General features: G+C 33.9%; 100 protein-coding genes and 1 tRNA gene (2 of these 101 only partly in view). 42 read left to right on the top strand and 59 right to left on the bottom strand.

Going from position 1 to position 46,929, the window contains the following annotated elements; genetic code table 11:
- From PMN2A_RS05475 to PMN2A_RS11020, 7 genes are all read left to right on the top strand, one after another.
- Positions 1-128, top strand: the 3' portion of a protein-coding gene (locus PMN2A_RS05475) for a phytoene desaturase family protein (RefSeq protein WP_011294587.1). The gene continues 1,402 nt to the left of window position 1, outside the view; the window shows 128 of its 1,530 coding nt (coding positions 1,403-1,530); its start codon lies off the left edge, out of view; its stop codon occupies positions 126-128.
- A gap of 42 nt (positions 129-170) precedes the next feature.
- A complete protein-coding gene (locus tag PMN2A_RS05480) occupies positions 171-434 on the top strand; it encodes a hypothetical protein (protein ID WP_011294588.1) in 264 nt (87 codons plus the stop codon).
- Between the two features lie 48 nt (positions 435-482).
- A complete protein-coding gene (locus tag PMN2A_RS10610; protein ID WP_011295130.1) occupies positions 483-656 on the top strand; it encodes a hypothetical protein in 174 nt (57 codons plus the stop codon).
- A gap of 214 nt (positions 657-870) precedes the next feature.
- Entirely contained in the window at positions 871-1,431 is a 561-nt protein-coding gene (locus PMN2A_RS05485) for a CIA30 family protein (RefSeq protein WP_011294589.1), read from the top strand.
- A gap of 205 nt (positions 1,432-1,636) precedes the next feature.
- A complete protein-coding gene (locus tag PMN2A_RS05490) occupies positions 1,637-3,106 on the top strand; it encodes a hypothetical protein (RefSeq protein WP_011294590.1) in 1,470 nt (489 codons plus the stop codon).
- A gap of 96 nt (positions 3,107-3,202) precedes the next feature.
- Positions 3,203-3,394 (top strand): hypothetical protein, encoded by a 192-nt coding sequence (locus PMN2A_RS05495; RefSeq protein ID WP_011294591.1) that lies wholly within the window; start codon positions 3,203-3,205, stop codon positions 3,392-3,394.
- 62 nt (positions 3,395-3,456) lie between these two features.
- Positions 3,457-3,591, top strand: a complete 135-nt coding sequence (locus PMN2A_RS11020) for a hypothetical protein (RefSeq protein ID WP_011295216.1) — start codon at positions 3,457-3,459, stop codon at positions 3,589-3,591.
- A gap of 45 nt (positions 3,592-3,636) precedes the next feature.
- On the opposite strand, the gene PMN2A_RS10615 is transcribed toward PMN2A_RS11020, so the two are convergent.
- From PMN2A_RS10615 to PMN2A_RS05510, 4 genes are all read right to left on the bottom strand, one after another.
- Positions 3,637-3,810 carry a hypothetical protein gene (locus tag PMN2A_RS10615; protein ID WP_187146434.1) on the bottom strand — a complete coding sequence of 58 codons (174 nt, stop codon included), beginning with the start codon at positions 3,808-3,810 and terminating at the stop codon, positions 3,637-3,639.
- Between the two features lie 379 nt (positions 3,811-4,189).
- Positions 4,190-4,324, bottom strand: coding sequence for a hypothetical protein (locus PMN2A_RS11025; protein WP_258365392.1), 135 nt, complete (start codon positions 4,322-4,324; stop codon positions 4,190-4,192).
- Between the two features lie 327 nt (positions 4,325-4,651).
- Complete coding sequence (locus tag PMN2A_RS05505) at positions 4,652-4,915, bottom strand: hypothetical protein (protein ID WP_011294593.1); 264 nt, start codon at positions 4,913-4,915, stop codon at positions 4,652-4,654.
- Positions 4,916-4,920: 5 nt separating this feature from the next.
- Positions 4,921-5,124, bottom strand: a complete 204-nt coding sequence (locus PMN2A_RS05510) for a hypothetical protein (RefSeq protein ID WP_225866286.1) — start codon at positions 5,122-5,124, stop codon at positions 4,921-4,923.
- Between the two features lie 529 nt (positions 5,125-5,653).
- Between PMN2A_RS05510 and PMN2A_RS10620 the strand changes: the two genes are divergently transcribed.
- Together PMN2A_RS10620 and PMN2A_RS05515 are read left to right on the top strand one after the other, a co-directional pair.
- Positions 5,654-5,815, top strand: a complete 162-nt coding sequence (locus tag PMN2A_RS10620) for a hypothetical protein (protein WP_011295041.1) — start codon at positions 5,654-5,656, stop codon at positions 5,813-5,815.
- A 96-nt stretch (positions 5,816-5,911) separates the two neighbouring features.
- Positions 5,912-6,208 carry a DUF3764 family protein gene (locus tag PMN2A_RS05515; RefSeq protein WP_011294594.1) on the top strand — a complete coding sequence of 99 codons (297 nt, stop codon included), beginning with the start codon at positions 5,912-5,914 and terminating at the stop codon, positions 6,206-6,208.
- A 20-nt stretch (positions 6,209-6,228) separates the two neighbouring features.
- Here PMN2A_RS05515 and PMN2A_RS10625 read toward each other — a convergent pair whose 3' ends face one another.
- From PMN2A_RS10625 to PMN2A_RS05545, 10 genes are all read right to left on the bottom strand, one after another.
- The gene (locus PMN2A_RS10625; protein WP_011295068.1) at positions 6,229-6,378 is read right to left on the bottom strand and encodes a hypothetical protein; all 150 of its coding nucleotides are present in this window, start codon (positions 6,376-6,378) and stop codon (positions 6,229-6,231) included.
- A gap of 80 nt (positions 6,379-6,458) precedes the next feature.
- Positions 6,459-6,791 (bottom strand): DUF1499 domain-containing protein, encoded by a 333-nt coding sequence (locus PMN2A_RS05520; protein ID WP_011294595.1) that lies wholly within the window; start codon positions 6,789-6,791, stop codon positions 6,459-6,461.
- Between the two features lie 261 nt (positions 6,792-7,052).
- Positions 7,053-7,604 carry a nitroreductase family protein gene (locus tag PMN2A_RS05525; RefSeq protein WP_011294596.1) on the bottom strand — a complete coding sequence of 184 codons (552 nt, stop codon included), beginning with the start codon at positions 7,602-7,604 and terminating at the stop codon, positions 7,053-7,055.
- Positions 7,605-7,752: 148 nt separating this feature from the next.
- Positions 7,753-8,022, bottom strand: coding sequence for a hypothetical protein (locus tag PMN2A_RS05530; RefSeq protein WP_011294597.1), 270 nt, complete (start codon positions 8,020-8,022; stop codon positions 7,753-7,755).
- A 162-nt stretch (positions 8,023-8,184) separates the two neighbouring features.
- Complete coding sequence (locus PMN2A_RS10630; RefSeq protein ID WP_181414044.1) at positions 8,185-8,361, bottom strand: hypothetical protein; 177 nt, start codon at positions 8,359-8,361, stop codon at positions 8,185-8,187.
- A 78-nt stretch (positions 8,362-8,439) separates the two neighbouring features.
- Positions 8,440-8,694 (bottom strand): hypothetical protein, encoded by a 255-nt coding sequence (locus tag PMN2A_RS10100; RefSeq protein WP_225866287.1) that lies wholly within the window; start codon positions 8,692-8,694, stop codon positions 8,440-8,442.
- A gap of 48 nt (positions 8,695-8,742) precedes the next feature.
- On the bottom strand, positions 8,743-8,913 hold the full coding sequence (locus PMN2A_RS10105) for a DUF4278 domain-containing protein (RefSeq protein WP_011294599.1): 171 nt from the start codon (positions 8,911-8,913) through the stop codon (positions 8,743-8,745).
- Positions 8,914-9,562: 649 nt separating this feature from the next.
- Positions 9,563-9,754 carry a hypothetical protein gene (locus PMN2A_RS05535; protein WP_225866288.1) on the bottom strand — a complete coding sequence of 64 codons (192 nt, stop codon included), beginning with the start codon at positions 9,752-9,754 and terminating at the stop codon, positions 9,563-9,565.
- Positions 9,755-9,812: 58 nt separating this feature from the next.
- Entirely contained in the window at positions 9,813-10,976 is a 1,164-nt protein-coding gene (gene purT, locus PMN2A_RS05540; protein ID WP_011294601.1) for a formate-dependent phosphoribosylglycinamide formyltransferase, read from the bottom strand.
- Positions 10,977-11,343: 367 nt separating this feature from the next.
- On the bottom strand, positions 11,344-11,598 hold the full coding sequence (locus tag PMN2A_RS05545; RefSeq protein ID WP_011294602.1) for a hypothetical protein: 255 nt from the start codon (positions 11,596-11,598) through the stop codon (positions 11,344-11,346).
- A 121-nt stretch (positions 11,599-11,719) separates the two neighbouring features.
- Between PMN2A_RS05545 and PMN2A_RS05550 the strand changes: the two genes are divergently transcribed.
- The 3 genes from PMN2A_RS05550 to PMN2A_RS10635 all read left to right on the top strand — a co-directional run bounded on the left by PMN2A_RS05550 (position 11,720) and on the right by PMN2A_RS10635 (position 12,762).
- Positions 11,720-11,935 (top strand): hypothetical protein, encoded by a 216-nt coding sequence (locus tag PMN2A_RS05550; protein WP_011295153.1) that lies wholly within the window; start codon positions 11,720-11,722, stop codon positions 11,933-11,935.
- A gap of 143 nt (positions 11,936-12,078) precedes the next feature.
- Positions 12,079-12,471 carry a DUF3804 family protein gene (locus PMN2A_RS05555; protein ID WP_011294603.1) on the top strand — a complete coding sequence of 131 codons (393 nt, stop codon included), beginning with the start codon at positions 12,079-12,081 and terminating at the stop codon, positions 12,469-12,471.
- A 114-nt stretch (positions 12,472-12,585) separates the two neighbouring features.
- Positions 12,586-12,762 carry a hypothetical protein gene (locus tag PMN2A_RS10635; protein WP_011294604.1) on the top strand — a complete coding sequence of 59 codons (177 nt, stop codon included), beginning with the start codon at positions 12,586-12,588 and terminating at the stop codon, positions 12,760-12,762.
- A gap of 149 nt (positions 12,763-12,911) precedes the next feature.
- Here the strand turns inward: PMN2A_RS10635 and PMN2A_RS05560 are convergent, their stop codons facing one another.
- The 9 genes from PMN2A_RS05560 to PMN2A_RS05600 form a co-directional block, all read right to left on the bottom strand.
- On the bottom strand, positions 12,912-13,037 hold the full coding sequence (locus PMN2A_RS05560) for a chlorophyll a/b-binding protein (protein ID WP_011294605.1): 126 nt from the start codon (positions 13,035-13,037) through the stop codon (positions 12,912-12,914).
- On the bottom strand, positions 13,037-13,183 hold the full coding sequence (locus tag PMN2A_RS05565) for a high light inducible protein (RefSeq protein WP_011294606.1): 147 nt from the start codon (positions 13,181-13,183) through the stop codon (positions 13,037-13,039). Before PMN2A_RS05565 ends, PMN2A_RS05560 begins: the two co-directional genes overlap by 1 nt.
- Positions 13,183-13,302, bottom strand: coding sequence for a high light inducible protein (locus PMN2A_RS05570; RefSeq protein WP_011294968.1), 120 nt, complete (start codon positions 13,300-13,302; stop codon positions 13,183-13,185). The genes PMN2A_RS05565 and PMN2A_RS05570 overlap by 1 nt, the downstream gene beginning before the upstream one ends.
- Positions 13,303-13,336: 34 nt before the next feature.
- Positions 13,337-13,552: a high light inducible protein gene (locus tag PMN2A_RS05575; protein ID WP_011294349.1), complete on the bottom strand. Its 216-nt coding sequence runs from the start codon at positions 13,550-13,552 to the stop codon at positions 13,337-13,339.
- Between the two features lie 131 nt (positions 13,553-13,683).
- Positions 13,684-13,884, bottom strand: coding sequence for a hypothetical protein (locus PMN2A_RS05580; protein WP_011294607.1), 201 nt, complete (start codon positions 13,882-13,884; stop codon positions 13,684-13,686).
- Positions 13,885-13,917: 33 nt separating this feature from the next.
- Positions 13,918-14,649 (bottom strand): type 1 glutamine amidotransferase, encoded by a 732-nt coding sequence (locus PMN2A_RS05585; RefSeq protein ID WP_011294608.1) that lies wholly within the window; start codon positions 14,647-14,649, stop codon positions 13,918-13,920.
- A gap of 7 nt (positions 14,650-14,656) precedes the next feature.
- A complete protein-coding gene (locus PMN2A_RS05590) occupies positions 14,657-14,896 on the bottom strand; it encodes a hypothetical protein (RefSeq protein WP_011294609.1) in 240 nt (79 codons plus the stop codon).
- A 167-nt stretch (positions 14,897-15,063) separates the two neighbouring features.
- On the bottom strand, positions 15,064-15,309 hold the full coding sequence (locus PMN2A_RS05595; protein WP_011294610.1) for a hypothetical protein: 246 nt from the start codon (positions 15,307-15,309) through the stop codon (positions 15,064-15,066).
- Positions 15,310-15,501: 192 nt separating this feature from the next.
- Positions 15,502-15,906, bottom strand: a complete 405-nt coding sequence (locus PMN2A_RS05600) for a hypothetical protein (protein WP_011294611.1) — start codon at positions 15,904-15,906, stop codon at positions 15,502-15,504.
- Between the two features lie 154 nt (positions 15,907-16,060).
- Here PMN2A_RS05600 and PMN2A_RS05605 point away from each other — a divergent pair, with 154 nt between their 5' ends.
- Positions 16,061-16,345: a hypothetical protein gene (locus PMN2A_RS05605; RefSeq protein WP_011294612.1), complete on the top strand. Its 285-nt coding sequence runs from the start codon at positions 16,061-16,063 to the stop codon at positions 16,343-16,345.
- A gap of 58 nt (positions 16,346-16,403) precedes the next feature.
- Here the strand turns inward: PMN2A_RS05605 and PMN2A_RS05610 are convergent, their stop codons facing one another.
- The 4 genes from PMN2A_RS05610 to PMN2A_RS05625 form a co-directional block, all read right to left on the bottom strand.
- Positions 16,404-16,880, bottom strand: coding sequence for a hypothetical protein (locus PMN2A_RS05610; protein ID WP_011294613.1), 477 nt, complete (start codon positions 16,878-16,880; stop codon positions 16,404-16,406).
- Positions 16,881-16,922: 42 nt separating this feature from the next.
- A complete protein-coding gene (locus PMN2A_RS05615) occupies positions 16,923-17,141 on the bottom strand; it encodes a hypothetical protein (protein ID WP_011295078.1) in 219 nt (72 codons plus the stop codon).
- Positions 17,142-17,235: 94 nt separating this feature from the next.
- Entirely contained in the window at positions 17,236-17,442 is a 207-nt protein-coding gene (locus PMN2A_RS05620) for a hypothetical protein (RefSeq protein WP_011295176.1), read from the bottom strand.
- A 7-nt stretch (positions 17,443-17,449) separates the two neighbouring features.
- Positions 17,450-17,653: a hypothetical protein gene (locus PMN2A_RS05625; RefSeq protein WP_011295015.1), complete on the bottom strand. Its 204-nt coding sequence runs from the start codon at positions 17,651-17,653 to the stop codon at positions 17,450-17,452.
- Between the two features lie 290 nt (positions 17,654-17,943).
- Here PMN2A_RS05625 and PMN2A_RS10640 point away from each other — a divergent pair, with 290 nt between their 5' ends.
- The 6 genes from PMN2A_RS10640 to PMN2A_RS10645 all read left to right on the top strand — a co-directional run bounded on the left by PMN2A_RS10640 (position 17,944) and on the right by PMN2A_RS10645 (position 20,548).
- Positions 17,944-18,114: a hypothetical protein gene (locus PMN2A_RS10640; RefSeq protein ID WP_011295099.1), complete on the top strand. Its 171-nt coding sequence runs from the start codon at positions 17,944-17,946 to the stop codon at positions 18,112-18,114.
- A gap of 176 nt (positions 18,115-18,290) precedes the next feature.
- Complete coding sequence (locus PMN2A_RS05630) at positions 18,291-18,704, top strand: DUF1499 domain-containing protein (RefSeq protein WP_011294614.1); 414 nt, start codon at positions 18,291-18,293, stop codon at positions 18,702-18,704.
- 141 nt (positions 18,705-18,845) lie between these two features.
- Entirely contained in the window at positions 18,846-19,226 is a 381-nt protein-coding gene (locus PMN2A_RS05635) for a hypothetical protein (protein WP_011294615.1), read from the top strand.
- Between the two features lie 581 nt (positions 19,227-19,807).
- Positions 19,808-20,137 (top strand): hypothetical protein, encoded by a 330-nt coding sequence (locus tag PMN2A_RS05640; protein WP_011294616.1) that lies wholly within the window; start codon positions 19,808-19,810, stop codon positions 20,135-20,137.
- A 22-nt stretch (positions 20,138-20,159) separates the two neighbouring features.
- The gene (locus tag PMN2A_RS05645; RefSeq protein ID WP_011294617.1) at positions 20,160-20,408 is read left to right on the top strand and encodes a hypothetical protein; all 249 of its coding nucleotides are present in this window, start codon (positions 20,160-20,162) and stop codon (positions 20,406-20,408) included.
- Complete coding sequence (locus PMN2A_RS10645; protein ID WP_011295145.1) at positions 20,408-20,548, top strand: hypothetical protein; 141 nt, start codon at positions 20,408-20,410, stop codon at positions 20,546-20,548. The genes PMN2A_RS05645 and PMN2A_RS10645 overlap by 1 nt, the downstream gene beginning before the upstream one ends.
- A gap of 200 nt (positions 20,549-20,748) precedes the next feature.
- Here PMN2A_RS10645 and PMN2A_RS05655 read toward each other — a convergent pair whose 3' ends face one another.
- From PMN2A_RS05655 to pip, 4 genes are all read right to left on the bottom strand, one after another.
- The gene (locus tag PMN2A_RS05655) at positions 20,749-21,033 is read right to left on the bottom strand and encodes a hypothetical protein (protein WP_011294618.1); all 285 of its coding nucleotides are present in this window, start codon (positions 21,031-21,033) and stop codon (positions 20,749-20,751) included.
- 183 nt (positions 21,034-21,216) lie between these two features.
- Entirely contained in the window at positions 21,217-21,450 is a 234-nt protein-coding gene (locus PMN2A_RS05660; RefSeq protein ID WP_041710987.1) for a DUF1651 domain-containing protein, read from the bottom strand.
- Positions 21,451-21,906: 456 nt separating this feature from the next.
- Positions 21,907-22,083, bottom strand: coding sequence for a hypothetical protein (locus PMN2A_RS10650; protein WP_011295204.1), 177 nt, complete (start codon positions 22,081-22,083; stop codon positions 21,907-21,909).
- Positions 22,084-22,218: 135 nt separating this feature from the next.
- Complete coding sequence (gene pip / locus PMN2A_RS05665) at positions 22,219-23,169, bottom strand: prolyl aminopeptidase (RefSeq protein ID WP_011294620.1); 951 nt, start codon at positions 23,167-23,169, stop codon at positions 22,219-22,221.
- Positions 23,170-23,269: 100 nt separating this feature from the next.
- On the opposite strand from pip, the gene PMN2A_RS05670 reads away from it, so the two are divergent.
- Both PMN2A_RS05670 and PMN2A_RS10655 read left to right on the top strand, forming a co-directional pair.
- Entirely contained in the window at positions 23,270-23,491 is a 222-nt protein-coding gene (locus tag PMN2A_RS05670; RefSeq protein WP_011294621.1) for a hypothetical protein, read from the top strand.
- A 942-nt stretch (positions 23,492-24,433) separates the two neighbouring features.
- A complete protein-coding gene (locus PMN2A_RS10655; protein WP_011294622.1) occupies positions 24,434-24,598 on the top strand; it encodes a hypothetical protein in 165 nt (54 codons plus the stop codon).
- 105 nt (positions 24,599-24,703) lie between these two features.
- Here PMN2A_RS10655 and PMN2A_RS10115 read toward each other — a convergent pair whose 3' ends face one another.
- The 3 genes from PMN2A_RS10115 to PMN2A_RS05680 all read right to left on the bottom strand — a co-directional run bounded on the left by PMN2A_RS10115 (position 24,704) and on the right by PMN2A_RS05680 (position 25,605).
- On the bottom strand, positions 24,704-24,880 hold the full coding sequence (locus PMN2A_RS10115) for a DUF4278 domain-containing protein (protein ID WP_343222718.1): 177 nt from the start codon (positions 24,878-24,880) through the stop codon (positions 24,704-24,706).
- Between the two features lie 243 nt (positions 24,881-25,123).
- Entirely contained in the window at positions 25,124-25,387 is a 264-nt protein-coding gene (locus PMN2A_RS05675) for a DUF1651 domain-containing protein (RefSeq protein WP_011294623.1), read from the bottom strand.
- 2 nt (positions 25,388-25,389) lie between these two features.
- On the bottom strand, positions 25,390-25,605 hold the full coding sequence (locus PMN2A_RS05680; protein ID WP_011294624.1) for a hypothetical protein: 216 nt from the start codon (positions 25,603-25,605) through the stop codon (positions 25,390-25,392).
- 309 nt (positions 25,606-25,914) lie between these two features.
- Here PMN2A_RS05680 and PMN2A_RS05685 point away from each other — a divergent pair, with 309 nt between their 5' ends.
- On the top strand, positions 25,915-26,121 hold the full coding sequence (locus tag PMN2A_RS05685) for a hypothetical protein (protein ID WP_011294625.1): 207 nt from the start codon (positions 25,915-25,917) through the stop codon (positions 26,119-26,121).
- Between the two features lie 84 nt (positions 26,122-26,205).
- Here the strand turns inward: PMN2A_RS05685 and PMN2A_RS05690 are convergent, their stop codons facing one another.
- Positions 26,206-26,418: a hypothetical protein gene (locus PMN2A_RS05690; protein WP_011294626.1), complete on the bottom strand. Its 213-nt coding sequence runs from the start codon at positions 26,416-26,418 to the stop codon at positions 26,206-26,208.
- An 857-nt stretch (positions 26,419-27,275) separates the two neighbouring features.
- On the opposite strand from PMN2A_RS05690, the gene PMN2A_RS05700 reads away from it, so the two are divergent.
- Positions 27,276-28,073, top strand: a complete 798-nt coding sequence (locus PMN2A_RS05700; RefSeq protein WP_036906404.1) for a TIGR01548 family HAD-type hydrolase — start codon at positions 27,276-27,278, stop codon at positions 28,071-28,073.
- Between the two features lie 159 nt (positions 28,074-28,232).
- Here PMN2A_RS05700 and PMN2A_RS05705 read toward each other — a convergent pair whose 3' ends face one another.
- The 4 genes from PMN2A_RS05705 to PMN2A_RS10660 are packed head-to-tail and all read right to left on the bottom strand — an operon-like array spanning position 28,233 to position 29,121.
- Positions 28,233-28,517 carry a hypothetical protein gene (locus PMN2A_RS05705; protein WP_011294629.1) on the bottom strand — a complete coding sequence of 95 codons (285 nt, stop codon included), beginning with the start codon at positions 28,515-28,517 and terminating at the stop codon, positions 28,233-28,235.
- Between the two features lie 55 nt (positions 28,518-28,572).
- Entirely contained in the window at positions 28,573-28,755 is a 183-nt protein-coding gene (locus PMN2A_RS05710) for a hypothetical protein (RefSeq protein WP_011294630.1), read from the bottom strand.
- Complete coding sequence (locus PMN2A_RS05715; protein WP_011295095.1) at positions 28,748-28,954, bottom strand: hypothetical protein; 207 nt, start codon at positions 28,952-28,954, stop codon at positions 28,748-28,750. Before PMN2A_RS05715 ends, PMN2A_RS05710 begins: the two co-directional genes overlap by 8 nt.
- Entirely contained in the window at positions 28,954-29,121 is a 168-nt protein-coding gene (locus PMN2A_RS10660) for a hypothetical protein (protein ID WP_187146435.1), read from the bottom strand. Before PMN2A_RS10660 ends, PMN2A_RS05715 begins: the two co-directional genes overlap by 1 nt.
- Positions 29,122-29,409: 288 nt before the next feature.
- Between PMN2A_RS10660 and PMN2A_RS05725 the strand changes: the two genes are divergently transcribed.
- From PMN2A_RS05725 to PMN2A_RS10675, 10 genes are all read left to right on the top strand, one after another.
- Positions 29,410-30,006: a hypothetical protein gene (locus PMN2A_RS05725; RefSeq protein ID WP_041710989.1), complete on the top strand. Its 597-nt coding sequence runs from the start codon at positions 29,410-29,412 to the stop codon at positions 30,004-30,006.
- A 110-nt stretch (positions 30,007-30,116) separates the two neighbouring features.
- Positions 30,117-30,281, top strand: coding sequence for a hypothetical protein (locus tag PMN2A_RS10665; protein ID WP_011294632.1), 165 nt, complete (start codon positions 30,117-30,119; stop codon positions 30,279-30,281).
- Positions 30,282-30,346: 65 nt separating this feature from the next.
- Positions 30,347-30,418, top strand: a tRNA-Gly gene (locus PMN2A_RS05730).
- Positions 30,419-30,522: 104 nt separating this feature from the next.
- Positions 30,523-30,867: a hypothetical protein gene (locus PMN2A_RS05735; RefSeq protein WP_011294633.1), complete on the top strand. Its 345-nt coding sequence runs from the start codon at positions 30,523-30,525 to the stop codon at positions 30,865-30,867.
- A gap of 102 nt (positions 30,868-30,969) precedes the next feature.
- The gene (locus PMN2A_RS10670) at positions 30,970-31,191 is read left to right on the top strand and encodes a hypothetical protein (protein WP_041710991.1); all 222 of its coding nucleotides are present in this window, start codon (positions 30,970-30,972) and stop codon (positions 31,189-31,191) included.
- Positions 31,192-31,297: 106 nt separating this feature from the next.
- Positions 31,298-31,549: a hypothetical protein gene (locus PMN2A_RS05745; protein ID WP_011294634.1), complete on the top strand. Its 252-nt coding sequence runs from the start codon at positions 31,298-31,300 to the stop codon at positions 31,547-31,549.
- A gap of 212 nt (positions 31,550-31,761) precedes the next feature.
- Positions 31,762-33,456, top strand: coding sequence for a protein adenylyltransferase SelO family protein (locus tag PMN2A_RS05750; RefSeq protein WP_011294635.1), 1,695 nt, complete (start codon positions 31,762-31,764; stop codon positions 33,454-33,456).
- 185 nt (positions 33,457-33,641) lie between these two features.
- Positions 33,642-33,770, top strand: coding sequence for a hypothetical protein (locus tag PMN2A_RS11030; RefSeq protein WP_263892371.1), 129 nt, complete (start codon positions 33,642-33,644; stop codon positions 33,768-33,770).
- Between the two features lie 4 nt (positions 33,771-33,774).
- Positions 33,775-33,909: a hypothetical protein gene (locus PMN2A_RS11035; protein ID WP_011295009.1), complete on the top strand. Its 135-nt coding sequence runs from the start codon at positions 33,775-33,777 to the stop codon at positions 33,907-33,909.
- Positions 33,906-34,076, top strand: a complete 171-nt coding sequence (locus PMN2A_RS10675) for a hypothetical protein (protein WP_011295067.1) — start codon at positions 33,906-33,908, stop codon at positions 34,074-34,076. The genes PMN2A_RS11035 and PMN2A_RS10675 overlap by 4 nt, the downstream gene beginning before the upstream one ends.
- 108 nt (positions 34,077-34,184) lie before the next feature.
- On the opposite strand, the gene PMN2A_RS05755 is transcribed toward PMN2A_RS10675, so the two are convergent.
- Both PMN2A_RS05755 and PMN2A_RS05760 read right to left on the bottom strand, forming a co-directional pair.
- Positions 34,185-34,430 (bottom strand): hypothetical protein, encoded by a 246-nt coding sequence (locus PMN2A_RS05755; protein ID WP_011294636.1) that lies wholly within the window; start codon positions 34,428-34,430, stop codon positions 34,185-34,187.
- Positions 34,431-34,500: 70 nt separating this feature from the next.
- Positions 34,501-34,710, bottom strand: coding sequence for a hypothetical protein (locus PMN2A_RS05760; protein ID WP_011295120.1), 210 nt, complete (start codon positions 34,708-34,710; stop codon positions 34,501-34,503).
- Positions 34,711-34,851: 141 nt separating this feature from the next.
- On the opposite strand from PMN2A_RS05760, the gene PMN2A_RS05765 reads away from it, so the two are divergent.
- A complete protein-coding gene (locus PMN2A_RS05765) occupies positions 34,852-35,064 on the top strand; it encodes a hypothetical protein (protein WP_011295118.1) in 213 nt (70 codons plus the stop codon).
- Between the two features lie 51 nt (positions 35,065-35,115).
- Here the strand turns inward: PMN2A_RS05765 and PMN2A_RS05770 are convergent, their stop codons facing one another.
- The 4 genes from PMN2A_RS05770 to PMN2A_RS05785 all read right to left on the bottom strand — a co-directional run bounded on the left by PMN2A_RS05770 (position 35,116) and on the right by PMN2A_RS05785 (position 36,450).
- Entirely contained in the window at positions 35,116-35,298 is a 183-nt protein-coding gene (locus PMN2A_RS05770) for a hypothetical protein (RefSeq protein ID WP_011295001.1), read from the bottom strand.
- A 216-nt stretch (positions 35,299-35,514) separates the two neighbouring features.
- Positions 35,515-35,766, bottom strand: a complete 252-nt coding sequence (locus PMN2A_RS05775) for a hypothetical protein (RefSeq protein ID WP_225866289.1) — start codon at positions 35,764-35,766, stop codon at positions 35,515-35,517.
- Positions 35,767-35,776: 10 nt separating this feature from the next.
- Positions 35,777-35,932 carry a hypothetical protein gene (locus PMN2A_RS05780; protein WP_225866290.1) on the bottom strand — a complete coding sequence of 52 codons (156 nt, stop codon included), beginning with the start codon at positions 35,930-35,932 and terminating at the stop codon, positions 35,777-35,779.
- Between the two features lie 59 nt (positions 35,933-35,991).
- Positions 35,992-36,450: a hypothetical protein gene (locus tag PMN2A_RS05785; RefSeq protein ID WP_011294638.1), complete on the bottom strand. Its 459-nt coding sequence runs from the start codon at positions 36,448-36,450 to the stop codon at positions 35,992-35,994.
- 158 nt (positions 36,451-36,608) lie between these two features.
- Between PMN2A_RS05785 and PMN2A_RS10680 the strand changes: the two genes are divergently transcribed.
- Positions 36,609-36,776 (top strand): hypothetical protein, encoded by a 168-nt coding sequence (locus PMN2A_RS10680; RefSeq protein ID WP_011295171.1) that lies wholly within the window; start codon positions 36,609-36,611, stop codon positions 36,774-36,776.
- Between the two features lie 14 nt (positions 36,777-36,790).
- On the opposite strand, the gene PMN2A_RS10685 is transcribed toward PMN2A_RS10680, so the two are convergent.
- A complete protein-coding gene (locus PMN2A_RS10685) occupies positions 36,791-36,931 on the bottom strand; it encodes a hypothetical protein (protein WP_181414053.1) in 141 nt (46 codons plus the stop codon).
- Between the two features lie 165 nt (positions 36,932-37,096).
- On the opposite strand from PMN2A_RS10685, the gene PMN2A_RS05790 reads away from it, so the two are divergent.
- Positions 37,097-37,375: a hypothetical protein gene (locus PMN2A_RS05790; protein WP_011294639.1), complete on the top strand. Its 279-nt coding sequence runs from the start codon at positions 37,097-37,099 to the stop codon at positions 37,373-37,375.
- 148 nt (positions 37,376-37,523) lie between these two features.
- On the opposite strand, the gene PMN2A_RS05795 is transcribed toward PMN2A_RS05790, so the two are convergent.
- On the bottom strand, positions 37,524-37,856 hold the full coding sequence (locus tag PMN2A_RS05795; RefSeq protein ID WP_011294640.1) for a hypothetical protein: 333 nt from the start codon (positions 37,854-37,856) through the stop codon (positions 37,524-37,526).
- Positions 37,857-38,348: 492 nt separating this feature from the next.
- Between PMN2A_RS05795 and PMN2A_RS05800 the strand changes: the two genes are divergently transcribed.
- Positions 38,349-38,678: a DUF3303 domain-containing protein gene (locus PMN2A_RS05800; RefSeq protein ID WP_011294641.1), complete on the top strand. Its 330-nt coding sequence runs from the start codon at positions 38,349-38,351 to the stop codon at positions 38,676-38,678.
- Positions 38,679-38,790: 112 nt separating this feature from the next.
- Here PMN2A_RS05800 and PMN2A_RS10690 read toward each other — a convergent pair whose 3' ends face one another.
- Positions 38,791-38,961 carry a hypothetical protein gene (locus tag PMN2A_RS10690; RefSeq protein ID WP_011295011.1) on the bottom strand — a complete coding sequence of 57 codons (171 nt, stop codon included), beginning with the start codon at positions 38,959-38,961 and terminating at the stop codon, positions 38,791-38,793.
- Between the two features lie 121 nt (positions 38,962-39,082).
- Positions 39,083-39,637 carry a hypothetical protein gene (locus PMN2A_RS05805; RefSeq protein ID WP_011294642.1) on the bottom strand — a complete coding sequence of 185 codons (555 nt, stop codon included), beginning with the start codon at positions 39,635-39,637 and terminating at the stop codon, positions 39,083-39,085.
- Between the two features lie 257 nt (positions 39,638-39,894).
- On the opposite strand from PMN2A_RS05805, the gene PMN2A_RS10120 reads away from it, so the two are divergent.
- The 3 genes from PMN2A_RS10120 (at position 39,895) to PMN2A_RS10695 (ending at position 41,675) form a co-directional block, all read left to right on the top strand.
- Positions 39,895-40,029, top strand: coding sequence for a photosystem I reaction centre subunit IX PsaJ (locus PMN2A_RS10120; protein ID WP_011294643.1), 135 nt, complete (start codon positions 39,895-39,897; stop codon positions 40,027-40,029).
- Positions 40,030-40,272: 243 nt separating this feature from the next.
- On the top strand, positions 40,273-40,467 hold the full coding sequence (locus PMN2A_RS05810; RefSeq protein ID WP_011295131.1) for a hypothetical protein: 195 nt from the start codon (positions 40,273-40,275) through the stop codon (positions 40,465-40,467).
- Between the two features lie 1,043 nt (positions 40,468-41,510).
- Positions 41,511-41,675, top strand: a complete 165-nt coding sequence (locus PMN2A_RS10695) for a hypothetical protein (RefSeq protein ID WP_155105423.1) — start codon at positions 41,511-41,513, stop codon at positions 41,673-41,675.
- A 22-nt stretch (positions 41,676-41,697) separates the two neighbouring features.
- Here PMN2A_RS10695 and PMN2A_RS05815 read toward each other — a convergent pair whose 3' ends face one another.
- The 4 genes from PMN2A_RS05815 to PMN2A_RS05825 form a co-directional block, all read right to left on the bottom strand.
- On the bottom strand, positions 41,698-42,003 hold the full coding sequence (locus tag PMN2A_RS05815) for a hypothetical protein (protein ID WP_011294644.1): 306 nt from the start codon (positions 42,001-42,003) through the stop codon (positions 41,698-41,700).
- A 311-nt stretch (positions 42,004-42,314) separates the two neighbouring features.
- The gene (locus PMN2A_RS05820) at positions 42,315-42,512 is read right to left on the bottom strand and encodes a hypothetical protein (protein WP_011295109.1); all 198 of its coding nucleotides are present in this window, start codon (positions 42,510-42,512) and stop codon (positions 42,315-42,317) included.
- Between the two features lie 111 nt (positions 42,513-42,623).
- On the bottom strand, positions 42,624-42,770 hold the full coding sequence (locus tag PMN2A_RS10700; protein WP_011294645.1) for a hypothetical protein: 147 nt from the start codon (positions 42,768-42,770) through the stop codon (positions 42,624-42,626).
- A 500-nt stretch (positions 42,771-43,270) separates the two neighbouring features.
- Positions 43,271-43,561 (bottom strand): hypothetical protein, encoded by a 291-nt coding sequence (locus PMN2A_RS05825; RefSeq protein ID WP_011294646.1) that lies wholly within the window; start codon positions 43,559-43,561, stop codon positions 43,271-43,273.
- A 663-nt stretch (positions 43,562-44,224) separates the two neighbouring features.
- On the opposite strand from PMN2A_RS05825, the gene PMN2A_RS05830 reads away from it, so the two are divergent.
- Complete coding sequence (locus PMN2A_RS05830) at positions 44,225-44,431, top strand: hypothetical protein (RefSeq protein ID WP_225866291.1); 207 nt, start codon at positions 44,225-44,227, stop codon at positions 44,429-44,431.
- Positions 44,432-44,516: 85 nt separating this feature from the next.
- Complete coding sequence (locus tag PMN2A_RS05835; protein ID WP_011294647.1) at positions 44,517-44,798, top strand: hypothetical protein; 282 nt, start codon at positions 44,517-44,519, stop codon at positions 44,796-44,798.
- An 84-nt stretch (positions 44,799-44,882) separates the two neighbouring features.
- Here the strand turns inward: PMN2A_RS05835 and PMN2A_RS05840 are convergent, their stop codons facing one another.
- The 6 genes from PMN2A_RS05840 to PMN2A_RS05865 form a co-directional block, all read right to left on the bottom strand.
- On the bottom strand, positions 44,883-45,008 hold the full coding sequence (locus PMN2A_RS05840) for a chlorophyll a/b-binding protein (RefSeq protein WP_011294605.1): 126 nt from the start codon (positions 45,006-45,008) through the stop codon (positions 44,883-44,885).
- Entirely contained in the window at positions 45,008-45,154 is a 147-nt protein-coding gene (locus tag PMN2A_RS05845; RefSeq protein ID WP_011294648.1) for a high light inducible protein, read from the bottom strand. The genes PMN2A_RS05840 and PMN2A_RS05845 overlap by 1 nt, the downstream gene beginning before the upstream one ends.
- A complete protein-coding gene (locus tag PMN2A_RS05850) occupies positions 45,154-45,273 on the bottom strand; it encodes a high light inducible protein (RefSeq protein WP_011294968.1) in 120 nt (39 codons plus the stop codon). The genes PMN2A_RS05845 and PMN2A_RS05850 overlap by 1 nt, the downstream gene beginning before the upstream one ends.
- Before the next feature lie 34 nt (positions 45,274-45,307).
- Positions 45,308-45,523: a high light inducible protein gene (locus tag PMN2A_RS05855; RefSeq protein ID WP_011294349.1), complete on the bottom strand. Its 216-nt coding sequence runs from the start codon at positions 45,521-45,523 to the stop codon at positions 45,308-45,310.
- 655 nt (positions 45,524-46,178) lie between these two features.
- A complete protein-coding gene (locus PMN2A_RS11075; RefSeq protein ID WP_011294649.1) occupies positions 46,179-46,544 on the bottom strand; it encodes a hypothetical protein in 366 nt (121 codons plus the stop codon).
- 247 nt (positions 46,545-46,791) lie between these two features.
- On the bottom strand, positions 46,792-46,929 hold the 3' portion of the coding sequence (locus PMN2A_RS05865; RefSeq protein ID WP_041711201.1) for a hypothetical protein. It continues 45 nt past the right edge of the window; only the last 138 of its 183 coding nucleotides appear in the window; its start codon lies beyond the right edge, outside the window; its stop codon occupies positions 46,792-46,794.

Genomic DNA, 46,929 nt, shown 5'->3' on the forward strand with positions numbered 1-46,929 from the left:
TGTTGTGTGGCTCAAGTACATTCCCAGGAATCGGGATACCACCTGTAGCAGCCAGTGGTGCCATGGCCGCCAATACAATTCTTGGATCCAAATTTCAAAGAGATCTAATTGAAGAACTAGGCTTATAAAAAATGCCTATGGTTGCTAGATAACGTGAAAATACAAATCAAATGGCCAACTCACTCAATAAAGCTTTTACAGGAGTAATTGCTCTTGCTCTGATTGTGATAGCTGTTGGTCGTATCCCCTTTTCCAGAGAGAAAGAGCTTTCAAATTTATGCAGGGAATACTACACAATGTACCTTAATCAGAATGACTATTCATTAAAGGAAAAGAACGAGAAGATCAAAATGATTGCAAATAAAACAGGTCTTAAAGCTGAGACAAACAATGTTGGTAATTTTTGTAATTCGTTCTATTTCAACCAAAGATAGATTTAGGATCAATTTAGTATTTAAATAATATTAGTAGCGAGGAAAATCATGAAGAAAGAAACTTCATCAAATGTCCTTGAAAAAATTGATATCGCTAGAGAAAGAATCAAGGAATTAGAAACAATGATTAATCTTTGGGAAGGCGGCAAAGTAGCCAGCTTTTGGGATACTGAATGCTCCACAAATCGATCCTCTCCGAGTTACCTTCTCTTTAATGATTGACCTTCACTGGATAAATCTCTAAGCCAACACAAGCGAATAATTAAATATCAGAAACCCCTCAATTAGCCTTAGTAGGTCAGTAAAAAGACATCCAAGAGCCTTAAAGATCTTTTAATGCACTTCAGAGATAAATTTCTTTATCTGGTGAAATCTACATTTTCGAACTCATGATTCATAAAAAAATTTTATAGAGTTAAAAAAATCGTTGATAAAAATGCCTGAGCTAGAAAAAGTCGTTTCATCCAGTGACTTTGATGATTGGTTTTCATTGAACGACACTATTATGGGTGGCTCAAGCAAGGCAGTTTGTAGAGCCTCCTCAAAAGGCCTCTCCTTAGAAGGGGTTGTAGTTGAGGAAAAAGGGGGTTTTGTTAGTTGCAAATCTCCAATATTTACACCACTTCTAAATTTATCGAGTTATCAAGGTTTTGAATTAAAAATTGAAGGTAAAGGTCGAACTTTAAAATTTGGAGTTTCCTGTAAGTACGGAATTTTAGGCTTAAAAGAATTTTTCTTAAATAAGTCACCTGGTGGGCTCAGATGGGTAGCAGAAATAGATACAAAAAGATTTGGGACAACCATAATCAAAGTTCCTTTTGAAAGTCTTGAACCAACTGTTCTTGCAAAAAAAATCTCTTTACCAATTAAATTCAAATCAGACTCTATAAGCCAATTTCAATTACTACATTCCAAATTCGGCAGACCAGGAGAACTTAACCCTGGCTTTAAGCCTGGAAAGATAAATTTTCTATTGCAATCAATTAGTGTTTATTAGCATTATCAGGAAAGCATACAAACGTAGATATTTCTTATTTCTAAAGTAATACTGGGCAACTGACGTAATAAAAATATTTCTCAAGAAAACGAACAGTAAAAAAAAATTAAAGCCATGAAAAAATATTTTTACTGTTTATAATTTGATTAATTACATAAATGCCCTTTGAGGTGGGTGGATAACTTAAGTATATAACCACAACAATATGAAGAACAAAGACTTTCCATCGATATGTGGATTTGAATTTGCAATTAACGAATTAGTAAATAAGGAGAGGAATAGTAGACAATTCAAGGAAAATTTAAATTTTGAGAATGTTAATTCAGGATTTGCATGTGCCCTCCATATGCATCAACCCACAATTCCAGCAGGTAAGAATGGAGAGCTCATTTCACATTTGCAATATATGTTTGAGCACACCTCAGAAGGAGATAATCACAATGCCGAACCATTTGCTCAATGCTATAAACGTCTAGCTGAAATCATTCCAAGCCTGATAAAAGATGGATATGATCCGAAAATAATGCTTGATTATTCTGGAAATCTTCTATGGGGGATTGAACAGATGGGTCGCGAGGATATTCTTTCCTCGTTAAAACTACTGACCTGTGATGAGACAGTTCATCCACATGTTGAATGGCTAGGAACCTTTTGGAGTCATGCTGTAGCTTCTTCAACACCACCCTCTGACTTTAAATTACAGATAACAGCTTGGCAACATCACTTTTCAGCATTGTTCGGAGAAGATGCATTACTTCGAGTAAATGGATTTTCTCTTCCTGAGATGCATCTTCCAAACCATCCTGATGTTCTTTTTCAATTAATAAAAGCTCTTAAAGAATGTGGGTATCGATGGGTAATGGTTCAAGAACACAGTGTTCAGAATATAGATGGCTCAAGTCTCAGAGACGATCAAAAATATATTCCCAACATGCTCAAAGCTCAAGCAAGTAATGGAGATACGATCTCTATACTTTCACTAATAAAAACTCAAGGGTCAGATACAAAGCTTGTTGGTCAAATGCAACCTTATTACGAGGCACTAGGACTATGTAAACAACATTTAGGTCAACATATTATTCCGAAGCTGGTTTCCCAAATTGCTGATGGAGAAAATGGCGGAGTAATGATGAACGAATTTCCTCAAGCTTTTATTCAGGCGTATAAAAGAATTGGCCCAAAAACAAATATAAGTCCCACAATTGCTATGAACGGATCTGAATACCTCAACTTCCTAGAGACTTCAAATGTAGATGAAGATACCTATCCAGTGATACAAGCAATCGATCAACACAAAATATGGGGGAAAATATCCGGACCAATAACACCAACAAAATTTAAAAAAGCAATTGAAGTATTAAAAGAGGAAGATCAATCTTTTTCTTTGAGTGGAGCTAGCTGGACTAACGACTTAAGTTGGGAAGATGGATACAATAACGTTTTAGAACCAATTTCAAAACTTAGTTCATATTTTCACGAAACATTTGACCATTTAGTAGCTCAAAATCCATCGCTAACAAAAACGCATAGTTATCAAAAAGCACTCCTTTACCTTTTGCTATTAGAAACTAGCTGCTTCCGTTACTGGGGACAGGGGAAATGGACTGATTACGCTAAAACGATCTTCGAAAAAGGCGAAGAGGTACTTAGAAACATAGAAATTTCATCTAACTAAAGTTGACTTATTTTGTAAAGGCATCAATCAAAAAAAAGAAATAACTAGCATAAAATAAATTTTTGCGTTAAGGTCACCGACCAAAGCTTTAATGAAATGACTAGTACAAGTTTTGATAAAAATGGACTTGATAAAGCAGGTATTCATTGGATGCAATATCTTTCAATGACATCAATGTCATTGCTTATATTTCTTATCGCCTTAGACAAAGCTGTTCCAAGTTTTCACCAATTTGTCTTACTTTCAATGGCCAAAGCAGGAATTATTTGCAATGGGATGGCTGGATAAAGCAGTTTGACACATCTACTAATCTTGCTAAAGCATATATAACAAGAAAGCATTTTTAAATAATGAAAGATAAATTCAATCCAGATAACGATGGTTTTGATCCATCAGAGGAATACTTCAAAAAGAAAGGTGATAAATATGAAAATGAAACTGAAGAATATTTCCCTCAAGAGACTTCTAAGCCCCCCCATTATTAGATCAATAAAGGAAGGACTGAACTTAATTTAAAATTAACTAATTATTTATTGCCTATATGGAATGAACGTACCTTCTGGATAAAGTCTTGAGATTGCATTGAAACGCTTTGAGATATGACGTTCTTTATCAATGTTGACTTTACGATTAAGTACTAAAACGTTATGAACCATCCATAGAAAAAAGCCAACAAGCCAATACCAAGATATGGGATGAGCCAAAATTTTTAAATATGATCTAATTTAGGATGGCAATTTTGACAATTTTTTTCATAAGTATTTAAACCTTTTGTCACTACCACAACATAAAATTAAATTTTCATAAAAGATTATTCAAGACTTTTACTCTTTTCACTTCATAAATAACATTGTTGGATTAGCTAGAGGTATTAAACCCATTTATTAAACATGGAAATATTTAGAGCAAATGAAGCGACACTCATAGCTAGTGAACTTATCCCAACTAGATTATTCACAGACTTTTCTACCATAATTATTCACAGGATAAATCTGTGTATTTAGGCCTCGTATTGAGAATCTAAAAACTGATTGAACCATTGCAATAGCTGTAAGATTCTCTAGTGTTGTTTTTTGAAAAAGTCTAAAAATATGAGCTTTTCAAATGCCTTTCCATGCATATTGTTTGGCAGTCGTTCTCTTCTGCACTGCTAGATATAGAGCAGTATGTAACACACTCAAGATAATCTTCAATTGGATCAACTTGTGCTTGGGACATTTTTTTAGCATCAATCGTATTCATAAATGTCTCCTACAATTAGGGGTAATCTATCCTTTCTTTTTATTTTTTTCTATCGGTATTACTTACTAACTTATAAGCATAAGAAATACTGATGCATGAATCAAAATTCAAATAACTTTATTGCTACTTTCTCAACTTTATTCTTATTCCTATTCTATCTCTAATAGATTTTATCGGAATCATATCTTTCATTTGATCATCAATTTGCTTTCTAACTAAATTTCTAAATAACTGGGAAAGCAAAACCAGAGTCAAAAGTGATAAGACAAGGGTCAGTAAAGCGATTAATGAATAAGAATCCATTTAAAATTCTCTATATATTGCCCATTCATCACCAAAAGAACTGACCTCAGAAAGCAAAGCAACAGCTATGTCGGAGTTATCAGAGCGTTTAACAATTATCTCTTTACCACCCATATATGGATCATTGAACTCAGATTTTGAACGGCTAGCCTCTAACTGTTCAGAGGGTGTCAAAACTTCAAGGATTTTAATCCATATCTCATCATCTGAAGCGAAAGGAGGAACAGCAAATTTACTAGGGCCATTTCCTTTGTTTTTATCCATATTATTTAATTCTCAGAATTAATCTCTTTGACTTCATTAATTAATCGCTCTTTTCGTTCAAGCGTAATAAATCCAAGAGATTCACACTCATTAATGTCTTGAATTGGATCAGATAGTCCATCGTGTTTCTCTAGCCATCCCTCAGTGCATCCTTTACACGCTAATTCATTTAATTCACTAGCCAATGACCTTGCTTTCAAGTTATCCATCAATAAAATTTAAATACTTCTTTCTCTCTACTTTACAGTCATTCAATAACTCAAGGAAAAATCAATTCGCTTTATTCAACAAAATTGCAAAGTTAAAAATTTTAACCTGTTAATAGATAAGTGGCATCAAAGAAAATAAGAAGCAAAAAGTCAAGAAAGGAGCTTATGCAGCTTCCTTTTTGAATTCCCTATAAATAGAAATATCTATAGGTCTATTCACATCGGATTGAAAATCAACAATGTCTTGATAAATCTCATTAGGTAAAGGATCCATTTCGCATCTTGAATAACATTTGTTGTTGTCAATCTTTTTCAGTGAAAACCTGTTGCTTAGGCGCTTAAAGATAAACAATGTCACAATGCAACTTTATTTAGTTATATCGTTAGAAGCTGCTAATGCAATACGCAAAAGTACTAGCCTTCTCGATTAATCGAGTGAGTAGTTATTACTATTATTTTTTTTTGTAGTAATTGCCACTTCAGACCATTTTGTAAAAAGAGCAATATTGAAATAGAAGATTAAACAAAAATGACTTTATCTCCAAATGAGATGACTCCATACATAAGAAAAATTCAACAAAAGTTTGATGAAGCTCAAACCTTTTTAGAGAAAAATGGTTTTCACCAAGCTACAAAAGGTCTTTTACAAGATATCCAAGATGCTAACGGCATAGATAAAAAAACAAGATAATATACTCCCCATACGATGTGATAGAAGACAACAAAGCTTTAGAAAGTTAAGTAAAATGGTAGACATATATATCCTCTACTATTCACTTACTGATCCATGGCAACAGAAATAACTGTTTTAGACTTCAAGCTTAGCAATACTTTTTCAGAGTATTGCACTCATATGAATGCCCCAAAGCAGCAGGCGATGTTTAAAGAGATGGGTGTCAAAACTTTTTATATCGGTGAATCTATGGGAGACTCTAAAAGAGCAACTGTTATGTTTGAAGGACCAGAGAATGTTTTATATAATATTTTCACCAGTCCTGAAACAAAGCCTATTGTTGAAGCCTCTGGTCATATCTATGAAGGAACAAAAATTACAAGATGGATAAACAATTGTCCAAACTGCTAATTTTCCCATGTTGAAGGTTCTTATAAAATCGTATCTGGAATCATAGGTATTGAATGTTTTTTGCCGTCTGGGCTTACATAGATATTCTCTTTTCCATATTCTGTATCAACGATTTTTTCAAAATGAGTCCCCTCAGGAAGATGTAAAAAATATTTTTGTGCTCTGTTCATTTTATTAATACGGCTATTTAAAAATAACTAGGATATTTACCAACGACAACAAATTGACTGTTTTATGAAAGTTTTGGTAGCTAACTATTTAATTTTTCTAAAGCAGTTAATAATTTTCCCACTCTAGTTCCATTAACTCCAAGATCTCCACCACCATATCTTGATGCCGATTTAATTTGAATCTTCTTACCGATTTTTAAAATCTCCAAGTCATCTGGAAATCTGAAAATCAAACTACGACAAACGGCTTTCCAATAATTTTCATTACTCTCTAAAACATTGGTTCTAGGAATATTCTGAGCAATCGTGACAAGTTGATCAAATGTCTTTTCAACATCCTCAAATTCTTTCTGAAAAAAAACGCAATTCAGAGGGTTAAGACAGGGACTAAGACCTGATTTAGAGTCTGTCATATTTTCTATGAGTTCACATATTGATCATCACAAAAAGTTTATCGTCCTTGTGGTCTTTTTTTAATAAATTTATTACTCAGTGATGTCTAGTTCTCTCTACCTAAAATACCCACGCAAAAAAGAATCTTCGATTAAGTTGACATCTATCGATCTTTAAAAATGAAACGTTTAGATAAAGCAGGAATGATGCTTATTGTATACAGTGTGGCATCGACACTTCCTTATCAGTTTCATTATCTTTCTTCTATGAGTTAAATCAAGTTAATCCCTCTCTCTATAAATAGTACTAATTAAAGGCCTTTTGATTAAAGGCGGCTTAGTTCCATATCCAATCCATATAAAACCAACAATTTCCTCTTCACTTGGATTTATCTCTGCGATTTGATAGGTATTAGGATCAGTAGTAATCTTTCCTGTTGACCACTTGCAACCAACATCATCAGCTACTAGTGAAAGCGACAAGTTTTGAATAGCGCAGGCACAAGCAGCATAATCTTCGAGTTTTTGAACTTGATTATCCGTACATACTTGAGTAGCAATAAGCAAATGGGAAGGGTTTAAAAATTTGTCTCTTATCTTTTTTAAATTAGAATCATCTATTGGCTTTTCACCAAACTTTAGAGTCAGCTGTAGTTGATATAAAAGTTCCCGTTTTTTCATCCCAATGTTGGTAAAGCGCCATGGGAAAGTCCTTCTATGACAAGGCGCTTGATTAGCTGCAACTATCGACTTTTCAATTACTTCTCTTGGCACACTTTTGTTTGAAAAGATATGAATTGTCCTTCGTTTTTTAATTGCTTGAGCTATTTCCATGATTTTTTCTAGAAGATATTAACTAAGGTGTACGCCATAACGAGATTTCCGTGGCAATCTGACTAGAGAAATGAAAAAATAAAAAAGTTTAAGTAACCCTACTTGAATCTTAGCTCAAAAAAACTAGGGTTTGTACAAGAATTACTTGTTAAGCAACTTGATCAAGAACTACTTTAGTAGGTTTTGAGAATATGGAGACTACTTGTCCCATGGGTGTCTTAAACACGCGTTCGATAATTTCTCCATCAATCATAATTAATTTCGTATTCAAGGATCCAGCAGGTAAATTTGCAGATTTGTTTTTTAGAATATGCTTTAGCTCTGGGTACTGATCATTAGGTTTAAGAACATCTTTTAAATCAGGGTGCAGCTCAAAAATTGAGTCATCAAAGGCCTTAAACTTTTTCGTTAAAACCATAGTATTAGATAACTGTACGAACGACTTTTAACCTAATAAACTCTTGTCGTAAAGAGTATTTAAACCAAAATAAAACAAAAATTAATATGACTTAAAAAAAGCTTTAATGGAAAAATTCATACTAAAGAAACCCCACCACTAGCTCAAGAAGAAAACTAGTTATTAGTTTCTCGTAGCATCAATCACTCGCTTAGCATGATGAGAAATAGACGTGACCTCAGTACTCCTATCATTTAATACTGACTGAGTAAAAACAGTAATAGCAGCAATACTCGGTGTAATTGGTAAAAACATAAACAAAGCTAACAAAGTACTGTTAGGCCTAAATAATCGTTGCATTCATTTTTTATATATCGAATAATATTCTCAACAACATTTAGGTGAGTTGCGTGTACGGGTTACCTAGAATAAAAGCTATTAGTTTGACCTGTAATACCATCTAAAAACTTTGGGTCTTTTCCAGAGCATTGAATAAATAGCTTCAAGTGCCTTTTGAGTTTTAGGAAGCTTGCAGCTAGGCCATGACCGTTGAGTAATCATCATGATTATTTCGGAGTCATTTTTATTTCTACATCGGATACCACCCATAAAACCAGAGCAATAAAACTCAAGCAAAAATACGTACAACCAAAACTCATCAACAGATGGATATTCGTAGAAAAATAAAGACAAAAAAGAGGGGGGCAATCAATGCCCCCCTCTTTTTTAAACACCTTCAAATTACTTTTGGTATGTATTACCTCTGTAAGTTAAGGATGCTTGCACCTGCTTTTTAGCATCTGCTTGCCTTGATTTGTAGACGTTACTTCTGTAACTAAGTTCTACAACTTCTTTTGGAGTAGCTTCTTTATGTTGAAGGTACTCTTTTCCTCTGTAAGTAAGAACAGTCATTGCTCTTTCCCGTAGTGCCCAAGACCCCGTTCCATGTCTCGAGTCTTACTGCAGCTTTGTTTTCAGCTGAACGTGTATTAAAAATAACAGAAATCTTCCTGAAACGATGTTCCTAGTGATACATAAAACAGTGAATTTTGTAGTATTAACCGAAATAGTTGCATTTCTTACTAGAAAGGAGCCTTGAATCAGGAAGATAAGTTAACTATTTATCCTCCTCTTTTTCTTTCTTAAACTTAAACCAACCTTCCTCCTTGATTCCTCTTTTTACAGAAGTTATTAAAGCACCAAGAAAAAAGGTCCTAAAAAGGCAAAAATGATCAGAGAAAATAACTGCAAAAATCCAGATTTAACATAATCTTGAAAAATCGAATCAAATGATTCCATACCACTTCAAGAAGGTAGACCATTTAGTAACCATACAAACGCCTCATTATTAAGAACCCAATTTCTAAGTACTAATATCACTATTAGATTAATCAAAAGAAGAACGAACAAACGAAGCTTTGGATCCTCAATCCCCATAGATCTATTTTAATTTTGTCTTTTAAGTAACATCAATTAAATAAGTTAACACTCTAGTATCTATAGGAAATTGAATAGGAAACAAAAGAAAGTGTATGAAGTTATCAGTACTATGAATAATTTTTCAATCCAATTTAAACGGCCTACCACCCTTACTTAAATAATCCATATATTTATCAGACTCTCTGAGGTAATAATTCCTGCTTTGCCCTATATATTGAGCTTCAATTAACAGATCAGTAACTTCAGGCCAAAAAGATTCAGGAACCAACTCGAGAGGGTTGATTGCATTAGGATTCCAATTCAACTCAGTCAAAAATAGAAACCAAATCGACTTGCACCTATTGAAATCAGATAAACAACCTGAATTCATATTATTCATTTATGAATTGGACTGATTGCGCTGCATTGTCGGCTTTAATTCTTGCCTCGTCGATTGTTTCAGCCTTTGCTACGGCTACTCCCATTCGACGACCTTCCGTTGAGCTCGGCTTGCCAAACATGAATACATTTGTATTCGATTGGCTTAAGGCTTGCTCAAGTCCCGTAAAAGCAACGTCTGTGGTTTCCATGGAAGCCAAAATCACTCTACTTGCAGAAGCTTCATGGCAAACTATTTCTGGGATTGGGATACCTAAAACAGCTCTAAGGTGTAATTCAAACTCATTTAAATTTTGGCTAATCAAAGTTACTAAGCCTGTGTCATGCGGTCTTGGTGATAGCTCTGAAAAAATCACCTCCTCACCCTTAATAAAAAATTCAACTCCAAACAAACCTACTCCACCAAGATTATCGGTAACACGTTTGGCAATCTGTTGAGCCTTCTCTAAGACACTTTCAGTTAATTCAGCTGGTTGCCAACTACATTGATAATCTCCATTTTTTTGCTCATGTCCTATAGGAGCACAAAATAATGTCTTACCATTAGATTGTCTAATAGTTAATAAAGTAATTTCCAAATCAAAATCAATAAATTCTTCTAATATGATTTTATTTGATTTACCTCTTGATTTTTCAATAGCCAAATTCCAAGCCTGTGCTAAATCATTCTTATTTTTAACTAAGCTTTGCCCTTTACCCGAAGAACTCATGACTGGCTTAATTAATAAAGGATACCCAATCGTCTCTGCATGCAAATCAAGCTCAGATTGATTAACCGCATAACTAAATTTTGCAGTTCTTATATTTAATTCGTTAGAAGCCAAATCTCTAATTTTATCTCTATTCATTGTTATTGCAGTAGCTCTTGAGTTGGGTATTACTGTTATCTTTTGTTCGATTTCCTTTAGTACATCAACTGCAAGAGCCTCAATTTCAGGAATAATAATATCAGGATTACATTTATATATCACTTCTTTTAATTCACTACCGTTATTCATATTAAATACATTAAATTGATCAGCTATTTGCATTGCTGGAGCATCATTGTACCTATCACATGCAATAACATAACAACCTAATCTCTTTGCTGCTATTGCTACCTCTTTCCCCAATTCTCCACTACCTAAAAGCATTATTTTCTTTGGAAAAACATTCATAATTATGTATAGGTCAAAAAAAATATATAAATATAATATCTCTAAAACAGAATCAATTATTAGAAAAAGAAGTAGAAATTAACAAGCACACATGATTGAAGATGAGAAAAAATCCGATATAGGCAATTAACAGAGACACTGAAGTGGCGGGGGAGGGTTTTCTCAGTTCATCAGTGTACTTGACACTTATTGACAACTCAATTGATCAATCGCTGGTTAATTTTTAATTAGTTAAGTTAGCCATTTCAACCACCTCAAATAATATTTTGATTACTACTTCTGAGTATTGCAATGGTGTTGATTGTAGACATTACCTACAACCAATCTGGCAACTATGGAAACGACCTTTAGGACAAACCTAAAAAAATTATTCCTTTTTATAACCGCGTTTTAACCATTTTTCTCTCACTATTTTTGGACTAACAACTGCATATCCAATCCAAACGATCCACCCTAAAAAGAAAGACCACAAAAATAATCCCACTGCAAAATTTGCCAAGGCATGTCCTATTTCACCAACACATAGAAAGAAGATAGGTCCAAAAAGGAAGGCACCTAAAAACACTTTCCAGTTGATAACGACTACTTTGTGGCCGTTAGATGGATTATAAAATTCAGGCATTACTTTAATCTATTGATACAATTTTTACATTAGTCCTATAAAGAGATGATTGGCAGTAAAAGCTCTTTACGAGTGGAGAAAAGTTAGTTAAAAGGAAAGAATAACTTCGACTTACTTAGTAATGGTTGCTATGAAAAAAATTAAAGACTTCCGTGATTTGGAACAGTTCCCAGATTTAAAAGAAGCTCTTGTACCAGCTATTAAGACATTACCCTCCGGATCAATGAATACTAAAGTAGTCATTAGTGAAGGCGAAATTGTAGAAAGAGTGTATAAGACACCAAAAGGTGAAATCATATCTCTATTCCCAAATGATTTTTCGGAAGCTGCTGCCTAAATGTTCTAGTTAAACTCAGTTATTATTTTTGTCACGGTCGGAAGGGTTAATTCTTATTGTTAGTACAACAAGAAAAGATGACCAAAGAATCATCCAATATTGAGCAAATATGTAATCCTAATTTTATTGTATTTAATTGATAAATGTCTTCTAAAGAAGAAATCCTCTCCATACTCGAAGCGTTTGCCTCTACAGAGAGAATGGGATCATTCTTTTTAGACAATGCAACCGCCGACTTTTTGTTTATAAGACCAAGTGGGAATCCCTTAGATGCAAAAGGTTTTGAAAACATGTGGTCCTCAGGAGATCTTGTATTAGAAAGCGCAGAAATCACAAAGGTACACAAATTTGAACTCTTAGGTTCAAATGCTGCAATATGTGTTTTTACACTAGGCTCAAAATTTACTTATAAAGGGACTCAAAATGATGACCTCCCCACAGTTACTTCGATTTTTAAAAAGATTGATGAAAAATGGAAAGTAGCATGGATGCAAAGATCCTCAGGCCAATCAGATATGACTTTATGGAACGAATAATTTATATTTCCTTCTTAATGGTTAAGTATTCGTAAATTCTATTTATATCCTTACGTCTGAAGTAATCATTCAAACATAGAGATAATTTAAAAGAGAAACAGATAATTGTCGTAAATGCAAGAAAAGCCAAATGTTGAAGAGTTAATTGCAGATTCAATGAAATTGCTCTTAGTTAGAGCACAAAAATTACCTCAAAGGGAAAGGTTGGCAATTGCTCAAGAGTTTAGAGAATGGCTAAATGGTAATTGCAAAGTTGAAGATATATTGATTCTAGATACAAGAATCAAATAGAAATAACTACATAAAGTTGATAATCATCAATACTACTTATTTAATTGTTGGGTGTTTATTAACCCAATAATCACTCTAATGCAATTAAAAAGGCCCCTTCCGTAATGACAGAGAAGAGGCCTTTTTTTTATTTGATTTGAAAGGTAGGACTATACAATTCCTGGGATGATCCAGCCTGTAATTCCGTAGTTAATCACAGCCGCAAAGAAGCCCATCATCGCAAGGCGGCCATTCATTTGCTCGGCTGTTTTCCAGTAGTTAGTTTCTTTGTTCATTACACGAAACCTGGAATGATTTGACCTGTTGTTAGATATGCACCAACAAGAGCTAAGCAGCCAATAGATGCAGCTAGGCCATTAAGTCTTTCTGCAATGACTTTAGCTTCTTCTACTCTTGGAGTTTCAGTCGTTTGGTTTTTCATTAAACAACACCTGGGATAAGTTGACCGGTTGTTAGGTAGATACCTGTTAGAAGAACGAATGCCATCATGGCTGGTCTGCCGATGCTTCTTTCTAGGATTGTTTTGTTAGATGGTTGCATTGTTTTTAATAGTTACTTATTAGTAGTTATTGGTTTAGAAAATTCCAGGAATGATTTGACCTGTTGTGAAGTATGAAACCAAAAGGCTGACCATCCCGATCATTGCCCAACGGCCATTTGTCTTCTCAGCTTCTTCTGGATAGCTGGTGTAGTCCTCTACAAGCTGTGGCTGTGTTTCACGGCCAAAGATGTTTTGCTTGCCGTACTCAGTGATTACCTGAGAAGAAGCTGCGTTGGAAGAAGTTGTCATTACTGGGATTGCGTTGATGTGAATGAATGTAAAGTATGAATTTTCTAAATGAAAGATACGGTCGGGTACGGCTTACTCACTTTATGAAAATCTTAAAGCGAATTTCAACAACAATTTCAACTAACTTGAATTTATGGGATCAAATATAAAATTGCTAAATCTTGATTAGATTCTGCGACTTTTCTTCTTAAAAAAGTTAATGCTTCATCATTCATATGTGACTCAGCTATCATTTTTTCAGCTTCATTGATACCGTGCTCAAGATTTTTAATTTTTAATTGAAGAATTTCCCTATCTTTTCTGCACTGCTCCAATGTAAAGTCATCGATCATTTCAGAATATTTTAATCAGTTAAATAACCCCTATCAGTTTAATAGGTCAAACAATATATTTAAAAACTCTAGTCTGGATTCTAGTGTTTTAAGACCAAATTCTTTTTGTTGTTGTTTAAGAATGGATTGACCATCAGTCCCTAATGCGGAAGAAATAAATTTTTGATCTTCTAAAATCCAGGTATTAACCATATCATCGTCTATCTCAACGTGAAATTGAATCCCATAAGCTAATGAACTAATACTAAATAATTGCTCCTTACATCGATAACTACTGGCAATCAGCTCTGCAGTATTAGGCAATAAGATTCTATCTCCATGCCAATGCAGGACAGGGAAAGAATGATTTAAAAGAGTTGTCAGTTTGCAGTTATTGTCTAATGATTGAGGAAAGATATTGTCCCACCCAATTTCAACTAATGGTTGATGATATAGCTCATCCTGAAGCCTTTCAACATCACCACCAGCTGCATAGGCTAAAAGCTGTGCTCCCAAACATACTCCTATTATTCCAACATCTTGATTTAAGGCTTCTTTTATTAGACCAACTTCTTCAATAAGCCATGGATAAGTTGAAGTTCCTAAATCTCTTATACCCATAGGTCCACCTAACACCAAAAGCAAATCTCCATTCCTAAGTTCTGGAAGAGAGTCTCCAAGATCTAAACGAAAAGTACAAACAGTAAACCCCCTTTCCTTCGCAACTTTGGCAAAGAGTCCAGGTCGCTCGCGAGCTAAATGCTGGAGAACAAGTAAACGACTCATTAATAAATTAAAAATCTACATTTTCATTTGGAGTAAAAACTGAGCAATACAATTTGATGAATAGCTCTGCCTCACTTTCCTCTTTACCTTCATATTTGAGTTTGAGATCTTTTATTGCGACTAAAGCTGTTTTCTCTTTCAACCTATATCTTGCACAAGTATCTAAAACTTTAAACATTCGGGTAGTAACAGCTTCCGAAGGAGTGATTAGTACGAAAAAGACAGGTAATAGTAGTAAATATTTCATAGGGATAATTCAATCATCTTTTTTAGAGAATGCTCTAGAGCGTTGGAACCACTTATTGCTTTTATACAAAAGAAAAAACATTATAGACAAAAGAAAGAAAGTAAAAGCTTCTAAGTAAATAAATATCTGATCATCCAAATTCATAATTTTTTTTAATTGTCATTTAATTAGAGTTGCTTAAGTTCTTCATCGGTTAATGCGCAAAAACCATCTGAACATCTCTCAGGTTTATTAAAATCTGCAACAGACTCCGATCCACCGATAATTAAATTATGTTTTGACATTTTATAAAACATCTCGTGAACAGAATCACTAAACTTTTTTTCCTTCTCATACTCTAATTCGCACGGATCAATATTGTTATCGAACCATTCATCATATTGAATATAATTTGGCTTTGCATAATACGTCATATACCTAGACTAATACGACATAGGAATAATTACCACCCATGCAAGTCAAAGCTTGTTTGTTTTTTTTTCAACAAATTCCTTAAGATATTCCTTTTTAAGTAGCTTTTTTCTTTCTTTCAAGAATTTTTTTAATTGTTGCAACTTCAAATCAATCAGTGAAAAAATTCAGGACAGATTCAATGTACATCAAAGTTAGTTTGATGTAGTGCATTTTGGAGAACCATCATTTCCATCAAGCTTTTTAATTTTGGATATGTCCAAATCAGATATCCCCAGCCCATATAATTCAGCGATCTTTGTCATCGCTAAGCCCTCTGCACCTGTCCATGCTTCAGCCAATACCGACCAAGTTTTTTGACTAAATTCAACTCCCAGATTTTCGTTGTTGGCTCTTTTTTTATCTATCTCCACCACTTTCTGCAGCCCCTGCGTAGATAGATGACTTTTAATTCTTAAGAAAACAACCTCCAACATTGAATAATAGAACTTTTCCATAGCCTTGTTATATGCCCATTCAGCTTCTTTTTGTGCCTTTTTTGCGGATTCGGTTGTAATCTCCAGGCTCATTTGTTTTTCGATAATTTGTTTCTTTCTCATATCATAGTTTTCTGAATTATCTCTTTAGGGATGAAATTTGAAAATCAGCTTGTAAATAAATAATTTAGAAAAGTGCTATCCTCAAAATAAAATAACTTTATACACACTACATGTCTTTTAAACCTATGAATTTGTCAATTAGATTAAATTAAAGATGTCTTTAGAACTTACAGAAATAGTCAAAGATTTTATAGCAACAAAACTCCTCTCAAAAGTTGAACTAGATTTTTTAGAGAGTGAACTGTGGGAAACACTCGAGCATATCGATGAAATAACTTCTTTAACCTCTGCTCCAATTGATATTTCAAAAGAATTGAAATTAAAAGATGGTTCATCATGGCAATTATGTTGTGCAGTAATACTTGATGCTGCAAGGCCCCAAAAAAACTCTCGCGCTAAAAAACTTAAAAAATTAATAGAAAAATTTTCTCTCCATTAGTTATCCTTCTTGGAATTGATATTTTATGATTTGCAATCTTTCATCAGCAATTGAAGTCTCACTTATTTAATAAAACAATCTTTCTAAGTTTATAAAAAAACATTCCAGTTTTCTCATAAAGATGTTTTGGTTCTTTTTTTAATTCTAATTCATATGGATTGATAAAAATAGTCAAGAATATTCTTAACGTAGTATAAAAATTTTTACTGGACTTTAGATCATAATAATTTTCATTTCTCAATTTATAAATTGTATGCTTATTTAAAAAAGTCTCTAGAGAGTTAAGGACTATAACTTTCTCCTTTTTACTGATTGTAGACAATAAAACCATCAACCCTTTTAATGATGATTCATCTCCATCGATAACGTTTCTAAGAACGCTTTGATAAAGATTCTCCCACTTGTATGGTTCACTACTAAAAAGATTAGAAGCCGGTTCCTTTGGATTAAGCTTTAACAGTCTCTTTTTTTCATCATTCTCGTTTTGCTCAGAATTCCAATATTCATACAAGGGCGATGTTTGAGCGATATTCATGCGAATTTGGCTAAGCGATAATTAACAAGGAGAAATAGATAATTAGCAATTACACAAATCAGGGTATCCATTTTCACACCAGTGCAGTGCATGTTCACCTGTTATTTCACAAGTGTATAGATCTGCTTCATTAGGCGGGGTCCATTTAAAATTAGATGGCAGTGCTGTTCCTCCACCGATATTTGTCCCACATCCAGTTATCAATATTAGCAGAGGAAGAAAAAACAACATACTCCATATGTCGAAGTTCGTATTTGTCATATAAATATCAAATAATCTCCTGCACAATTATTTACAGTAAAAGATTAAGAATCAACTACATTTATTAGATATATATAAAAAAAGAAATCAGAAACTACGCACAAAATATTTTTGCAGTATTGGTAATGCCTATTGAGTAATCATTAATATCTAAATCCAGAGCCTCTAGGGTTTTCAGAGCGTCTATTTTACCAGCCGCAAAACTTTGGCAAACAGAATTAACCTGAGAAGATCTTGATGCATACATTTTTGTAGGGAACAAAAAGCTCAAGGTTATTGGCAAAACTATAAGAAATTTCATTTTAATTTTAGCTATTTTGAAAAGTTCTCTCCAATGAACTCACTTGAGCTCGATATGCATCTCCCTTATTGCCACATAATTTCTCGTGATCAGTTAAAGGAATCCAAGACCAATCGAGTCTTTTGGTTAAAGACCAAAACATAATGATGTGACCAATAAAAAGGATGGGCCAGTCAAGTCCTATAAACTCAGAATGAAAAACAGGGTGCATTGGTCAATCAACAGGGACTGTAGAACAAATTTGGAAGGAACAAGCCAGAACTCTGAGAAAAGAGTTTTCCTAAGAGACAGTATTGGCAGCGAAATAGGCTTGTAGATATCAAGCTTTTGCAGAAAAACTGCACTTCGGTCAATCTAACCACTTCCCCTATTGCCAATTGGATGGATAAGGTAGGGAGAACCAGCAAGAGAGATGTAAAGCAAAAAGAAAAAAAAGGTTAAAAAACAAAGATTATGACCTATTTCATCCTAAAAAATCACTGATTTAAAATCTTTCAAATAATGAGTGGCGACAATTTGCTCGGTGAGCAACCTCTAAAGTTTTACTCAGAAGAGGTGACTGAAACCAAAATCGAGCTAGTTCATCGCTTGCTAATACTTAATGCTCAGAAAAACACAATAATAGATTTAGATAGGAAACACAAAGAATGGGGAAATGAATTAGCAAGTTAAAAAAATATGCTCAATTATGTTTGGCAAAGGTTTTTAATACATATTTTTGCTTATTAGTTTTATAGATCTAACTTTCAATCCTCAAGATTATTAAAATCCAAAGTTAATTCACACTATTTTTTTTCGTAAGATATATTAATTTGTATAGTTTAAGTTTTACGAGATTTTTCAAATTGATGATTAAACAAGTTATTACATGCATTCTCTCAATTCTATTTGTTGTTACACTTACACCCTATAAAGCAAATGCAACGACAAATGATCTTCCAGAGTGTGTTGTCAAAACTCACTGTGTGAGAGAAGACTTTAAAGTAAATGATATAGAAAATGCTTTTAAAAAAGCCACCAAAATAGTTTCTGAAACAGCAAGAACAAAAATAGTTGAGAAGACTGATTCATATATTCATGCTGAAGCAAAGACAAAATGGAGAAGATATACCGATGATTTACTCCTCAAAGCAATTCCAGAGAAAGGTATTATTCAAGTCAGATCAGAATCAAGAGTTGGCGTTGGAGATAATGGAGTCAACAAGAAGAGAGTTGATGATTTTGCTTATCGTCTAATGACAGAAAGAGACAACACTAACTAAACCATCAAAATCAACAACTCAAAGTACCAAGGTAAAGTCATTGATTTTGAACATACTAAATTTTTCGATTAAGTTTGTTTGCGAAGGTATGGCTTAAGAATAAAAAGTAAGTGATTTTTTATACAAATTGCTTTTCTTTTTATGCTTCTAGCAGCATTTGAACCTGGTAAAGAAATGGCCATCGCCAACTTCTCCCTAGCCATTTTCTGTCTGTTTACCGTTGCACTTCCTTTAATACTTATCACTCGTGGAGATAAAACAGAAGCTAATCGGAACTTCCTTCAAGCAACAGTAAACCCATGGGCTCAAGTTGTTAAAGAAGCTGAGGTAGCACAAGTTGTTCTATCTGAAGTCACATCGTCAGTAAAACTAGAACCCAATCTGGAACTAGTTTCCGAGCGAAATATCGGAGCAATTCCAGAATCAGGAGAGGTTATTTGTTTAGAGATAAAAGGAAGTGATGAATTGGATGAGTCATCACCTGAATTATTACCAACTGATGATGAATTATTAGCTGCTTGAGAGATCGAAAACAGCAAGTAAATTTCTTATTGTCAGACAAATTATCAAGGGGTAATAAATACCCCCTTTTTAATGAACGTTTTTAAGTAATTGTTTTTATCTGATTCATATAAATATCAGAGGCTGTGCTTTTTCCCTTCATTAGCTTCAAGCTATTATTTATATTCGTCTCTTAATACTTGACAATCTTTTTCACCTAACACTTTTAACTTTCAAAAAGTGTCCTTAATGGTGACGTCAAAGGTTCTTTTTAAACTTATCAAAGGTCTCTTTTTAAACTGCCTAATAACAACTCAGCGATGAAAGTACTAACCACAAATGCAAATGTCATTTTTAAGGGCTTTTGAAATAGTTCATTAGGTGAGTAAATATAGATAACTATCAAATTGCAAGCATTTCAGAGAAGCACAATAAAAAGAGCAGGTATTTAATGGTTTACATGTGAAAACAGAACGATAACAGCGAGTATATTTTATTTGTAAATTTTCTAAAAAATTTTTTGCTTATTCCGGCTTGGAGTTCACATATGACATTGCATATATATAAGTTGTGAAGGTTAGCAAGTTCGCCATTATAAAAATATGAAACGCTTATTTTTTCTATCACTGATATTTGTTGTTCTCTTGTTTTCCTCAGTCATACCTGTCAGTGCTGAGTCTGAATTTGAACTATATTTGAGTGATTTTTATCAAAAACAAGAGAAAGCAAGCAAAATACTGAAAGAAATTGAGACAGACCTAAAAGACGGATCCAGAGACAGAGTTTGTGCAAGGCAAAGAGAAGCTGCTAGCTATGGAATCGAAGCTACGGAGTCGTTAATTAAAGCTTTTAAAACAAATGGTTCCGAAAGTCAAATGGAGAATCTTCAAGCTGGACTCGATAAATGGAGAGAGTTGAGGGACTATTGCTAACAATGTTTTGCTTACTAAATAAATGAATGTACTAGTTATTGTTTTTATTATTGCCACAATTTGGCTCATAAGAAAGTTGGCATGGAATGTAGAGGAGGGAACCAATGAACAAAGAGAACAGAATCCAGAGTTAAATACAAAAAACTTTGACATGCATGAAAGAAGGCTTGAGCACTTTTCTAAGTCAAAATACAAAAACCGTATGTTCTATATCGGGGCTGATGGGACTTGCTACTATTACTCAGCCACTGGAAGAAAAATCTTTTGCTGATGGATGAAATATCTCAATGGGGAATTGCTGCTTTAATTGGAATATCTATTGCAGCCTTCTTGGCTTGGTTTAACAAATCCGGTTCTGACTTTAAAGATGGGTTTGAGCCCAAAAGCGAAAGGACGAAAAAGAAAAACTAAATTGCACTCTAGAAAATCAAATAATCAAGTTTTACATATAGCAATTAGAGATCAACGAGCCCAGAGGCTAAAAGCATCTGACGAATTAATAAAGAAATAAAAATAAAAATAATTAATCTACTTAGAACGTAAAGAGGTAAATTATTCACATGAATATTTGCTTAAAATAATTTTTCTAATGGTGGATTGATAAAGATTATTTACTTCCCAACTCCAGTAAAAACAAAACCATTAAGAATACAAAAATCATAAGCAAAAATCTTTAGATTTTCTGGCATCTCATTCCATTTCATTTCCTCAATTTTATTTAATTGCTCTGAACTTAGGTTCTCTGCTTTAGCATATGCCTCCATCATCTTTGACCAACTATCAGAATAAATGTCTACATAAAATGCTTTTTGATTTTGATCAAAGAAATTAATTTTATCATGATTGGTACTTACCTTTTTAGAAAGTTGTTTATAGTATTCAATGTCTGATGTCATGCTTATTTTCTTATTTAAGAATATAACCTAATGAAATTACTTTTAAATAGCGAAAAGATGTTCAAAATCTATACATTTAGTAGTCTAATAAACTCACTGTTTGATTCCCTTCAATTTTTTAGCTCAAAAAAGAAATCAAACTAAATCAATTTGAATCATATCAAAGATTTATTAATTTGATTATTAATCCCACTGCGGGTCAATACGTCTCCATCCGGTTGACAATAATTCCATCCATAGTTTTTTCGCCAACCCTCTACTCATCCTCTTGCGATTCTTAAGAAGTGGGATTCCATTTGATTCAAGCCTTCCCCTCTCGATCCAAACCTTTGGGTTTTGATCCCAACTCTCCCAGTCATACCGAAAGCGCAGTATCCATAGTCCACTTGCCTCCCTAATCCAACCGTCACGCTTCACGTCATTACTAAGATAATAGTACAATTACACCATTCTATTGGATGTCAATGATAATTCTAGTGCGATTTTTTGGATGAAGCTTTATTTTTTCGTTTAGGGAGAGCTGTCATACCTGCCTTAGGAATACTGAATGGAGTAAATAGTTTCATAATTTGGTTAAATTCATATTAATGTTTTAGGTCACCTAAAAAGACAATGCATGGGTGAAACTACCCTAAAAACATTCGAATTGCACTACTAAATTCTGTGAGTAGAGGTAGCTAATCTAGTTAAAAAGCAAATCAAAAAATGTTTACTCCTTATCATGCCATCATGTTTGGAATTTTACTGATAACTGGTTCTGCATCAATTTTTCAGATGTCAAAAGGAGAAAAAGGATTAACCAAAAATCAAACAAAGATATCAAGACCCAAATTTGATTTGAACAGTTATTAAATTATTTTTGACTAAAACTTTTTAAGCTAAGCAAGTCCAATCTAGGTTTCGGTGATTTGTCAAAAATGGAGCAGGAGTACAAACCTTCTCACCATCTGGTGTTACATAACACCTTTCAATTCCCCAACTTCGTTCAATGATTTTCACAGCAGTCGAGCCTTTTGGTAAAAGAGGCACTGCAAATTGAGCTCTCGTCATAAAAATATGTAACTATACTTTTCTAGCTTCCGTAAAAGTTTTATCAATCGGTAAATAAATCCATTGACATCCAATCAAGTACAAAACATACAAACTTAATAAATATTATTGAGATCTAATAACAGCTACTAAAGCTTAGAGATTAGAGAAAGAATTGGCTAACTCATTTGTCAATTCAATTAATCTTTTAGAAATTCCAATTTCTTTCATTGAATGTCCTGCATTATCGATTACATAAAGTTTAGAAGTGGGCAATGCTTTATTAAGGTCCCATGCACTTCTCATTGGACAAACAACGTCATATCTTCCCTGAACAATCGAAACAGGAATACCTTTTAGCTTATTAATATTTTTTAGAATATAGTTCTCCTCTAAAAAAATATTATTAATAAAATAATGACATTCTATACGCGCAAAAGAGTCTGAGAAATTATCATTAGTAGCTTTATTAATTGATAATTCTTTTGGCTTGAGATAGCTAGTTGACATTTCCCATCTCGTCCAAGCATGTGCCGCTTGAGTTCTCTCAGACCTATCTTGACTTGTTAATCTCTTATGAAAAGCATTAATCAAATTCCCTCTCTCATTTAGCGGAATGACAGATTGATAAAGATCGAATTCTTCAGGGAAAATCTCACTTGCACCTTTTTGATAGAACCAAGTTAATTCGTGTTGTCTGCATAAAAATATCCCCCTAAGAGTAAGACTTAAAACTTTTTCTGTGTGTTGAATGGCATAAATCAAGCTTAGGGTTGACCCCCATGAGCCTCCAAAAACATGCCATGACTCAATTTTCAAGAGCTGTCTTATCTTTTCAATATCTTCAATTAAATGATGAGTGGTGTTCTCCTCTAACTCAGAATGTGGAGTAGATCTACCACATCCTCTTTGATCAAATTGAACAATATTAAATTTTTTTGGATCAAAATATCTTCGATAAGAAGGACTGCTACCTCCTCCTGGGCCGCCATGAATAATTAAGACAGACAAACCATTGGGATTACCACTTCTTTCCCAATAGATGGAATGTAGTGGACTGACATTTAACATCCCTTTTTCGTTAGGTTCTATTTCCGGAAATAACATTTTTAATTAAATACTCGTCTTTTACTTTTAAGCTATGTCATTCAACTCAAGCATACATAACAAAATTAGCTATAAAGGATTATCAATAAGGAATTGATTAATGCCTAAGAAAAATTGGCTAAAAAGCTTTCGATTGAATATACATGCCCCTGGCACTGGTTTTGCCTTAATGGTCTTAGCTTTAACTCAAGTACCAGTAGGAATAAAAAATGCAGCTGAAGTTGTTTGTATTGGACAAACTTCAAATAAGATTTGGAAATTAGAAAAGAATCATGCAGAAGCAAATATGCTTGCAGTTCAAAGATGCAATGGCAGAAATTAACTTGTATCAATGTGTTCGTCTTCAAGCAAAAAAAGATAAAAACCAAAAAATGTAACATTGGCCTAGAACTTAAATTTCAAAGCGATAAAAAGGGGATTAATTGAAAATTTTCTTTTTTTATGACTTCAGCGCAACAAATAAACGATTAAGAACTAGCTCAGTTTGGATGGGTGGAGTCAATAGCGACTAATTCAATAAGCGATTTCAAGTCACCTAAGGAAAGTGTTGTAGAACTTAGAAATGATGTAAAAACATCTAATCTTATAGACACATTTATATGTCACTCAATTTTCTATGTGATTTTCTGCTATTCCCTATGTCTATATGTTTTTATTGATCTAGGTTTTGGTTTCTTTTTAAAAAACAAAGTTAATAGATGGTTGAAAGTCAAAAAATAATTGAAATACCTTCCTTATCAGTTCTCTTTCCCATTAATACAAACTAAGTTTATATTAAATCAATTATTTGGGTATTCCTTACAATCGCACTAACTTGAATAATGTATTTAAATAGATAGGAAGTAATACACCAACGGTCTGAGTCTGCACAGACCGTTTTTTATTTTTAATGCAAGATTTCTTCACCAAGATATCAAAATATCTATATGGAATTGAAGTAGGTCAATTCCATGAAGAGCCCGTAGCAGACGATTTCTACTATCCAGATTGGTAATTAGATGACAATTATATTTTTTGACGCTCAATCTCCTAGTTTTCATTTCATCGCAATTAAGTAGACGATAAGCGCATCAATTGATTATTTCAGCTGATATGAGCCACACATTATAGAACATCAACTTAGTAAAGCTATAAGCATAATCTTTGAGACATAAATTTTTCTGAAATCTCTTACTCAGGTACTAGTTAATTCTACTTGAGTAAAAGCCGAGGTTTATAAAATCAGCAAGATCGATTAGAACATACATATACGACATGGAGGTTTATGAAACTAAGTACTCCTTTCAACATGATCAAAAATGCATTAAGTGATATTCGTACAATGCATGACTTCTCTTACACAGTTCCTAATGAAACTAGAGAAGAGTTTTGGGACAAAGAATGTATAAGCCATCCAACAGCATCTACTTGCAAAGTTTATGAGGGCTAAGAAAAGAAAACGCTGTAAAAGTTAATAGCTGTTTGATCGAAAGAAGATTCATTTAGGCAAAAAAAAGGCCCTGCGAAACAGGGCCTCATAAAAATAGTTTTCAAGCTAATGCAGATATCGGTGACCACGATAAGACAATTGGGAATTCAGCTCAGATCTAGCATCACTTCTGCATGTGTTGTAGTGATTACGCCTGTAAGTGAGCTCAACACAATCTTTTTGTGCTTTTTGCTCTTTGTGCTGGACATAGTTTTGTCCACGATAAAGAAGAGTTGTCATCATCCATACTCCGAATGTTGATTTAAGTCCCCGTTCCTTGGCTTAAATCGAAATGCGGCTCGCAATGTAGCGAGTTGAACGTTTTGGTAGCGGTTGCTACAAAAAATATTATGTTACGTATAGATAGCCCATGTAGTTCATCACGATACAAAACCATCTAGTGGTATGTACTCAAATTTCTCATTAATTTTTTTGTGCATATCTAAATTAACGGAGAATTAGACTAAAAATATTTTTTCATCAGTTCTAAAGGGTCTTCCATAAAGGTTTCTCAGAAACTTCCCACTCTGTTTCCACTGAAGACCTCCATAGGGCTCTTGCTTTTTCATAAGTTAATTTCTCACTTTCATGTAACTCAACATGAGGAGTAATACCGTGTAGGAATCCAAGCCTACAGCTAGCGTAGTGAACCCTCATATATGTAGTTCCGTCTTCATCAGAGTGTTTGTCTTGAAAAAACCTCATTGCCCAGACACGATCTTTCTTCACAAGCCAACTTTCATGTTGCATTTTTAGTAGGAGCTTGGATTATCTCTTTTATGCTGTCTTGCCTTTGAATGACAACTATCTAGTGACCAACGATTTTTGACAATTTCAAGAAAATCACATATGAATTCATCTGGGCAATCGAGTTCCTCCTGCAATTCAGCTAATTCATCAATAAAGAAATCGAATGTTTTGCTAATTAAACCTGACTTTTGCTTTTGTGACGGAGTCCATTTGCCCATAACTAATAAAAAATATTATGTAAAGTAGTTATCTAAACTATTACCGCAGAGCCAATTTGGTAAACACCTGCTATTAAAAGAAAAACGGGAAGGTTTATTAAGACTAATAGTTTAGCTGCAGTAATTTTGTTAATTGCTGGCATAGCTAAAATCTTTTTGGTTTAAATCGAGAAATTGGTAAGAAACTAACAAGAATTATCCATTACTACAGGTCGGTTCTGGTAGGGCTAACCAGTACGGGTGAAAAAGAGAAATCCCTCCTCAAGCAGGGCTTAATTCCAGATAGAGTTAGTTATTTGAAGAAGATTTATGAAACACTATTTGCTGTTTTTCACATCAGCTTTATTTTTTACAGCTATGAATGCACAAGCTGAAAGTTTTTGGTTGATCCTTCAAAACAGCACCTACGGTATAGAAAAAATAGAAATGAAAAACATGTCGCAATGCGAGGAACAAGGTAAGGAGTACAAAAAAAGTTCGGGTATTCCTCGTTACTTGTGCTTAATTGGCAAATAAGGAAAAGTATCAAAACCAATGCCTAATAGGGGTAACTGGATAATTAACTAACTGACTTTTGATTTGGAAACGAATTGAGGTGTTTTAACAACAATCACAACCTTTTTCGGATGTAATTGCATTTTCTTCAAAAGTATCAGCAATATCTCGAAGCATTAGCGCGATAAAAGCAGGAGGACATTGGAGCTCACTAGCATACTTAGCGTATTGCTGAGCAGTTCCCTGCATTGCTGGAATAATGATTTTATCGATTTGATCTTCAGTGGGTGACCACTTCGTTTCACATTTTTCAGTCATAGTTTGCAGTCACCAACAACAAGACCATAAATGTATTTTCCATAGAGTCAATGTATTAAATCCATTTACCACATGTTCAAGCATTTGCTCAAACGACACCTAATTTCATTCCACTTTTCACCTTCGCAAGAATCTTATCGTCTAGATCATTATCTGTTTGAAGAACGAGCCATTCAATTGCGCTGATAATAAAAGCTTTCATTTGCTTCTTAAAAAATTTTTTCAACATCAAAAAGAGCACTGGCTTAAGTATTAAGAAAAGGAAACTAACCATTGCATACAATTTATTCAATATGGTTTTACCTCATTTTCTCAAATATTGGTGTAACCACCCTAAAAAACTTCGCATTGCACTACAACAACGGCTTTAACAGTTGTTTAAATTCATGGAGTCTTTTTGAATTATTCATGCTTACTCCTTATCACATAATTTTGTTCGCGATACTTTTAGTAGTTAGTTCTGCTTCAATTTTTCAAATGTCCACAGCAGAACAAAGCTGATGACATCATTTTACATAATTTCCATGGCAGGTTATTTCTATTTGATGGCTTGTTTATGGAGGGATTTAAGAAGAACCAAAACAAGTTGAAATTAACTTAAATTTTTAATTTTTAAAATTGCTTGGTAACTTCAAAGAAGACTGAAACAAAATCTCTTGCATTTTTATTAAACCAATGAATAGTATTACAAGATTTTCGGCAATTGGTTTACCTGCGGTAATTGGTGTGGGTATTGCGTGGCTTGGTAATCGAATTATTAAAAATGAAAAAGTACTCAAAGATCGTGAGTTAGAACTTAAGCTTCACGTAAACAATAAATTCCATTGAACTTTTGTAATTAGAGAGAAAACTCAATGATGAATAATATTGGCCTAATTTTATTTGATATAGATGGGGTTATTCGTGACGTGACCAACAGCTATCGATTAGCTATCCAAGAAACTGTAAATTTTTTTAGTGGGTGGAGACCCTCAATAGAAGATATTGATTCTATAAAAAGTGAAGGCTGTTGGAACAACGATTGGGATTTGAGCCTAGAAATGATTAATAGACATGTACAAAAAAACAATCTTTCTTTTTCAGCTCCGTCTAGAAAAATTTTAATTGAATGCTTTGAAAACTTTTATTTTGGTGGAGATCCAAATCATGACTCTAGTGAATGGTCAGGCTTTATTAAAGATGAGACGTTATTAGTCAAAAAAACATTTTTTGAGGAATTAACTCAGCGAAGAATTGGTTGGGGTTTCGTAAGTGGAGCTGAATTACCATCAGCGAAATTTGTTTTAGAGCAAAGGCTCGGCTTAGCCTCTGCTCCCTTGATTGCAATGGGTGAAGCACCAGAAAAACCTGATCCAACAGGTTTTATTTCATTATCATCAAAACTTTCAAAAAAGCCCTTAGGTTTTTCCAATCCCCCAATTGCATATATTGGAGATACTGTTGCAGACGTTAAAACAGTTATAAATGCTCGAATTAAGATCCCTGATCAGAAATTTATCAGTCTCGCGATTGCCCCCCCACACTTACATGTAGATTCAAGTAGAGAGAAACGTCTCAGATATGAGGCAGAGTTAAAAAAAGCAGGTGCAGATTTGATAATTAAATCGATGGACAATTTAAAAAATGAAACCCTAAATTTGTTCATAAACCAATAGATAATTAAATAATTCAATTTTTTAATTCTTACAATTTCTCAATTGTCCAAAAAAAATATTTATATAAAATTTCTAAATTGAATATGTTAGAAAGGTAGTTAAAACAATTGGTTAGTTTTGAGTAGTTATCAATCTTTGAGACGTAACTGCAAAACAATATCAAACTGAGACTGCTTCAGCATTAATTACATCATCGTCTGACATGTTTACGTCATCATCATTTGATTTTTTATTTTGAAAAATATAGTAAGCAGCTCCGCCTGCAACTGTAGTGGAGACAATCAATCCAGAAATAAGTGTGAGTGCAACAAGTCCTCCTATAAGGCCACCTTTCAAACGAAGAAGGTTTGATTTAATTAAAAGAAGTAAAAGTAATGTTGAAGTTGCTTTTAACGAAGCGATTCTTAAAGCTGTTAAAGGCCAAAAAGGATTAAAAAAAAACATTTTAAAATTTCTTTCTTTAAATGTAGAGGCTTTTTGGACTTATTGAGGAAAAAAACTAGAAAATGGTGAAATTCCTAGTAATTCCTTTAGGTGTAACAAACTTTTGTACAACTTCTTCACTCATACATTCAGTTGGATAGGAGATCACATTCTTTGCCGTGAATCCTGCACCAATTGCAACCACTCCAATCACAAAAATCCATTTTGATCTTTCACTTGATATAAGTCTGTTAATCATTTACGAAAAACTCATTTATTTTTATTCTGTCAAAAAGTCTGTGTATTGGGTCAAAAAGATATTTATCCAGATTTTTATCAGCATTTTGAGAAGTCATAACCCAATAAATAAAAACCCCAATACAAAGAAGAGTTAATATCTTCGGCCAAAAGTTTTCTGGATAATTCGAATCAGAGTTGAATTCGTCTTCTTTTCTCATTACTTCCAGCGTATACGTTCTGGATGATCTTTTTCAATTTTTCTAAGTAACAAAATCACACCGACAAGACTCAATGGTCCAATTACAAGAGCAACTTGGATAAAGCCTTTAATTAAAGGATCTAAAACCGCAAAAAAACCCATCATCTCAAAAACTGTCACCGCCATTACAGCAAATAATCTTGATAGTGAATTTGGAGAAATAAAGTGCATATCTTCTGGCAGCTTTACTTGTTGCTTTTATCTTAGTATTAGCTTGAATATGAATATTCTCTTTAATATTTTTTGAATGTGCGGTCAACGTCCAAATATTCGAATTGTCCGTCCTCGGATTTTCTCTGCTAAACAACAAACCCAGTTTCAATCTCTAGTAAGTTTCTTTAAAAAACATTAGCTATCGTGTTAGGAAGATTTCAATAAAGTTGCTAATTTCGTATTAGCTCAAAATTAATTTAATTGACCTTCAGATCATTATTGTTATTCGCACATCTACAAGCTTTTCTCATCCCAATCATTATTGGAATTAAGTCCAGGAACAAATTCAAGCAAATTAGATTTCCTTTGCTAACCCCTTTTGCCTTTATCTCACTAGGTCTTGCCTCAATGTTTGAGATGTTCGATCATACGACTACGGATTGGATATATGTAGATCACTCATCAATATACAATTGGCTGTTTTATTCATTTCTTTCTATTGGATTATCGTTCTTTACTATTTCAGTAGCTAAAAACAAGTCGATCATAACTAATAATATTTTGTTAATAATTGCCGCGGTTTTTTCTTATTGGTTTCTAGGCAAGTCAACAACTATTTTAATTCAAGTATTGATAAGTATTCTACTTATATCGCAATGGTGGAGCCGCTTTAAAGATTGGGTCTTCCTTATTTATCCGATCACGGGAGTAATCTTTACTACTTTTTTCGGAATTCTACTTTCAAGTTCAGGTGAACAAATATGGCATGTATTTATAGGTCCATCTGGAACGATAAGTGTTTTAACTTTTTACGCAGTTTTAAAGAGATCAAGAAAAAAAGAAATCATTTCTGCTTAATCAGATATTGATCAACTTCTAGATCCCTGTGATTTATTTAAATTACATTTGCAGTTATCTTCTTAGATAAGATGATTCAACCCCTAACTTAGTTTATTGTTTAAAAGCTAATGAGTCTAAGTTCTCATAGACAACACAAAATTTATCTTGCTGCAACGATGGGCTATGGACTTGGTTCAGATGATCCAGAAGAATTGGCCCTTTACGAAATGATCAAGAAAGAAATTGAAACAGACATTAAAAACAGACATATAGGCATTCAAAGAACTGATTAGACTCTCATTTCAGAAAGTGTCTAAAGATAGGAATAGGCTCCTCAACTTCGCTAACTTAAACATCTGCGGGTGTAGTTCAGTGGTAGAACGTCAGCTTCCCAAGCTGAATGTCGCCAGTTCGAGTCTGGTCATCCGCTTAAAACAAAAAGAAGGGGTTCTAATTGTGTGGTGTAACTCACAACTGCAAGTTCAGTCCACATAAAACAACTGATATAGACATAATTAATTTTTTAAGATTTCCATGGATAATCCCTCGAAGGAACAAATTCTTGCATCATCCAGTGGATGGGTAGCTACAACATTAAATTTTCTTCCAGGATTAGGTGCTGGATACCTTTACCAACGTCGCTGGATTCCTTACTTTGCAACTGGAGGAGCTGCTACAGCTTGGTTCGTTTTAGGTGCCATTTTGAATGGTGATACAGAGCCAACAAAATCTCAACAATTAATTGGGATAGGAGGCTTATTTTTGATTTCAATCACCACAATGATTGAGGCTAAAATTGCTCATAAGAAAGCAACATTAGCCGTAGAAGAACAACTACAGGCAAAAACTCAAAAGAAAAAAACAGGTCTTTTTAGATAAGCAACCAATTCGCAAAATGAGAAGTACTTATATTTCAAATAACTTAGTTCTGTAAAAAGAGGCTGAAGATATGACTAATGCGACAGAATTCTAAATAAGAATATGGAAAAATCTTTTTTATTTCTAATTATTCGATCTAATAAGAGTCTCTTGAGACAAGCTTATTCAGCTTCGAGATTTATGTTCCGTCTAAAGAATGGACAGCAGTCAATGAAAGTGAATAGAACAAAACTTATGAAAGAAGAAAAAATTATTTGTCTTTATAGAGATATAAAGAAAGAGTCGTTGTACTGCCAATTTATTAGAGCAAGCTGGAGAAAGTAAATCAATCACAATGTTTTCTAATCATGAAGGAAGACCTTTAATTAAGGAAGTCGGCTTCATTTATGATTCAACCGTCATCACAAGTTACTCAAAAATTAATTAAAAGATGAAACACTTTCTTTCTCTTGTTGTATTTGCTCTATTTATGAGTGGCTGTACCAAGAACACATCTCCAGTCAGTTCCTTAAAAACAAATGTAATCTCTGAAACTCAAAGGCAAAGAAATCTTTGCCTAGATTGGTATGCCTACAGAATTGAAACGGAAAAAGCAATCTCAGACCTAAATCTCAAGACAGAAAAAGAATCTGATTTAATGGTTTATTGTGAGTTTTTTAAAAATGTAGCTGATACGAATTAATTTGTAAAACGGATTGTATTGGCCATCTACTTTTATGTCTTGCAACTTTCTCATCGACATAACTGAATCAACAATATTACACTCCCAATTTTTTAAGTCTTATCTACTGGTTCAAAATAAAATTTTCAGCATTAAAGCTACGGATCTATGCTAGAAATATAAATGAAAGAATCATCAAATTAAAAGACTTAACTAACCACCAATAGGTCTGAATGAGCAGTACTGAAGCTATGCCGAAAACAAGAACTTTTTCTGAGTTTGCGAAACAGGCTGACTACTCACTCATGGATTCACTCAAAGCTGACCCTCAGGCAACTGACGATGGTGACGACCACCTAACACGAGAAGTCTTTTCTGGTCACTATGTACCTGTCACTCCAACAGCGATTTCAAAGCCGGAATATGTCACGCACAGTAAAACATTATTTAACGAATTAGGCCTGAGTCAAGAACTTGCTCTAGATGAACTTTTTCGTCGTCTATTTTCAGGCGATATAAGCGTTGCAACAGCACCCATGCGACCAGTTGGTTGGGCTACTGGTTACGCACTATCGATCTATGGAACTGAATATACTCAGCAGTGTCCATTTGGGACAGGTAACGGCTATGGAGATGGTAGAGCAATTTCAGTATTTGAAGGTCTATTTAATGGCAAAAGATGGGAGATGCAACTTAAGGGAGGAGGGCCTACACCATACTGCAGAGGAGCTGACGGACGAGCAGTGCTACGTTCAAGTGTTCGTGAGTTTTTGGCGCAGGATTATATGCAGTCACTTGGAGTACCAACATCACGATCTCTCACACTATATGCCTCTAGATCTGAAACAGTACGCAGACCTTGGTATACAAAAGACTCAAATTCAATCAATCCAGACATATTGGTAGAGACCCCAGCCGCAATCTCAACACGAGTTGCACCATCATTCTTACGGGTTGGTCAGATAGAACTCTTTGCACGTCGAGTACGCAACAATGAGCATCAAGATGCAATGAAAGAGCTCGAGATGATTGTGAAGCACTTAATCGTAAGAAATTATAAGAAAGAAATTGATCCGACCCTTAGCTTTAGCAATCAAGTCGTTGAGCTCGCAAATTCATTCCGAGAACGACTCACATCATTAGTAGCCAATTGGATGCGGATCGGCTATTGCCAAGGTAATTTCAACAGTGACAACTGTGCTGCAGGTGGTTTCACCCTCGATTACGGTCCATTTGGATTTTGCGAACTCTTCGATCCGAGATTCCAACCTTGGACAGGAGGTGGTGAACATTTTGCATTCTTTAACCAACAAGTTGCTGCCGAAGCAAATTATCAAATGTTTTGGGGGGCTCTTCGACCTCTGCTTAATGGCAACGCAGAGTCACTGGAAAGGCTCGATAGTATCCGTGATGGATTTACTACAGTCATGAATCAAAAAATGGAAAACATGTGGGCAAAGAAACTAGGCCTAGTCACCTATGACGCACCTTTAGTAAACGAAATGCTACGGCTCATGGTTCACACAAAGGTGGACTACACAATCTTTTTCCGAAAACTTTCAAGTATTCCAAACAAACTTACGGACTTAAAAGATAGTTTCTATCTACCAATTTCAGAAGAGACTGAGAGCAAGTGGATCAGTTGGCTACAAAGATGGCGGGAGCAAGTAATAAGCAAAGGTGATCAAAATGAAATTTCGGCAAAGATGAAAAGCATTAATCCTAAATACACTTGGCGGGAATGGCTCATTACACCAGCATACGAAAAGGCAGAGGAAGGCGATTATGGCCTCATAAAAGAGCTTCAAGCTGTTTTAGATGAACCTTACGAGGAGCAATCATTAGAAATACAGAAAAAATATGACAGACTTAAGCCCAAGAAATTCTTTGGAGCTGGGGGGGTTTCCCATTACAGCTGTTCATCATGAAATAAAACCAAAATTCAAATTCTACGTAGCAAGGGTTGTGAATTAAAAAAAAAGCTTAATTATCCTCAATAGGAAAAGCAAGCATAAAAAGATTCTTTTGATGGCTTTTTTATATAGGTAACCGAACAAAACAAGCTCTCGCTAAATAAATAATTGAAACATCATTAATTGATTGAGTCAAAACTATGTCTGAAGAAACAAAGTCTAAAATCAGAATTTTTCTTCCATTTAGTTGGTTCATCCCAGCTCTTATTTCTTTTGGAGTGATCAATTTTCATCAAATCTCAGCTGGCATCTCACCAATATCCATTTAGTACTATGTCATCACACATCCCTGAGTTCTATGAATCAATAGTTGAGGCTTCAAACAGAGGAGAGTTGTGGGGACTTGATCAATTTTCCAATAACACTAATCAACTTGAGATCAACTTCGATCCTACTGTTTATAAATGATGCAAGACTTCGATAAAATAAATCCTCTAAACCAGAAAGATAGAGAATTACTTTCTGATTTAAAATCTACCTTTGACCTTGGGACACAGACAATTATCGGCCAGGATGAAGATGAGATAATTGATGACCTTATTGATTTAATGGCAGAAAAAACTGAAGAACAATAATTAACCTTGAACTCTAATTTATTTCTTTGAATTTAGGTAATTGAAATTGTAAGTATGACTAAAATACAAATAATTAAATGATACTTCCGAAAGTCAAAAAGCAATCATTTAGCTATTAATTTTATTCCAAATAATTTCGGCATCTCTGAGGATATAGATAGCCTCTTTTCTACCAACGGCTTTTTCTGCATCATTCATTAACTTAATGTACCTCTCTCTCAATGCCTGCTTTTCCATGACAACTTTGGTAAACATATGAAGCTTTTCATGTTGATCGTCTACTTTGCTATTGACTACATTCTTTATGAAGCCATGTGGGGACCTAGCTTTTACCCGAACATTGTGTCTACTCATTTAACTAAATCTTGGTTACTGATTTATCAATAATTATTCTGCGAAGGGATATTATCAACCGCGTGTAGGGTTAACCTCCAATATTGTTCACATTAGAAGCTTTACTTACTTCGATTCCATAGTCTTTGGCAAGTTCAATCAACTCTTGCATTGATAAATCAACGAGATAGCTACGAATACATTGATAAGCATTAAAACTTTCAATACTTCTTCTCTCATTAAACATTGCACGAGAAATTCTTAAGGCTAAGGCTTCTTTAGTGAAGAGTGCACAAAACAACTATTTAGATATTATTCAAATTCAGGATATGTTCGTGTACAAATTATATTAAAAAAATCAAAAAACAAGACCAACATAGTCCTGCTCAAAGTCACACTCTCAAAATTGACCTTTTAATATTTTGATTTAGATGAATTAACGATGGTAGAAGCAAAGAGAAACAAAAAACTTGGATTCATCCCAAAGACCTCCAAGACTTCAGAAAAGAAGGAGTTAATCAAAGAACCAAAAGGAAGGCTTATCTCATGGTCTCCTTGGCCTCCTGCTAATTTTAAAACTCGTTACCCAGCATTCCCTTTAGTTACGACTGTTTTGATTTTAATAATTTTACGCTGGTTAACATTGGCTAATTAAATTAATTAATTAATAGCACAAGTGAAATGTTATATAAGGAATGTAGGTAATTCAAAAGTGAAAATAAGGTATTTCTCTAGGAGGAGCAGAACGCATAGAACAGATACCAAATTGCAAACATTCCATCACATCATCATCATATTTTGGCTTGTAATTAGAGAACAACTCAGACATTTCATTCTTCTGGGTAGGAACTCCAGAAAAATTATCAAACAATTGCTTTGAAAATGGCATAGTTAGAGATCTAAATAACCTTTTTAATTTCTACTCATTTTGGTTAAATAAATCTATGGGGAGGAACACTCAAGTATTTATACAGTCAAGGAAAGCTACTTCAATATATGTAGGTCAATTTTCTAGCGCTTTGCTTAAAATACAAATGTTTTATTAATGCGAAGTAATTTTTTCTCCACGCTCTACTCTATCTATCTCAATGTACAAACAATTAAACTATTTTGATTTTTCTCTTTGAGTAAAACCATCAGGAGATTGAAGATATGAAGTTTGGCCTAAATAGGGATCTTCACCAAAAAGATCATTCATCTGCATTTCTGTCATTTGGCTAGGAGCTTGAACAATTTCACTTGAATCTGACTCTTTAAGCGATAAATCTATTTCAACTGCATTAAGAGCAACAGGACAGACAATCAAAAGAAGACCAAGAGAGAAAGAAACAATTCTGAATAGCAATGAGTCATTCATTCTCATGAACTTACCTATCGGAAGAATCGGAACTATCAACTTGCTCAATAGTCTCATCTTGACTTGCTTTATTCTTATTTGATAGAGAGCATCCACCTTCACCCCATGCCAAAACAGGAGCTGTCGTAAAAGAAAAGGCTAGTATTAAAGGAAGAATTTTATTCATAAGTACAAATAAGAAACAAATCAATATTAAACCCTTTTCAGAAAGTCCGTTTAACTAAGTTAATTCATATCCATTTCCATTTCATTCATAGGAACCTCACTCTGATCATTATCTAATGGTCCTTCACTAATTTCAGGCAAATTTTCTTCGATTACTTCAGGTAAAGATGGTTCAATAACTATCCCAAGAGGATTATCACCATTGTCTTCTAGAATTGAGGGCTCATCTAATAGTGACTTGTCTTCTTGATCAATCAGTAATTCTGATTCTGTTAAAAGATTATTATCTTCGCTCGCTATTCTTTCACTATTATCCTTTATTAGTAATTTCGAAAGATCAACAACGTTTATGATTACCGACTTCTGACCTTCATACATATCTTGTATCAAATTAATTATTTCCCCAGATTTTGTGGGTTGGGAAATAAATGCAAAACAAGTCCAGCCAGCCAGAATAATTGAGATTAAGACAATAGAAATAAAAGCAGAATACATCGCTCTTATTATTGTTTTGATCATTCGGGAACTTTAGATATTGTTAAATCTAGGCACGTCATTTAATACTTAAAACGGCCTCTTCACACCCTGTAAAGGCGTATAAATACTTTGCGGTTTACTCTCTAGTTTTTGACACCTGATTAGAGTAGAAATGTAAAGAGTAATTAAGGAGTTTAATTATGTCTTTTAATCCATTCAAACCTGTAATTCACAACATCCAAGCAATATTCAACAGTAATCTTCAAACTGAAAAACAACGAAAGGACGATGAACAGGAATGTTTACAGTTTGGGATTTGTGCTGTTCAAGCCCAATCACCTAGACCAGAAGAGTTGTATTTTGGATAAAAATAAATCCAGCATCATGCGACTTCAGGAATATTTTCAATAAATTCATCTAATTCATGAAATTTTCGTTCTAAATAAATGATCTTTTTGGTTTCAGTCATTTCATCAGAATAAAATTTTACTGGCAAATGAGAAAGCAGGGTATCACCGCTCATCAATCAATTTCAACTTAATTTTCAATCTATTAAACCTAATAATCTAAAAAAGCCAATCCCTACAGCTATTAAAATGTTGTATGCCTAATTTAAAATCTTCAAATAATTTCAAGAAAAACAAGTTGCTCAAAATGTAAAAATCTTGATAGAAAAAACTATTGATTATTGAAACAGAATAAATACTTAAGTGTTTATTCTCTAGGTATCATTCACCCAATAGGAGTAGAAATAAAATGTGGATCTTCGAGCGTGCTTATGTCCTACGGAAATCGATTTGCTCAATTGTCTACAGAGGCTGCTGAAAATGCTGCTCGTCTTGTTCTTAGTCAACTATCTGAAAGACTCAGCTTTTCAAAACATCCATCAAATAACGATGAAGAAATGGAGTGTTTGCAATTTGGTATCTGTTCTTATCAAGTTCAACCACAAAGAGTAAATTTCTAGAGGTCATCAAATGAAATACACTGAACTACTTTTAATATTTTCGTCATTGTCATTGACGTTTTTAGGTTTCTCTTTTCTCGCTATTTAAGAAAGAAGAAACCTTATAAAATATTAGACTGACAATTCTATCGCTGAATAGATTAGTAAATCATTGATTATCAGAGTCCTCTAAAAGATCAGAATATTCTGAAAACTTTGCTATCGGCAACTCGGACGCGCTATTTGTTGATCTCACCAACAAAGCAGTTAATTCTGCTGTCCTTTTATTATTAGCAACATTGTTACCGTGAGCTGAAACTGCTGCTCCAGCCAAAAGGGCAGAGATTGGCTTCCACCAAGGTAAAGACTTTAAGTCATTCTTTTGAACTTCAGCCAAGAAGAACCCTAAACCAAACAAAATACCAAATACAGCTCCTGACCAATGGCATATTTCGGCGGAAATAGATGTGCTTTTTTCAGCAGCAATAATTTGGTCTTCCATCAGGTAAAATCGAAAGCTAAGATTGTGATTACTTATTCAATATAAAAGCACTTTTTAAATCTAATGAACATAAGTAATTAATCCGATACAAGTCAGCCGTGTAAAAAAGGATGAATAATATCTAATAAAAAACAAGCAAAGATATTCCTAAAAAAGAAAAAGACAATGAGAAAAAAATCAAAAGTAATTCAGTTGTTTTCATTACCACTCAGAATCTTCTAAAAGATTTGAATATTGTTCGTAGTTGAAGAAAATATCCTCTTCTAATACTTCTTCTAATGAGACCCTATTGAAGTAAGTCATTGCTAATTGTTTTGTTTAATTCTGTGGTACTTCAAACAAAAGTGTGCGTGAGTGATATTCGGTTTACATGGTTCGGTTCGATTTATTCATTGCTATACATTTTTACCTTCAGCCAGACCAAGAGATAGCTTTAATGAAGCTAATTAGCTTATAAACATGATTAGTGATCAGCTAACAATTTTTTATTAGATGTGTTGTAATGAATTTTTCTTAGTAGTTAATGCAACTTATTTAATTCATTGGCAATTTCCTGATCAAGAAGCACATAAGAAAGGGGCCGACGTCTTTGCTCAATATGTTGAAAGTGGTTGCGAATCAGACAAGTTTGAAGGTTTTGAGGTCATAAACAGAGTCGTAAATCCTGAAGAAGCTAGTGGATGGGCGATTGTCAAAGCATCCGACCAAAAAGCAGTTTGGAAATGGTGCCAGCCTTGGTGTAAAGGATTTGGGAATAATGTTGAGGTAATTCCTGTTCTTACTGATAGTGAACATCTTGCTGTTCATAAAGAGTTGGGTTAGCAATCAAAGTCTTAAAAGTTAGAGGGGTCTGCCCCCCTTGATAATTTGGAATGGAAGCAAAAAATTAAAAGATATTTCTCTCAAAAGCAATTATTAATGAACACAGAAAGGCTTAACTCAGATGAAACACCTTATCGCTAAGTACAAAAATCAAAAGACCTATGGAACTCATTGCAAGTAGAATCCCACCAAAAACAAGCGTATTGTTTTTTTCAGGTTGTTGTTCAAGAACTTTTTGAACATTTTTGGTATTTGTTTTTTTTGCCTTCTTTTTCTTACTCATCAGCTTTAGAGTTATTTTTTTGATGAACTGAAACTATATATAGACACAACTTTTCATAGCACCCACCATTTCTTCTAATACCAATATTATTTGAGAATTAATGGTTTTAGAAAAATACACTTCATTTGCCAACAATTTTGACTTGCCCCATTTTTAAACCAGTAATTTCAGATAAATCCTTTTTAAGCTTTTTGGAAGTTTTCCTTTTAAGCATTCTAAAATTCTGAGCAACGGTGCTTCCTTCAGAATTCTGACCAATGACTGAGAATAAGAAATTTTTACCTTTTCCTACTTGAGATCCTAGACGACCTCCTCCATAAACACCTCCAAGGAGAGCTGGTATACATAAAATTCCTGCACTTGCACCACATACTGCAATGCCCACAAATGCTCCTGTATAGGTCCCGCCAGCGGCACCTGCAACACCGAGGAGAAGATTATCTTCTTGTCGGACCGAGTACCACTGCGAAATATTATCTTTAGGGATAAAATCGGTTGGTCCTAAAAACCCCTCCTCTGAAAGAGTTATTTGACAATTAGAAACCTCAATACTTGAGTCGACATTACTTGCAGTGGATTGATCAATATCACATAAGGCCTTATATACTTCTGCCTTTGTAGCGACTGGAGACAATAATCCTACGATTAGCAGAGGAGAGAGTAACAGTTTCACCATTTATTACGTGAGTCGAAGTCACGATATTTTTTAGTTACTTTTTGATATTACCCAACGGATTTAATTCGACCACCTAAAACTCATAAAACTATCAAAGTAGTGTTTTCACACCCCCACTAGTTAATAAGAGGATTTATAACTATACTTAAGAGTTGTAATTAAGTTTTACTCCTTTCCATACACAAGAAAAGATATGGTTTAACTCAAATGCTTTCGAAAAACTCAAAAACTTTGTCTTACATACACTTAAATTTTCAATGTTTAAAATCTTTCGTACAAAATGGTTTAGATCCGCACCTGTTCTTGCAACACTATGGCTTTCAAGCACTGCTGTCATCCTTATTGGTGTAAATAGCTATTTTCCTGACTATTTATTTATGCCCATGAGTTGACGTAGTATTTGATCCTGAGCAAATACTTACACAATTTAAATTAACTTACGATTCACAAGTATATGGTGGTCAAAGTTTTTAGCAATTTTATTGGAGGAATTAGGACTTTCCCAATACCTTGCTGCGGATTCAAAAAAAATGACATATGTTAGTGACTGTGGTGACGTAGTTATTAATGATTCCAATCTCTATCAATAACTTTTGCTAAGCCGATATTTCAAATTTTATAATCTCATATAAATTTTGGCTGACCAACATAAATTAAAGATGCAAATCACACCTCTAGCATTGGCTTTCTCAGAGTGGGGAATTGGTAGATTCCCACTGGATTTAATTGTTTTCCTATCTGTAGTACTGATTTTTGCTTTGCCAGCGGGTATTAATCGAAAAAAGATTTTTGTTGAAGGTGATGCATTTACAACTAGGCTGAGAAACTAGAAAGAAAATGATAATTGACCTTAGAAATCAGCAAGAGATATCAAAAATATAGATAGTTGTCATTTAACAGAGAAACCCAACAGGAAAAAGTCGCAAGATAAAATCGTAAAACGATAAAATTCACCTGATTATGAATCTCTTGAATAGTCAGTGAAATGTTTTATTTTCTTCAACTCAGAGCACTTTTTTGGCTCATAGACGATGTCATTTTTAACTAATTAAGTTGGGTGAACAACTATGGTTAAAATGATTTCCATTTAGTTAGCCTGCTATAACAACTTAAAGGCAACATTCCTCTCAACATTGCTTAGGCGAGGTAGTGGCATCCCTAGTAGACATACATTCTACAAATTAAGATTTTGACTTTCCTAAAAGGGTGTATAGAACAAATAGGCCGGATTATTGATGATTGTTTTTATTGACCATGACAAATACATTTACCCCCCTTCCAAGCAGAGCATTTCTTCTTTTTGCATTTCTTCTTTTTCTTCTTATCTCCCATAAGAGTTGAAATTTATTATTTGATTTTAATAGATGGAAATTTGTCTACTTCGAGTACCAATTTTATCAGCAATAGGAAAAACACTGTAATAAATAAGTTGAATTCAATTTTTATTGGTTGTAATACTCAAACAATAAAAAATCAAAAAACAGTAACCTCAACAGCCACAAAAATAGACTATGTCTAATTTCTAAACATGTTTTTTGGATGATGTTTTGGCAAAACCTCCTTTTTTAATTGTCCTAAGAGGCAACATATGATCTGTCCTCCTTTTATCTCAGCCTTTATTTGAAAAAGTTCAATAGCCTTCTGCTAAGGCGAATTATTTCAAATTTTTCAAATCATAAAATCAAAAAATTCCAGAATGAAATCTGTCATTTTGTCTCACATTCCATATAAAAAAGAAGGTGAGATAAAAAGTTACTGGCTAGTGAAATAGCTGCAATGATTGGTGTTACGACATAAAAAGTTCATATTGTTACATTAAATACAATCAAATTTGATTCTTTGATACATCCTTCTATCCATCGACTTGATGATCATGACCAAAAAACTTACCTATCGGTACGCATTCACATTATTGAAAATGAAGAATGCTGAAGGCAGAAATGAATATATGGATTTAGCCAAAGAAGCCAATCTCATATGGCATCAAATAGTTAGCCAAAAATCTAAATACACGCCTCGAATTAACTGCAGAGCATAGTTAATTTATAAATTTTGTTTAATCAAGCGAAAGCAGGATTATTCTCAACAACATTATTCTTTGGATTTTTAATCAACTGAAGGAATTGATTTTTAACAAACGATCCAAAGCCAAGATCAATAAGGATGTGCAACACAAGGGAAATGCAAAAAACTACATAAAAAATTAAATGACAAATGAAAATATTTATAAAATCATTTTTTTCCTTTGATTCGGTTTCGTTCAACTTTGATGGGACAAAATCAGCAAATGCATTTACACCTGCTGATTCAACCAAGCCAAACGGCATTAATTCCTGATCTTTTACTGTTGGAGCAGCAGCAGTCATAACAAAAGCTCAACTGGATCTACCTTACTTTCTGATTTATAAGTTTGGCTTATGTCTTGATGATATCGTTTTAAATCTTGTTCAAATAAGCCATCGTTTGCAGATCTTTCTGCATCATCATTGGAACTTTTTGCACATCAAACCTTTTTTTTATTTTAGAAATCTTTTTTTTCAAGAAAGCTGTAATGGACATAACATCGTTTAAATTGCTTCTATTAAATCGATAGACCAAAAAGATTCAATCGGTAAGAATTACCAACAAAAAATTGGGGGCTAATGCCCCCTAAACAAATTACTGCAACTTCCAAATTCTATTTTGTAAAAAGAGAGCTCTTTACTCCAGCTTGTTCCCACTTCTTAATTATTGGCCTTAGGAATGACATGGGTAGGGCAGTCAAAACTGCAAATGAAACAACAAGAATTAAGTCAGTAGTGAAATGATTTATTCCAAGATCTGTTCCAGCAAGCCATAACCAAGGAAATGCAGAAACGAATAAAGTAGTTAACATAGATTCTCTTCAATTAATCCAAATCATATAATTAAATTCTGTTCATTTTATTCATTACTTCGTAAAAATTATCACAATCTGTTCTCATCATCAGGAATGGATTTACTTGGACTAGAACACTCCTGGAATAATTTGTCCAGTAATTGCATATGCACCAATGCCAGAGATAACTCCAATCATGGCAGCCCAGCCGTTATATTTTTCAGCCTTGTCTGCATTGAAATTCGAGGAAAACCATTGATTGATTGTTTCTTTCATTTGTTCATTAAACTTTTAACTCAAGAGTAATAAAAAATCATATAAATTCAGTCGCAATAGCTACATCCATAAGTCAGTAGTAGTTATTACAGCTATAAATAATTCATATGACTACTTTATTATGGTAATAAAGTAGTCATTATAAAGTAGACAGTTTAGACTTAACTTAAATTGAAAAAGTAATTCTTAAGGAATCATTTAATATGATTTGCTTTTGTTGGTGATTTTATTAAGTGAAATTAAGGCTAAGTCATAAGAAGATAAACCAACCTGATTTACAAAAGAATCAAGATTAACTATTTTTTTTTGTTAGTAATAATTACTTTTGGGATTTCCATTCAAATTTCCTATGTATATTTTTACTAAAAGCTAAATTTATGTGCTTTCAATAGACATAAAGACACTTTAATAAGTGTTCGTTACTAACAACTATAATTTTAGTTGCTAGTAAATCTGATTTAAAACTCAGAACTTCTAACTAAAAAAAATAATTGTTCATCTCAAAATGATTCATCAGTTACCTCTTGATTTTTTGTTTTTTTCCTTTTTGTTTTTTGAAGCTTATAACCAAACTCAATGAGTTGATGATATGTCAATTTAGTTTGCAGAGCACTTAAAGAGAGACGTTTTTCATCATCTTTTTGAAGATAAAAATTTCCTCTATTATTATTATTTGTCTCAATAGTAATAAACTCTTTTCCTTTCTTAAGAATCCAAGGCTCTTTTAAATAATTATCGTCCCCCTCTTTCAGATCCCATGGAACTGGTACTGACTTTTTCTTTAATGGCATTCTAAAAAATTACACCCCATATTTTTTATTTTACACTCAAATCATGAGATAATCCAGTTAACGCTATTAATGCTCCAAACTATTGTGATAATAACGAGTATCTAGTCGTATGGAAATTAGATTTTTATTAGTATTTACGAAGGCTTATTTAGACCCATCTTTTTCTTGGACACTATTAATTTAGAGGTTATTGCATTTAGCCTGTTCTCATATTCTCTTTATCTGTGGATTTAAATTTTTAAATCTCATCGCCTCGGAGGAAACAACCATCAAGAACTCGTGATGGAATTTATAAAAATACTGAAACTAATACGTCATTAGCGATAGTAAAAAATTTAGTCCTAACAGCTATATTTTTACTTTTGCCTAAATCTCTTCACTACACTTGAATTAATCGTAAGATTCACAAATCATTATAAATACACAGAAAATTTTACTGTCGAACTTTGAAAGGTTTGATGGTTATGAGATGGCCAGTAAAAAGTACATAGTTCCTAAAACCGAACAAACATCTAACACACTCTCAAAACCTTCAAGACAGAATAATTAAGTGTTGGATTAATACCAACTAGAGATAGGAATGGTGTCCTGTATACCACCCTTCCTCTTCTCGCTAAATATTTATAGCATTTATTTTGAATGAGAAGCCATCACAACAGCAAATTGAATTTCTCACATGCACCTTACAAAAAAAAATCTGCGCTAAATAATGTAGATAGAGAGATAAGAATGGGTGAAATTAGGCTCAAATATGTGCAACTTATGAGAGATGCTCATTCGTTTCTAGGAGACGAAGATGCAAATATTTTGATCAAAGAATCAAAGGATATATGGGACAACCTTAGTAATTCAAAAGGGTTAGAAGTTTAAATATCTTTGCAAAATAGTTAGTTGAGATAAACAATGAACGCGAACAATCTGTTGTTTCAATAAGAAAAAGTGGCATGATTAGTTCATGAACCGTTTAGATGAACTAAAAGCTTTACTTAATAGCTTTTTCAACAGGGAAGAACCTAACAGAAGAGAGATGAAAAGAGTTTTTCAATGGAGAAGGTATCTTGACTGGAAAAATTTAACGCCAGAAGAGAAGCTCTCGACTAAAAGATTTTTATTCATCCCTGTATTTGCTTATCTAATAATTGAGATCTTTAATAAGAATTTTTCATTGATTGTTCTATTCCTTATTGGTTATGTGATTTATAAGAAATTTGAAAGAGGGAGTATTGTAAAAAAGTAAATTATTCTGCGTCTAAAGCAATAAAAAGGCCTCTTCCGTAATGACAGAGAAGAGGCCTTTTTTTATTTGATTTGAAAGGTAGGACTATACAATTCCTGGGATGATCCAGCCTGTAATTCCGTAATTAATGACTGCTGCAAAGAAGCCCATCATCGCTAGACGACCGTTCATTTGCTCTGCTGTTTTCCAGTAGTTAGTTTCTTTGTTCATTACACAACACCTGGGATAATTTGACCTGTTGTTAGATATGCACCGATGAGTGCCCAGCATCCAACAAAAGCTGCGTAGCCATTGAGTCTTTCTGCAATGACTTTGCCTTCTTCTACTCTTGGAGTTTCAGTCGTTTGGTTTTTCATTAAACAACACCTGGGATAAGTTGACCGGTTGTTAGGTAGATACCTGTTAGAAGAACGAATGCCATCATGGCTGGTCTGCCGATGCTTCTTTCTAGGATTGTTTTGTTAGATGGTTGCATTGTTTTTAATAGTTACTTATTAGTAGTTATTGGTTTAGAAAATTCCAGGAATGATTTGACCTGTTGTGAAGTATGAAACCAAAAGGCTGACCATCCCGATCATTGCCCAACGGCCATTTGTCTTCTCAGCTTCTTCTGGATAGCTGGTGTAGTCCTCTACAAGCTGTGGCTGTGTTTCACGGCCAAAGATGTTTTGCTTGCCGTACTCAGTGATTACCTGAGAAGAAGCTGCGTTGGAAGAAGTTGTCATTACTGGGATTGCGTTGATGTGAATGAATGTAAAGTATGAATTTTCTAAATGAAAGATACGGTCGGGTACGGCTTCTTCTAATAATCAATAAAAATAAGTCTCAAACACTAAATACAACAACTACTTAGAGAGATATTGATCCAATGATTAGATCTATTGATGACTCTAATAAGTATAAATAGCCCGAACTGGATAGCCCTACTTCAACCGTCCTACTACTATTAAAAGCTTCTATTATGTTTTATTCATCTTTTTTAAATCTACTAAACCAGACTTTTAGTCATGCTTGCAATCAACAAAACTACTGCTGCAAAACTAATCATTCTCTGGAATCTTCCTGCACTACTTTTATTAGCTAGTGCTTATGAAGTTGGTACTACCGTATTTGCTTAACTCACAATGACATCATCTAAAAACAGCCCAAAAAATTGGTCCGAGTGGAACAACGCGAAGCATTTCACTGATTATTCAAGAGATTCAGGCACAGGCAAATTTGTTCGCTTTACGATTGCTGCCTTACTCTTCGTTCCTGTTGGGTTCCTTGCTTACATGACAACGATCTAGGTTATTAAAGCAACCTAAAACAATTGATTGAATATTTTGCTTCTACTAACCGTAACAGATAAAGTTTTAATTACCACTTAAAAGGAAGCGTCTACAAATTATTTATCTCTTTGTTCGAGGAGGTTCCCCATTGACATGAGAGTTCACATTCAGTCAATTTTGTTTGTTCAAGACGACTTAATATCCTAGCCATATCGACAGAGGAGAGACTTCCATCAGTATTCCATTTGAGAGTTGTTTTACGCTGAAATGGGATTTTCTCCTTTGTTTGTCCAGAAGGAAGAAATTTAATAGTATTGTTTTCGATAAAATCTAAAAATGATTTAGCACTGTGTAGGTCCCCAGTGTAAGTGCATTGATTTGCAGAACAAGCTCTAAAGATTCGGCCCGACAATCCATCTAAGCAATGAATTGATCCACCATTAACAGTTACATGGAAAGGTTTTCTAAGCGACATAGCTAGTACTCCATTCCTACAATGACAAGCATTTTTGTATCAACCATTACAAAATGACAATAAGTCTTAATGCTCAATCAGTCATTCCAGGCAATATCACCAAATTCCTAGTCAGCTCTGTATGAACTTATTTGCTCTAGATATTTAATCGTTATATATTTATTTTTGCAGCGCTGCGCTGAAAAATTGTCGAAGCTGTTGATCATACTTGGGCAACAAACTGCAAGAGACTATTCAATCTATCCTTTTATTTGTAGTAATTCACAAGATCAACAATAAGAACAGCCAAAAGAACTCCTCCAAGAATGAAGGGCAGAAAAGGATATTTGGCTGAGAGAGTGCTTATAAAACCAGCTTTCTTTTCCTTTTGCTTTATCTTCTTTTC

It is taken from the genome of Prochlorococcus marinus str. NATL2A, assembly GCF_000012465.1.
Classification (GTDB): Bacteria; Cyanobacteriota; Cyanobacteriia; order PCC-6307; family Cyanobiaceae; genus Prochlorococcus_B; species Prochlorococcus_B marinus_B.

Excerpts from the sequence above, each read along its gene's own strand:
- PMN2A_RS05480 (WP_011294588.1), top strand. The coding sequence starts at position 171 with ATGGCCAACTCACTCAATAAAGCTTTTACAGGAGTAATTGCTCTTGCT.
- PMN2A_RS10610 (WP_011295130.1), top strand. The coding sequence starts at position 483 with ATGAAGAAAGAAACTTCATCAAATGTCCTTGAAAAAATTGATATCGCT.
- PMN2A_RS05485 (WP_011294589.1), top strand. The coding sequence starts at position 871 with ATGCCTGAGCTAGAAAAAGTCGTTTCATCCAGTGACTTTGATGATTGG.
- PMN2A_RS05490 (WP_011294590.1), top strand. The coding sequence starts at position 1,637 with ATGAAGAACAAAGACTTTCCATCGATATGTGGATTTGAATTTGCAATT.
- PMN2A_RS05495 (WP_011294591.1), top strand. The coding sequence starts at position 3,203 with ATGACTAGTACAAGTTTTGATAAAAATGGACTTGATAAAGCAGGTATT.
- PMN2A_RS11020 (WP_011295216.1), top strand. The coding sequence starts at position 3,457 with ATGAAAGATAAATTCAATCCAGATAACGATGGTTTTGATCCATCAGAG.
- PMN2A_RS11025 (WP_258365392.1), bottom strand. The coding sequence starts at position 4,324 with ATGTCCCAAGCACAAGTTGATCCAATTGAAGATTATCTTGAGTGTGTT.
- PMN2A_RS05505 (WP_011294593.1), bottom strand. The coding sequence starts at position 4,915 with ATGGATAAAAACAAAGGAAATGGCCCTAGTAAATTTGCTGTTCCTCCT.
- PMN2A_RS05510 (WP_225866286.1), bottom strand. The coding sequence starts at position 5,124 with ATGGATAACTTGAAAGCAAGGTCATTGGCTAGTGAATTAAATGAATTA.
- PMN2A_RS10620 (WP_011295041.1), top strand. The coding sequence starts at position 5,654 with ATGACTTTATCTCCAAATGAGATGACTCCATACATAAGAAAAATTCAA.
- PMN2A_RS05515 (WP_011294594.1), top strand. The coding sequence starts at position 5,912 with ATGGCAACAGAAATAACTGTTTTAGACTTCAAGCTTAGCAATACTTTT.
- PMN2A_RS10625 (WP_011295068.1), bottom strand. The coding sequence starts at position 6,378 with ATGAACAGAGCACAAAAATATTTTTTACATCTTCCTGAGGGGACTCAT.
- PMN2A_RS05520 (WP_011294595.1), bottom strand. The coding sequence starts at position 6,791 with ATGACAGACTCTAAATCAGGTCTTAGTCCCTGTCTTAACCCTCTGAAT.
- PMN2A_RS05525 (WP_011294596.1), bottom strand. The coding sequence starts at position 7,604 with ATGGAAATAGCTCAAGCAATTAAAAAACGAAGGACAATTCATATCTTT.
- PMN2A_RS05530 (WP_011294597.1), bottom strand. The coding sequence starts at position 8,022 with ATGGTTTTAACGAAAAAGTTTAAGGCCTTTGATGACTCAATTTTTGAG.
- PMN2A_RS10630 (WP_181414044.1), bottom strand. The coding sequence starts at position 8,361 with ATGCAACGATTATTTAGGCCTAACAGTACTTTGTTAGCTTTGTTTATG.
- PMN2A_RS10105 (WP_011294599.1), bottom strand. The coding sequence starts at position 8,913 with ATGACTGTTCTTACTTACAGAGGAAAAGAGTACCTTCAACATAAAGAA.
- purT (WP_011294601.1), bottom strand. The coding sequence starts at position 10,976 with ATGAATGTTTTTCCAAAGAAAATAATGCTTTTAGGTAGTGGAGAATTG.
- PMN2A_RS05545 (WP_011294602.1), bottom strand. The coding sequence starts at position 11,598 with ATGCCTGAATTTTATAATCCATCTAACGGCCACAAAGTAGTCGTTATC.
- PMN2A_RS05550 (WP_011295153.1), top strand. The coding sequence starts at position 11,720 with ATGGTTGCTATGAAAAAAATTAAAGACTTCCGTGATTTGGAACAGTTC.
- PMN2A_RS05555 (WP_011294603.1), top strand. The coding sequence starts at position 12,079 with ATGTCTTCTAAAGAAGAAATCCTCTCCATACTCGAAGCGTTTGCCTCT.
- PMN2A_RS10635 (WP_011294604.1), top strand. The coding sequence starts at position 12,586 with ATGCAAGAAAAGCCAAATGTTGAAGAGTTAATTGCAGATTCAATGAAA.
- PMN2A_RS05560 (WP_011294605.1), bottom strand. The coding sequence starts at position 13,037 with ATGAACAAAGAAACTAACTACTGGAAAACAGCCGAGCAAATGAATGGC.
- PMN2A_RS05565 (WP_011294606.1), bottom strand. The coding sequence starts at position 13,183 with ATGAAAAACCAAACGACTGAAACTCCAAGAGTAGAAGAAGCTAAAGTC.
- PMN2A_RS05570 (WP_011294968.1), bottom strand. The coding sequence starts at position 13,302 with ATGCAACCATCTAACAAAACAATCCTAGAAAGAAGCATCGGCAGACCA.
- PMN2A_RS05575 (WP_011294349.1), bottom strand. The coding sequence starts at position 13,552 with ATGACAACTTCTTCCAACGCAGCTTCTTCTCAGGTAATCACTGAGTAC.
- PMN2A_RS05580 (WP_011294607.1), bottom strand. The coding sequence starts at position 13,884 with ATGATCGATGACTTTACATTGGAGCAGTGCAGAAAAGATAGGGAAATT.
- PMN2A_RS05585 (WP_011294608.1), bottom strand. The coding sequence starts at position 14,649 with ATGAGTCGTTTACTTGTTCTCCAGCATTTAGCTCGCGAGCGACCTGGA.
- PMN2A_RS05590 (WP_011294609.1), bottom strand. The coding sequence starts at position 14,896 with ATGAAATATTTACTACTATTACCTGTCTTTTTCGTACTAATCACTCCT.
- PMN2A_RS05595 (WP_011294610.1), bottom strand. The coding sequence starts at position 15,309 with ATGACGTATTATGCAAAGCCAAATTATATTCAATATGATGAATGGTTC.
- PMN2A_RS05600 (WP_011294611.1), bottom strand. The coding sequence starts at position 15,906 with ATGAGAAAGAAACAAATTATCGAAAAACAAATGAGCCTGGAGATTACA.
- PMN2A_RS05605 (WP_011294612.1), top strand. The coding sequence starts at position 16,061 with ATGTCTTTAGAACTTACAGAAATAGTCAAAGATTTTATAGCAACAAAA.
- PMN2A_RS05610 (WP_011294613.1), bottom strand. The coding sequence starts at position 16,880 with ATGAATATCGCTCAAACATCGCCCTTGTATGAATATTGGAATTCTGAG.
- PMN2A_RS05615 (WP_011295078.1), bottom strand. The coding sequence starts at position 17,141 with ATGACAAATACGAACTTCGACATATGGAGTATGTTGTTTTTTCTTCCT.
- PMN2A_RS05620 (WP_011295176.1), bottom strand. The coding sequence starts at position 17,442 with ATGAAATTTCTTATAGTTTTGCCAATAACCTTGAGCTTTTTGTTCCCT.
- PMN2A_RS05625 (WP_011295015.1), bottom strand. The coding sequence starts at position 17,653 with ATGCACCCTGTTTTTCATTCTGAGTTTATAGGACTTGACTGGCCCATC.
- PMN2A_RS10640 (WP_011295099.1), top strand. The coding sequence starts at position 17,944 with ATGAGTGGCGACAATTTGCTCGGTGAGCAACCTCTAAAGTTTTACTCA.
- PMN2A_RS05630 (WP_011294614.1), top strand. The coding sequence starts at position 18,291 with ATGATTAAACAAGTTATTACATGCATTCTCTCAATTCTATTTGTTGTT.
- PMN2A_RS05635 (WP_011294615.1), top strand. The coding sequence starts at position 18,846 with ATGCTTCTAGCAGCATTTGAACCTGGTAAAGAAATGGCCATCGCCAAC.
- PMN2A_RS05640 (WP_011294616.1), top strand. The coding sequence starts at position 19,808 with ATGAAACGCTTATTTTTTCTATCACTGATATTTGTTGTTCTCTTGTTT.
- PMN2A_RS05645 (WP_011294617.1), top strand. The coding sequence starts at position 20,160 with ATGAATGTACTAGTTATTGTTTTTATTATTGCCACAATTTGGCTCATA.
- PMN2A_RS10645 (WP_011295145.1), top strand. The coding sequence starts at position 20,408 with ATGGATGAAATATCTCAATGGGGAATTGCTGCTTTAATTGGAATATCT.
- PMN2A_RS05655 (WP_011294618.1), bottom strand. The coding sequence starts at position 21,033 with ATGACATCAGACATTGAATACTATAAACAACTTTCTAAAAAGGTAAGT.
- PMN2A_RS10650 (WP_011295204.1), bottom strand. The coding sequence starts at position 22,083 with ATGACGAGAGCTCAATTTGCAGTGCCTCTTTTACCAAAAGGCTCGACT.
- pip (WP_011294620.1), bottom strand. The coding sequence starts at position 23,169 with ATGTTATTTCCGGAAATAGAACCTAACGAAAAAGGGATGTTAAATGTC.
- PMN2A_RS05670 (WP_011294621.1), top strand. The coding sequence starts at position 23,270 with ATGCCTAAGAAAAATTGGCTAAAAAGCTTTCGATTGAATATACATGCC.
- PMN2A_RS10655 (WP_011294622.1), top strand. The coding sequence starts at position 24,434 with ATGAAACTAAGTACTCCTTTCAACATGATCAAAAATGCATTAAGTGAT.
- PMN2A_RS10115 (WP_343222718.1), bottom strand. The coding sequence starts at position 24,880 with ATGATGACAACTCTTCTTTATCGTGGACAAAACTATGTCCAGCACAAA.
- PMN2A_RS05675 (WP_011294623.1), bottom strand. The coding sequence starts at position 25,387 with ATGCAACATGAAAGTTGGCTTGTGAAGAAAGATCGTGTCTGGGCAATG.
- PMN2A_RS05680 (WP_011294624.1), bottom strand. The coding sequence starts at position 25,605 with ATGGGCAAATGGACTCCGTCACAAAAGCAAAAGTCAGGTTTAATTAGC.
- PMN2A_RS05685 (WP_011294625.1), top strand. The coding sequence starts at position 25,915 with ATGAAACACTATTTGCTGTTTTTCACATCAGCTTTATTTTTTACAGCT.
- PMN2A_RS05690 (WP_011294626.1), bottom strand. The coding sequence starts at position 26,418 with ATGACTGAAAAATGTGAAACGAAGTGGTCACCCACTGAAGATCAAATC.
- PMN2A_RS05700 (WP_036906404.1), top strand. The coding sequence starts at position 27,276 with ATGAATAATATTGGCCTAATTTTATTTGATATAGATGGGGTTATTCGT.
- PMN2A_RS05705 (WP_011294629.1), bottom strand. The coding sequence starts at position 28,517 with ATGTTTTTTTTTAATCCTTTTTGGCCTTTAACAGCTTTAAGAATCGCT.
- PMN2A_RS05710 (WP_011294630.1), bottom strand. The coding sequence starts at position 28,755 with ATGATTAACAGACTTATATCAAGTGAAAGATCAAAATGGATTTTTGTG.
- PMN2A_RS05715 (WP_011295095.1), bottom strand. The coding sequence starts at position 28,954 with ATGAGAAAAGAAGACGAATTCAACTCTGATTCGAATTATCCAGAAAAC.
- PMN2A_RS10660 (WP_187146435.1), bottom strand. The coding sequence starts at position 29,121 with ATGGCGGTGACAGTTTTTGAGATGATGGGTTTTTTTGCGGTTTTAGAT.
- PMN2A_RS10665 (WP_011294632.1), top strand. The coding sequence starts at position 30,117 with ATGAGTCTAAGTTCTCATAGACAACACAAAATTTATCTTGCTGCAACG.
- PMN2A_RS05735 (WP_011294633.1), top strand. The coding sequence starts at position 30,523 with ATGGATAATCCCTCGAAGGAACAAATTCTTGCATCATCCAGTGGATGG.
- PMN2A_RS10670 (WP_041710991.1), top strand. The coding sequence starts at position 30,970 with ATGGAAAAATCTTTTTTATTTCTAATTATTCGATCTAATAAGAGTCTC.
- PMN2A_RS05745 (WP_011294634.1), top strand. The coding sequence starts at position 31,298 with ATGAAACACTTTCTTTCTCTTGTTGTATTTGCTCTATTTATGAGTGGC.
- PMN2A_RS05750 (WP_011294635.1), top strand. The coding sequence starts at position 31,762 with ATGAGCAGTACTGAAGCTATGCCGAAAACAAGAACTTTTTCTGAGTTT.
- PMN2A_RS11030 (WP_263892371.1), top strand. The coding sequence starts at position 33,642 with ATGTCTGAAGAAACAAAGTCTAAAATCAGAATTTTTCTTCCATTTAGT.
- PMN2A_RS11035 (WP_011295009.1), top strand. The coding sequence starts at position 33,775 with ATGTCATCACACATCCCTGAGTTCTATGAATCAATAGTTGAGGCTTCA.
- PMN2A_RS10675 (WP_011295067.1), top strand. The coding sequence starts at position 33,906 with ATGATGCAAGACTTCGATAAAATAAATCCTCTAAACCAGAAAGATAGA.
- PMN2A_RS05755 (WP_011294636.1), bottom strand. The coding sequence starts at position 34,430 with ATGAGTAGACACAATGTTCGGGTAAAAGCTAGGTCCCCACATGGCTTC.
- PMN2A_RS05765 (WP_011295118.1), top strand. The coding sequence starts at position 34,852 with ATGGTAGAAGCAAAGAGAAACAAAAAACTTGGATTCATCCCAAAGACC.
- PMN2A_RS05770 (WP_011295001.1), bottom strand. The coding sequence starts at position 35,298 with ATGCCATTTTCAAAGCAATTGTTTGATAATTTTTCTGGAGTTCCTACC.
- PMN2A_RS05775 (WP_225866289.1), bottom strand. The coding sequence starts at position 35,766 with ATGAATGACTCATTGCTATTCAGAATTGTTTCTTTCTCTCTTGGTCTT.
- PMN2A_RS05780 (WP_225866290.1), bottom strand. The coding sequence starts at position 35,932 with ATGAATAAAATTCTTCCTTTAATACTAGCCTTTTCTTTTACGACAGCT.
- PMN2A_RS05785 (WP_011294638.1), bottom strand. The coding sequence starts at position 36,450 with ATGATCAAAACAATAATAAGAGCGATGTATTCTGCTTTTATTTCTATT.
- PMN2A_RS10680 (WP_011295171.1), top strand. The coding sequence starts at position 36,609 with ATGTCTTTTAATCCATTCAAACCTGTAATTCACAACATCCAAGCAATA.
- PMN2A_RS10685 (WP_181414053.1), bottom strand. The coding sequence starts at position 36,931 with ATGAGCGGTGATACCCTGCTTTCTCATTTGCCAGTAAAATTTTATTCT.
- PMN2A_RS05795 (WP_011294640.1), bottom strand. The coding sequence starts at position 37,856 with ATGGAAGACCAAATTATTGCTGCTGAAAAAAGCACATCTATTTCCGCC.
- PMN2A_RS05800 (WP_011294641.1), top strand. The coding sequence starts at position 38,349 with ATGTGTTGTAATGAATTTTTCTTAGTAGTTAATGCAACTTATTTAATT.
- PMN2A_RS10690 (WP_011295011.1), bottom strand. The coding sequence starts at position 38,961 with ATGAGTAAGAAAAAGAAGGCAAAAAAAACAAATACCAAAAATGTTCAA.
- PMN2A_RS05805 (WP_011294642.1), bottom strand. The coding sequence starts at position 39,637 with ATGGTGAAACTGTTACTCTCTCCTCTGCTAATCGTAGGATTATTGTCT.
- PMN2A_RS10120 (WP_011294643.1), top strand. The coding sequence starts at position 39,895 with ATGTTTAAAATCTTTCGTACAAAATGGTTTAGATCCGCACCTGTTCTT.
- PMN2A_RS10695 (WP_155105423.1), top strand. The coding sequence starts at position 41,511 with ATGACCAAAAAACTTACCTATCGGTACGCATTCACATTATTGAAAATG.
- PMN2A_RS05815 (WP_011294644.1), bottom strand. The coding sequence starts at position 42,003 with ATGACTGCTGCTGCTCCAACAGTAAAAGATCAGGAATTAATGCCGTTT.
- PMN2A_RS05820 (WP_011295109.1), bottom strand. The coding sequence starts at position 42,512 with ATGTTAACTACTTTATTCGTTTCTGCATTTCCTTGGTTATGGCTTGCT.
- PMN2A_RS10700 (WP_011294645.1), bottom strand. The coding sequence starts at position 42,770 with ATGAAAGAAACAATCAATCAATGGTTTTCCTCGAATTTCAATGCAGAC.
- PMN2A_RS05825 (WP_011294646.1), bottom strand. The coding sequence starts at position 43,561 with ATGCCATTAAAGAAAAAGTCAGTACCAGTTCCATGGGATCTGAAAGAG.
- PMN2A_RS05835 (WP_011294647.1), top strand. The coding sequence starts at position 44,517 with ATGAACCGTTTAGATGAACTAAAAGCTTTACTTAATAGCTTTTTCAAC.
- PMN2A_RS05840 (WP_011294605.1), bottom strand. The coding sequence starts at position 45,008 with ATGAACAAAGAAACTAACTACTGGAAAACAGCAGAGCAAATGAACGGT.
- PMN2A_RS05845 (WP_011294648.1), bottom strand. The coding sequence starts at position 45,154 with ATGAAAAACCAAACGACTGAAACTCCAAGAGTAGAAGAAGGCAAAGTC.
- PMN2A_RS05850 (WP_011294968.1), bottom strand. The coding sequence starts at position 45,273 with ATGCAACCATCTAACAAAACAATCCTAGAAAGAAGCATCGGCAGACCA.
- PMN2A_RS05855 (WP_011294349.1), bottom strand. The coding sequence starts at position 45,523 with ATGACAACTTCTTCCAACGCAGCTTCTTCTCAGGTAATCACTGAGTAC.
- PMN2A_RS11075 (WP_011294649.1), bottom strand. The coding sequence starts at position 46,544 with ATGTCGCTTAGAAAACCTTTCCATGTAACTGTTAATGGTGGATCAATT.